Origin of the sequence: Amphibacillus jilinensis Y1, assembly GCF_000306965.1 — a bacterium.
In the GTDB taxonomy this organism is placed as follows: Bacteria; Bacillota; Bacilli; order Bacillales; family Amphibacillaceae; genus Amphibacillus_C; species Amphibacillus_C jilinensis.
Map to the genome: position 1 here is coordinate 332,489 of NZ_JH976434.1, position 53,848 is coordinate 386,336.

A 53,848-nucleotide genomic window follows, 5' to 3' on the forward strand; every position below is an offset into this window, starting at 1 on the left:
TTGTTTTTGCTTTGTATAGAGTTCCACAATCAAGCTCCTAGATTCTTCGGTTACATCCCATACGTCTACATGCTTGTCTTTAATTCCCAATAATTCTATGATAAAATGACGTTGCACTCATATCCCCTCTCTTTTCTATTGTCTCGACAACTTCAGGGTAACAAAGAGAGGGAGAAGGAGTGTATTTTTTTGCACGCTACAGGAATCCCATCACGATAGAGGACACCACCACATTCAGTATAGAGCCTATAAAAATATCAACGTTCGGGTTGCATAAATGAGGAGTGAGCGTGTAGCTCACCCCAACATTTGACTTTTCTATACTCAATCCTTTGAAACTTAGCATCAATAGATGGCCCTCAATCATTGGTAACATGTTAGCAATGACTTTAGAGAACGATGAGGGCATATTGCAGTTCATGCAACACATTAAGTGATTTACCGTTGTTTGGCAATAGAATATATCGTTGAAAGCACTTGGTCTGTTGCATCTTGTCGTTGATAGTTTTCCATGTTAACTTTGAGCTCAGGTGCAGCTTCCTTTAACTGATCTAAAGATTGAATCAAAGTATCTGGAGATAGTTGCTCTTCTTCTAACACTTTAGCATAGCCTTGTTTAGCAAACGCTTCTGCATTTAAGATTTGGTCCCCTCGACTAGCTTGTCGAGATAACGGAATAAGTAGCATCGGTTTCTTCAGTGCTAAAAACTCAAAAATTGAATTAGCGCCGGCTCGGGAGATGACCATATCCGTTGCAGCAAGTATATCTGGAAGTTGTTCATTAATATATTCAAACTGTTTATAACTCGGAATGTTTAATGCCGGATCTATATTATTTTTCCCACAAATATGTACAATTTGATAGGTCTTCGTTAATTGCTTTACTTTTGCACGAACTGCCTCATTTATCCGCTGAGCACCAGCACTTCCTCCCATAATAAGGAGAACCGGCTTACTTGTCACTAAATCAGCAAATAACATCCCTTTTTTCTTATCACCTTCAAATAATTCGGGGCGAACAACTGCACCGATCCATGTCGATTTCTTTTCTGGCAGATGTGCCATTGTCTCTGAAAATGTAGATAAGATTTTTTTGGCAAAAGGCATGGCCAGCTTATTAGCCAAGCCAGGCGTAATATCTGATTCATGAATAACAGCAGGTACGCCTCGTAATCTTGAAGCAATTAAGACAGGCACAGATACGAATCCGCCTTTTGAAAAGATCACATTTGGTTTTGTTTTTCCTAGGATAGACAATGACTGGGCTACCCCTTTCAAGACTTTAAACGGATCTTTCAAGTTCTCCAGTGACATATACCTTCTCAATTTCCCTGTAGAAATGGGATGATAAGTAACGTCATTGATCGGTTCTATTAACTCCCGTTCAATTCCATTTTTTGAACCAATATAGTCAATTTCCCACCCTTGTTTCTTTAGTATTGGTATGATGGCAAGGTTAACCATGACATGACCTGCTGTACCTCCACCCGTTAAGACAATTTGTTTATTTTTCATTTTATTCAAACCTCTTTCATTTCATCCTATCTTTTCTCTATATATGATTTTAGCATATTTCTTAATCAAACAGATAGTAGCTGTGACTGGAAAGATGCAGCAACTTCCATTAATTGATCTTTGTTACATGTTGTGATATCCCGTATTCCCAATCACACTTGGGCGAAATTCAAATTTATAAATTAGCCACTTCTTTTATTAATTATTCAAATAGTAACACTTGTATTCGCATATTCGTAGCGAGTATATTAGCTTCCTTATACTTAATTCTTATAAAACTTTGCACTTGTTTAATTGGTACTAAAAGGGTAGATTTGTGAAGACTAAATTATACAACTTATTTTTGTTAGTGTCATTTATCAGGAAAGGATCGTGTTGGAGCGCTTATCTTGAAGTGGCTAGCGTCAATTCAGACGAGCGGTTTAAAAATAGGTGCGTTCGCTAAAAAATACAAGCGAACGCACGGAATCAGTAGATTATTTTTCACCTAAAAAGTCTAATGCTGCAGAAGCGAGTACTTTTGCTCCATTTAGTAACGCTTTTTCATCAATATCAAATTTCGGATGATGATACGGATAAATCAAACCTTTTTCTTCATTAGCTGATCCAGTAAAGAAGTAAGCTCCAGGAATTTGTTGAGTAAAATAAGAGAAGTCTTCTGCCCCCATATTCGGCTCCATCGGCTGAATATTGTTTTTTGGAAGCACATCAGCAGCGGCACGCACCATTAGCTGATTCATCGCTTTGTCATTTTTAGTAGCTGGATAGCCAAATTGATAATCAATAGTAAAATCGGCACCAAAGGCTTTTGTTGTATGTTCAGTGATTTGTTTGACCCAATCAGCTACTTTATAACGCACCTCCTCATTAAACGTACGAACAGTACCTTCTAATATTGCCGCACCTGGAATAATATTGGCTTTATCACCTGCTTGGAATGAACCAATCGTTAGGACTGCTGGTTTAAGTGGATCAACCTTGCGACTAATAATCTGATGTAAGCTATTAATTAATTGTGCACCAATTTGTACCACATCAGTTGTATCTTGTGGAAAGGCACCATGTCCACCAACACCCGTTATTGTAATTTCAAAGTCATCACTAGCCCCTAATATATAATGGTCACTATGCCAAATATGATCAACAGGTAGATAATTCTCCATATGAGTAGCAAAGATAGCATCCACACCCTCTAACGCACCATCTTCAATCATCGCCTTTGCCCCGCCAGGATCCTGTTCCTCTGCATGTTGGTGGATAAAGACAACACGCCCTTCTAGCTCTTCTTGAACAGCTACCATTGCTTTTGCTATGCCTAAAGCAATTGCTGTATGTGCATCATGCCCACATGCATGCATCACACCTGGGTGCTTTGACTTATAAGACACGTCATTCTCTTCAAAAATAGGTAGCGCATCAAAATCTGCACGAATTGCAACAGTTCTGCCTGGCTTGCCTCCTTGTAGTGTAGCGACAACGCCTTGACCCCCAACCTTTTCACGTACTTCCAAGCCAAGTTGTCGTTGATAATCGGCAATTACTTTTGCGGTTCGCTCTTCTTGAAAAGAAAGCTCTGGATACATGTGGAGATCACGTCGAATTTCAATCATTTCTCGATATCCTTGATCAATCATTGCAAAAACCCGTTTTTTCATTTCATCACTTCCTTGTTTACATTAGTATTAATATTATTCAACTTCCGCACACTGAAAATAGTCACTCTACCTTCTCATACCTTTAAACATTATTTCATTCCGATAAGCAATGGATTCGCTTTTCGCGGGGATGGCTTTAGCTTAGACTGGTGGTTCATACTGAGTAAGCCCCACCACACGAAATAAAGCGAAGAAGATGTGACGCTACTAGCAGTTGAGTAATATAATAAAAGCGAATAATCCATTCTTAAGATAAACGGATCATTCGCAATTGATCTTATGCCTTTTATTATTGTCTCAGACTTTTGATCTTAATTTTTTTGTTTGGTCTAGCATCTTTCCTTTTACTTTAGCTCAATCCTGTTTTTCTTAATTAGCAAATCGTTTTTTTGTTTTCTTTTCAACCAAACCAAGGATTAAGTCAGCTATAATGGCTAATGCTGCAGCTGGTATTGCACCAGCATATAGATAAATATCATTTTGCAAGTTTATCCCACTAACAATTTGACGCCCGAGTCCACCACCACCAATGTACGGTGCAATTGTGGCAACAGCAACTGCGATTACTGCCGCAACTCTTAAGCCAGCCATTAGAAAAGGAATCGATAACGGAAGTTGTATTTTCACTAATAATTGTAGTGGTGTCATACCAATTCCTTTACCTGCCTCTGTGACACTCTCGTCTACTTCTTTCACTCCAACGTAAGTATTTCTGACAATCGGCAGCAAGGAATAAAAGAATAATCCAATCACGACCGTTTGCGTACCGAGTCCAAAATACAGTAGCAAGATTGCAAGCATCGCGATACTCGGAATCAACTGCAAAATGTTAACTAACGATAAAATTAGTGGTGCTAATTTTTCAACTTTTGCAGCTAAAATCCCAAGTGGAATGCCGACAATCAATGCCAATCCTATTGCATAGAGTACCATAAGAATATGTTCAATTGTTAATGATACAAGTTCAGATGAATGATCAGCCATATAGCGACCAAGTTCGATTATAAAATCCATCTTTGGATCCCCACTTTATTTATTAGTCTAAAAATCCTTCTTCTTCTAAAAATTCACGGGCAACTTCTTCTGTAGAGCGTCCCATCATATCAACTTGACGAATCAACTCTGACATTTGTTCAGTAGAAACAGCACCCACTAAGTCTTCAAAAATTTCATTTACTTCAGGGTAGTCATCAAGAACCTCATTACGTGCAACAAGTGATGCATCGTATGGTGGGAAAAATTGCATATCATCTTCTAACAAGCGTAAGTCATACTCGATAATTTGTGGATCTACTGTATAAGCTGTAACGACATCTAATTCATCACCAGCAATACCCTCATACATTAAGGATACTTCCATTCCACGCACATCACCAAAACCAAAACCGTAAGTGTCTTGGAAGCCACGATAGCCATCATTATCTCGTTCCACCCAAGTCGTATCTGTTCCTAAACGTAAATTATCGGCAAAAGGTTCTAAATCTGAGATCGATGTAATATTATTTTCTTCAGCAAATACGCCTTGAATCGCTACCGCATATTCATTAGTAAAACCAATTGTATCAAACCACGTCATATCGTATTCTGGTCCGAATAATTCTTGAGCATTCTCAATTGTTTCTTGCGGATCTGTTGAATATTCAACTTCATCAAAATGATTATTGTAGACTTCGCCAGAATAAAGCATAGCAAAATCAAACTCTTCACGATCAATTGAAGCCAAAATTTGCGGACTTGCTTGAATATCTTCTGTAATATTAACTTGGTGATCTGTATTTTCTTCCACTAAAATCTTGACAATTTGACCAGCAATTTTGGGATCAGTGTATGATTGAGCACCAAATTCAAAGGTCTGGCTACCATCAGCGTCCCCTCCACCACATGCAGCAACAAAAATTAATGTGAATGTTAATAAACTCGCTGTTATTATTTTCTTCATTATGATTAATCCCCTTTTTTCTTATTTTTTATATTAAGCTCTTGAGAGTTTCTTCTCAATGAGACCAAATAACAAATCAATTATTAATGCTAATACAATCGCTAGAAATGTTCCTGTAAAGATCATGAACGTATTATTTGATCCAATACCAGCCATAACTAAATCACCGAGTCCCCCCGCACCGATAACGGTTGCTAAAGTGGTCCAACTAATAATATAGACGGTAGTAATTCGAATACCTGACATGATATATGGAACCGCAATAGGTAACTCTATTTTAATTAATCGTTGAAATTTATTGTAACCCATCCCTTTGGCCGCTTCGACAATGCCTTGATCAATCGACTCAATTCCTGCATAAGTGTTCCTTAATAATGGTAAAAGTGCATAAAGGAATAATGCGATCACGGCTGGTCTAAAACCAATACCAAAGAACGGAATTAAAATCGCAAATAAAGCAATGGTAGGAATCGTTTGAAAAAAATTAGCCAGATTAAATATGCCATTTTTCACCTGTTCATGCTTCATTTTTGTCATCCATATCGCTAATGGCACGGTTAAAATAATTGCAAAGAAAATGGAAACAAATGCAATGGTTAAATGCTCCCATAGATAGCCTAAAATATTTTCATAACGAATTTCCCAAAATTCAATATATTCTGTTAATAGATTCATGACTTCACACCACTTTTGGCATCAAACTTCTCATGCAGGCTCTCTAGCAACACATCCTGATCAAGTACACCGATAAATGTATCATCAGCTTCGACAATCGGCGCGATCGTATCTTTACTTGCAACAAACTTTTCCACCTCTGCAGAACGACGATAAGCGATAATATCTTCATTAAGTAAATCTTGGACAGTTTTATCTGTTGCTCTAACCGCACGATATAATGATATAATCCCTAAATACTTATCTGCTTCATCAACTACTGGTAACTGGTCTTTCTTATGCTCGACCATTAGCGTGATGACATCTTCTACAGATTGATCAATTTTAGCATAAGGGAATGCTTCATCAACAAAAGCCGTCATTGGTGGTAAACCACGTGCTTGCTCCAAGCGATCAGAACCAATAAATTCTTCAACAAATGCATTGGCGGGACTTGTTAATAATTGATGCGGTGTCCCTTTTTGCACAACTTGTCCATCACGCATTAAAATAATTTGATCAGCAATTTTGATCGCCTCATCCATATCATGAGTCACAAATACAATGGTTTTATTAATGTCTTCTTGAAGCTTAACCAATTCATCTTGCAACTGCTCACGGCTAATTGGATCAAGTGCACTAAATGGCTCGTCCATTAATATAATTTTAGGCTCTGCTGCAAGGGCACGAATAACACCGATCCGTTGCTGTTGACCACCACTTAATTCATTAGGGTAACGCTTCTTATACACTTCAGGATCAAGATCAACCATCTTCAACAATTCATCGACCTTTTTATTAACCTTTTGCTTATCCCACTTTAAAAGCTTTGGCACAGCTGCAACATTATCATAAATCGTCATGTGTGGAAATAAACCAATACTTTGAATGACATAACCCATCTGACGACGTAAATCAATCGGGTTAATGTCTGATATTCGCTTACCATCAATAGTTAACTCACCATTTGTATAGTCAATTAAACGATTTAGTAATTTCATCGTTGTTGTTTTACCACAACCACTTGGCCCAATCAGGACATTAATCTTCCCTTCTTCAAAGGTGAGGTCAATATCTTTTAAGGCGTGAAAGCCATCCTCATAAATCTTGTTGATCTTCTTTAATTGAATCAAACCTAGTCCCTTCCTTCATTCGGTCATTTTGTTCTAAACTTATTGTAGCCGACTTTACTCAAGAAACAAAATTCGATATAAACTTTTAATTGTACAAACTTTATACAAAATAAAGTGTACGAATTGTATAAACTTTTAATACTTAAAAATACGGCAAATTACTTTGAAATACTACTAAATCGTTAATTTCTATCTATTTCCACTCTGTGTTACACTAAAACAAAACTGGAAAAAGAGCTGATAATCTATGAATCATGAGGAACAACTTGAGCAGATTAAACATCGTGTAAGTGAGCAAATTGCTGAAAACATGAAATCTTATGGATTTCCAGGGACGATTGGCCGTGTCATCGCTGCTATCTATTATGAGGGAAGAGCACTTGATCTTGACGAACTTGCTGAGCAAACGGGCATGAGTAAGACAAGAATGAGTCAAGTTTTACGAGAAATGGTCCATTATAATATTGCCGAAAAAGCATTTGTTCGTGGATCAAGGAAAGATCATTACACGGTTGAAGAAGACTATTACCAAACCTTCATCTCGCTATTTACCTCAAACTGGCGTGATGTTGTTACGCGGAATAGAAAAATTGAAAGTCGAATTATGCATGATTTAAAAAAGATCACTAATGATCCAACAGCCACAGAAGAGATCAAAGAAAAAGCCCAACTCTATATTGCTGATTCTAAAGCATCGATGGCTTATTATAATTGGATTGAAAAGCTTGTTGAACTGTTTGAATCACAGCAAGTTTTTGATATCGTGCCTAAGCCAAATCCAGATCAAGAAAAAAACGAAGTCCCTCGCTTTAAATAAAGTGAGGGCTTCGTTTTTAATTAGCCACAAAATGAGCTTCATCTATTTTTTTTTACTTCAAGCGTCTTTGTTTCTATGGATCTTCCCCTGATTTTCAACACTCAAGCTTGATCAGCATATTAATGCATATTTGGAAAACCTTGTTGTTTCAATACATCATAAACCAAGATAGCAGCAGTATTGGACAAGTTCAATGATCTGACTTTATCATTAGCGGCCATATGGATGCGTAAACAGCGGTCTTCCTTTCCGATCAGCAAGGACTTTGGAATGCCATTTGTTTCTCGACCGAAAACGAAAAACAAGTCTTGGGTACGGTTACTAAAGTCGTAATCTGTATAGTATTTCGTACCAAAGTTTTCGATATAATAATATTCTCCTTGTGGATATGTTTCATATAGAGCCTCAATTGAATCATGATAGTGAATGTTCACATCATGCCAATAGTCAAGACCGGAGCGTCTTAACATTTTATCCTCAGTTGAAAAGCCAAGTGGCCGGACTAAATGTAGTGTCGCATTTGTCGCTAAACATGTCCGCGCAATATTTCCAGTGTTTGCTGGAATTTCTGGTTGATATAAAACTACATGTATACCCAAAATCTTTCACCTCAATCTATTAATCCCACCGCTTATTATAGCATATCACTACCAATCCGAAAGAATTTATATTGGCAATTCGTTGTCCAAGCCGCCGAATCTTGATAATCCCAATAGCGCTGTCGACTGTTGTTTGTATGAGCATTTACAAGTGGTTGCTGATGCGCATCTTTTGCTACGACGATGGTCGTGTGATTAAAACGTCCATTACCTTCAAAATCGTAGCAAATCACATCACCAGGCTTTAATTTCTCTGGCGCATCCACTTCAAAGCCACGTAACCCCTTGGTAGAACCACTTAAATACCACCTAAAAGCATGAGCAACAGACCAGCTAAAACTCCAATCATTATTCTGATACCACCAACCTGTAGATCGATTCGGTATGCCACGCATCGGTGCACCTCCAGCATGTAAACACTGGGAGATGTAATTCGTGCAGTCATTCTCCTCAAAAAAACGGTAAGCAGGATTAGCATCATTCCACCAGCGTTCTGCGTATTTCACAGCCGCTCTTCGATCATAAGCAAAACGTATCGTCTCTTGAATGGGTGTTAACTCAATGATTGGGTTACTTCGCTTCTTAGATGCCAGTGATGGTTCAACATAAATTTCTTCATGAGCGATCAAACGTTTATTTTTTAAAAAGCAGGCCCGATGTAGCCGTGACTGCTCCTCTTGATAAAATGCTTCACCTTGCCTAATCAAAAAAACCACATTTAAAACATAGTGGCATTGATCGTCTTGATTAGACGTTGTTTGTCTACTATAAATTTGTCCATCACCCGTTATCCGTGCCACAACATTACCACGTCTCTCATGGCATTCGCGGACACGATTCACCCAATTATCTTCACGATTTATTAATTGCTTGTGCCAATATTTATTTAGACCCACTCCACATCTCCCCTTCCCATCATACTTTATGAAGCGAAGGGGTACGATTATGCGTTGATGCCTTCAAAAGCTAGCCCTTTTTCCATTTCTGCTAACACCTCTTCATCCCGTTCACTTTGTTGGGCTTGACGAATAGCTTGATAGCTATCTTCTCGGCCAATCTTCCCAATTGCCCAAGCTGCAGTCCCTCGAATAACAGGGCGTGGATCCTCTTTCATGAGTCGAATCAATTCATCAACAGCTGTAGCTTCTTTATAATGAGCGAGAGCAATAATCGCATTACGCTGAATCGGTTTTTTACCTCGCCAAGATCCTGCCATCTTACCGAACTTTTCTTTGAAATCTCGATTTGACATAGAAAGGAGTGGAAGTAATTCAGGCTTCACCAAATCAGGATCGGGTTCGAGTTCTGGGTGTAAATGCATATCAATTCCTTTATTTCGCGGACATACCAATTGACATGTATCAAAACCATAAAGTTGATTACCGACCTTGTCACGGTATTGATCAGGCATAAAACCTTTGGTTTGCGTCACAAAAGCAATACAGTTCTGGGCATTTAGTCTTCCCGGTGCAACAAGAGCGCCAGTTGGGCAGGCTTCAAGACACAAATTGCAATCTCCACAATCATCATCAACAGGCGTATCAGAAGGCAGGGGAAGATTGGTAATCATCTCACCGAGATAAACATATGAGCCAAATTCCGGTGTGATAATTGAGCAATTTTTCCCACTAAAGCCAATGCCAGCACGTTCAGCTACAGCTCGATCAGATAATTCACCTGTATCGACCATTGATCTTGAATGAAAACCAGGCACTTTTGAAGCAATAAAGGTTGCTAATTGATCTAATTTATCATTTAAAACATGGTGATAGTCATAGCCCCAAGATGCACGACAAAAGTTACCTCGACGTTTACCGCGTACATTTTTTGGTCGTGACTTCATGCGTGATGGATAAGCTACCGCAATTGCAATAATCGATTCTGCATCTTCTAAATGCAACTGAGGTTCCGTTCGTTCATCAATCGTTCCTTTTTCAAAACCCGATTGATAGCCTGAATCTTGTTGCATTTTTAAGCGTGCCTTCATTTCAGCAAAAGGGGTAGCAGCTGCAAAGCCAATTTTATCTATACCAATGGTTTTAGCATAAGCGATAATTTCTTGTTTTAATTGTTCATTAGCCAACTGATCCCCCCCTTTTTCTCTTATCCTTCAATCTTAAAAATTGTAATCAATGATACTTCTGTGTTGAAATCTCATTAGACATAACGTATAAAAAACGCAACATTTCGTTGTCATTTCAACGAAATACTGCGTTAACCAACAAAATGTATTATTAAGTATTATAACAAGCACATTACAAAGAAGCAATAGATCGGACAAATTAACTATTTTTAAATTCAGATTGTTTAAATCGATTGGCCACGGGTATGTTATTACTAAATCTAATTAAGAATTAGAAAAATTTTCAACAAAAGATGTACATTCATCATTTTAGTTCATCTGTTAATCGAAAATTAGTCGAATGCAAAAGGAGGGCGTTAGAAATGATTTGGACCATTATTGGTATCCTCATATTAGCTTGGCTACTTGGCTTAATCTTTGAAATTGCTAGTGGCTTAATTCATATTTTACTTGTCATTGCCTTGATTGTGTTTATATTTAACTTAATAACAGGGCGAAACAAGGGCGTTTAACAAATAGATAAGGAGGAGTATTTGATGCTTTGGACGATTATTGGTATATTACTAATCGCTTGGTTAGTCGGGTTCTTATTCAATATTGGAAATTTAATTCATATTTTACTTGTCATTGCCTTGCTCGTCTTTATTGCTCGGATGATAAGAGGAAGATAAGATACTAACTAATTAAGAAAGGAAAGAATAATATGCTAGCATAGGTCATATTTAATTTTGTTAGATTATTAGCTATTTCATCACGAAGACTTTATGCTTTTGTTAAGAAAAAAGCACAGAGGTGCACGGGCCTTAATTTTAAGACCCGTATCGGACACATCTGTGCTTTTCTATTTTGTTAATGCCTGTAGCCACGTTAACGCCATTAAGCGATTACCTGTACTACTCATATGCACCCCATCTATCGTTAATGGTAAAGGACCTGGCCGATTTAAATATTTTAAAAAAGCTTGATGAGTGGGTACGACAGTTAGTTGATATTCTTCAGCCAGTTGATTAACAATTTCCACATAAGGTTTCAACAATTGATTGCCTTTAGATTGTGGATCTTCATCAATAATAGTAGGTTCCATCAACACGATTTTTTGTGCTCTAGTTTGTTCGATTAATTCCCGATAAAGTTTGGCATAATCATTAGGATAAACGTGCTCCATATCCTGATTATCTAGTTGTCGCCATACATCATTTATGCCAATAGATATCGAAACAAGATCAGGTTGATTGGCAATCACATCAGTGTGCCAACGTTCAACAAGATCCGTTATTCGATTACCACCAATCCCTCGATTAATAAATTCAGGAAAGGGGTGTGGCAAATGAATCGCTAGATCATCACGAATCATCCGAACATAATTCTCTCCTATCCCTTCACTATCTTCAAATCTGCCCCATTCTGTAATACTGTCACCAATAAATAGATACCTTGCACGATCTCTCACTTGTTATCCTCCTCTCGCTAAAACAACCTTTACCTTTCTATTATCCCATATTTACTTGAAATCGTCTTGATATTTTTTCCTTATTATGATTAAACAAATAAGATTATAGTATCTATTCAACAAGGGGGAATAAACGAGCACCAGAGAACAAGCCAATACGGAAATACGATGTCCCGTTCCCTTCAAAATTTTGTCACATATTTCTCTACCTACCTTGTCAAAACATCGCAATCAGGTGAAATACGAATCTAACCTTTGCGTTTATAAAAACATTTAACTTTGTATTTCTACAATCGATTTGTTTTTACCCGTTCGTTTTGCACGATAGAGCACTTGATCTACTTTTGAAATAACAAATGAAGGTGAAATATACCCTTGGCTTAACATGATTGCACCTAGACTAACACCGACATTAAACGTGAGTTCCTTAAGTCGATAAGGTGCTTGAAGCGTCCGTTCAATTCGCTCAATAATGTGATTTAAATCCGATTTACTTTCAATGTCTGGAAGGAGGATAATGAACTCATCCCCTCCTAATCGGGCGACCGTATCGATTTCTCGAACAGCTTGTTTTAATCGTTTACCTAGCTTCTCGATCACATAATCACCCGTGTCATGGCCCATCTGATCATTAATCTCTTTAAAATCATCTAAATCAAGCATGATCACCGCAAAAGCATTGTCGTTTCTTTCATATAACGATATGACTTGCTCAAGTCTAGTATTAAACAACCGTCGATTTGCTAAACCTGTAAGGGGATCATGATAGGCAAGACGTTGAAGTTCATGTTCATATGTTTTACGTGCTTCAATGTCGCGAGCAACAACAATCGAATGCTTAAAAATACCAGTATCAGAAAAAACGGGTTCCAATTGTAATTCAAACCAGCAATAATTTGCATTAATATTCTGAAAGCGCACTTCAAACTTTTGCGCCTTATTATAAATTATTGCTGTCTTTAAATGTTGATTAAAACTGTTGTGGTCATCAGAAGCCATAATATCATGGATATGTTTTCGATTATCACCGATTAATTGTAGACCTAATACGCGTTCGTGTGAAGGGGATAAATAAACAAAATATCCTTTTTGATCAAGTAGTTGGATTAAATCAGATGAATGTTCGGCGATAAGGCGAAATCTTTCTTCACTTGCAAGAAGGGCATCTTTAGCAAAGTGTTCAGCCGTCATATCTTTTAAAATAGCATAAACCCCTTGGACCTGGTGCTCAATAATCATCGGAATAAATTTTATTTGCAAGCGAATTTGATAGTGGTCTTCACTGTTAACGGTAGCATCTACCGTGTGTGCTTGCCCTTTTAACGTATTATCAAAGGTTTCTTTAATGAATTGAAAGTCTTGTTGACTTATTAAATCAAAGATATTCCTTCTGTCTTGTGCTCGATTAATTTGCTTGAGTAATTGTTCACATGCGCGATTCATTCGAACAATTTTACCCGATATACTTAAATAGCTCATTGCATCTGTATGCTCATCAAATAACGATTTATAACGCTGACGACTATATTGAAGGCGTTGACGACTTATCAAATTTTGCGTCTCTACTTGTTTTAAATTGGTTATATCTTTCGTGACAGCCACAATATGACTTACCTTATTTTCACTAACTAGAGGTGTAAGTGTTGTTTCACTTATCTTCTGACCATCATCCGAAATAAAATAATTATCTTCATACGAATGCATTTGCTTGCTTTGCACGACGTGTTGGTATTGTTGTGTCAAGATAGTAGCCATAGTAGATGGAATAATTTCATTTAACTCTTTACCCATCATTTCATCCGTCAGGTTTAAAGCCTTTTTGGCTATATGATTAACTAGCTCATAATAAAATTTTTCTCCATCAGCACTGACACGCATAACAAAAACCATATCCTGCATTCCATCAATCAGAGCTTGCTTCGTTAGGTCCATGCGTATCCCCTTTTCCCGAAAAATGATTCTTTATCATTATAGCACTTTAGTCTCGGTATATATAGCACTGAAATAAAACGAACCACCCAACCAGTGGGCGGAGGGCTACAGGATGTAGGTCATGCAGACGTTGCCCCGTGGCGGTTTTCTTTTCCACCCACTGATTGGTCGTTTCGTGTATCAGGCCATTAGCGACCGTTAGTTCTTGACTAGATTAATCGCTCTACTCTCTATTTAGCCGAGAGCTTTACGGACGGTTATCTGTGATAAAAATTAACAGACAGCTAATAAGCTACCTGTCAATCCATAATACGTAAGCGTTGATAAAATACCTTTACTATCTCCATGAGTATGACAGCGCCGACAGCAAGTCCCGTTGCAATAAGCCATTGGATCCGATTAAAATCAGACGGAATCGAAAAAATTACACGTAAACCAGGTAATACTGTTAACAAATATAAACTGAAACAAAGAGCGACTGCTCCTAATACATACAAATTAGATCGTAAGCCAACAGCAAATAAGGTTTGGCGATTAGATCGTGCAGAGAGCGTTTGTAGTGTCCGAGCTAAGATCAAAGTAGTGAATGCCATCGCTACACCAGTTTCAACACTCGTTTGCAAACCAATTAAATGCGAGACAATCACCATTGCTCCGATAATTGAGCCACGGGTTACAACAGCACGTAACGTCTCACCTGCAAAAATACCTTCATCAATGGAGCGCGGTGCGCGATTCATCACGTCTGGCTCCGATTGCTCCATCCCTAGAGCAATAGCTGGTAATGAATCATTAACTAAATTAATAAATAACAACTGTAATGCGGTAAATGGGTTAGGCAGTCCTAACCCGACTGCAAATAGAATGGCAATGATGGCACCTAAATTACCTGAAAATAAGTAAGCAATCGCTTTTTTAATATTGTCAAAAACAGTTCGTCCGACTTCAACAGCATTAACAATCGAGACAAAGTTATCATCAGTTAAAATCATAGCAGCCGCATCCTTACTTACATCTGTACCACTTCCCATCGCAATGCCAATATCAGCTTGTTTTAAAGCGGGGGCATCATTGACACCATCTCCTGTCATGGCAGAGATTTGGTTTTTATTTTGCCACGCCTTGACAATCCTAATTTTATTTTCTGGGGATACACGAGCATAAACCGTAATATGTTTCAACTTGTCATTTAATTCTTGATCACTCATACGATCGAGTTCCTGTCCAGTAACAGCAAAATCACCTTCTTCTACTAAACCGATATCACGACCAATTGCCTCAGCTGTCGTTTTATGGTCACCAGTAATCATCACTGTTTTAATACCCGCTGCTTTTGTTTCTTTAATCGCACTATAGACCGCTTCTCGAGGCGGATCGATCATGGCAAGTAAACCGACTAAAACAAGATCATCCTCATCATCAAAACTCAACTGTTTTTTACTTTTATCATATTTTCTATAAGCGAAAGCTAAGACACGCAGCGCTTGGGCTGAAAATGCTTCATTTTGCTCAGTTAGCTTTCGCTGCCATTTATCATCTAAAGGTAATTCTTCACCGTTAACAAGAATATATTTAGCTAAGCTAAATATCACATCAGGACCACCTTTTGTCAGTAACATATGTTGTCCTTGCATATCATGCAAGGTAGACATGCGTTTGCGATCTGAATCAAATGGCAGTTCATCAAGACGGGGATACTGTTGTTTGATGTCTTGATCACTTTGCTGGTTTTGATTGGCATAATGAAGCAATGCCACCTCAGTCGGATCACCGACTTCATCCCCTTTAGCATTGATATAACTATCGTTACATAAAACAGCGATGTCAATAAGAAACCGTTCAGAAGATAATCGATCTGTCTCTTTTTGATTTAACCCCTTTTCCTCTATTACTGGTAGATAACTGTCTGTCACTGTCATTTTATTTTGTGTTAATGTGCCTGTCTTATCTGTACAGATTACACTTGCCGATCCTAGCGTCTCAACGGCTGGTAATTTTCGAATAATAGCATGCTGTTTAGCCATCTTATTCGTACCCACAGACAACACAATCGTGACGATTGATTGAAGGGCCTCAGGTATCGCAGCCACAGCCACAGCTACAGCAAACATTAAAGCTTGCAATAATTCTGTTGTTAAATCTATAGGTTGATCACCAAACCAAATGCGCACTGCTTGAACGATGAAAATGCCAATAGAAAGTAAGAAAATCCAGACACCCAACTTTTTACTAAAGGCATCAAGCTTGCGCTGAAGTGGTGTTTGCTTTTGTTCAGCCGTATTTAACAAATTAGCGATCTTGCCGATTTCTGTTTTTGCTCCGATATCTGTCACCACAAATGAAGCACGACCATTCGTTACCAGTGCACTGCTAAACACCATATTGGTTCGATCACCAAGAGCAACCTCCTCTGTGATGGCTTCCTCAGTCTTATTGACCACCTGCGACTCTCCTGTTAACATGCCTTCATTAACTTGAAGAGATCCGCTCTCTAGAATACGACCATCAGCAGGTATATAATCACCAGCTTCAAGGTAGACAATATCTCCTCGAACCAATTCACGTGCTGGAATCGTCTGCTTATCTCCTTGACGAACCACTTTCGCTTCAGGAGCTGACATTTCACGCAAAGCTTCAAGGGAACTTTCTGCTTTCTTCGTTTGAATCACACTAATAGCAGCATTCATGATTAACACAATTAGAATAACAATCGTTTCAATATATTCACCAAGTAAGAGCTGTACCGTTGCCGCCACTAAAAGAACGATCACCATAGCATCTTTAAATGATTCAATAAATAACTGCCAAGTTGACGTCTGTTTGCCTTCTTCTAATTCATTGAACCCCTGTTGTGACTGGCGTTGTTCAACTTCTGCTTGTGTTAAACCGGATTGATCAGCTTGAAGTTCCTCCAAAACCTGTCCTTTATCTTTTTGATAAGCATTCATTTCACTATCATCTCCTGACTTCATCTATAGTTATAACCATTCCTGAATCATTCCACTCAGCTTTTATTTATCACGGATAATCGTCCATAAAACGACCGCCTCGAAACAGAAAGGAGAGCTTATCTATTCAGACAAGAGCTAACTGACGCTAATACGCAACTAACAATCAGTGGGATTAAAACAAAAATGCCCACCGTTTTTTCCATATTTTTCTGTTCACCACACAAAAAAGACCCTTACCAATAAACTCCCGAGTATTCGGAAATCCATAGGTAAAGGTCTTGCTAACAACAAATCGTTGCCAATAATGCCGGAGATATTATTCTCGTAATGACGACACTATTGCTGGAGCTACTCCCCTTTATACTATCACATAGTTTACGCTTCTATTTTAGTAAAGTCAAGCACTAGCCTATCCAGATCAACGATTAGCGTAGTAATTGTAAAACAGACTGTGGTTGTTGCATAGCTTGGGCTAACATCATCTGTGAAGCTTGATTAAGAATATGATGTCGCATAAAGTACATCATTTCTTTTGCGATATCAACATCACGAATTCTTGACTCCGCTGCCGTTAAATGCTCAGCAGAAGTGCTTAAACTTTGAATCGTATGATGTAGCCGATTTTCTTTAGCTCCTAACATTGACCGCTCACGAGAAATTTGCTGAATAGCTGCATCAAAACGACCGATCGCTACACTTGCATCTGCCTCTGTCATTAATGTCAATGGTTGGCCATTATCAATGATATTAAGCGATTCGGCCCCCATATCAGCGATTGATAGCGTAAAAGACTGTCCAGCGTTTGCACCAATTTGAAATCGCCGATCTTGATAGCTACCATCTAGTAAGTTGATTTTATTAAATTGTGTTCGGGTAGAAATATCGGTTAATTCTTCTGTAAGCTGATTGATCTCATCCTGCATCGCTTGTCTATCCTTTTCATCATATACACCATTAGCAGCTTGAACAGAAAGTTCCCTCATCCGTTGCAAAATCGCATGTGATTCGTTTAGAGCGCCTTCAGCTGTTTGAATTAACGATATACCGTCTTGAACATTAACGATCGCCCTATTCAATCCCCGAATTTGACCACGCATTTTCTCAGATATCGCCAAACCAGCTGCATCGTCAGCAGCACGGTTAATTCTTAAACCAGAAGCTAAACGTTCAATCGACAGATGTAACGCTGAATAATTTCTTGATAAAGACCGATAAGCGAGCATTGCACTTCCATTATAAAGTATACGCAACATTCCCACCTCCAATGATAGTAAAAACTTTACATTCACATGAGTATAAAAGGATTATAGCACCATATCAAGGCGTTTGTCACGATTTATTTTATTGTAATTCACAAAATATTGCATGGTGAATGGTGAGCAAACAAAGCAAGTATTGAATGATAGAAATTGACCTCAAATAACCCCAGACCTGTAATAGATCCGGGGTTAATTAAACAAAGGTCATTTTCGATCACATTGATATCCTTTAAGCCTGCATATCAATAGATTGTCCTAAGTATGGATGTGTTGATTTTTCCATCATTTCAATCAGCCCGTCACCTTGCATTTCGGCTTGATCCATTGTCTTACTCATTACACTTAGCGAAACTTGTTGTTGAACATTCGCTTGGCTCATTGCTGTTGATAACCTTGCAATATCCATCTCTTGTTCACCTCACTTGTTGGTTTGACGTGTTGTAAAAAGTGTAACATACTCAGTTCATTCTGACGATTGGGTAAAAGGAACTTAATCGCTCATAATAAGATAAATTTTTCACTCTAACCTTTATTAAATCAACATCGACTAGAGAAATAAATTCTGTTATTCAACCATTCCCCAGGTCAGTGGCGAGCCACGTTTTACAGATTTACTCGCTTTAGCACCTATAACATTCTTTAAATATTTTGGAGGTAGGCCGTATCCGGGCCTTATCGACCTGACATTTTTTTCAGTGAAAATTTCCCCAGCTCTTACATCTTCCACAATAAATAAAGACCTTCCTAAAATTCTATTGTTTTTTTTATTTTGATCAAGGGTGTAATTTACTTGACCAATTGCTTTTTCTGCATCTCTGACAGCCTTTACCATTGCCTCGAATTCTGAAGGATCCAGTGAAAAACTCGCATCTGGCCCCCCTATACTTTTATTGAGGATAAAATGTTTTTCAATAACTTTAACACCAAATGCTACAGAAATAACAGGAACCGTTATTCCTAGCGTATGGTCAGATAACCCTACCTCCACTCCAAAAGTTTCTTTCATATTAGGAATAGTTTTAAGATTTGCATCACTTATTTCAGCAGGGTAAGCAGATGTACACTTTAGTAAAATAATTTGATCATTTCCCATTCTTCTACATGCTAATATCGCTTCTTCAATGTCAGATAATGCTGCAACCCCTGTTGAAATAATAATTGGCTTACCTTTTGAAGCAATATATTCTATCAAGGGAACATCCATTATTTCAAAAGAAGCTACTTTATATAAAGGTACATTTAATTCTTCTAAAAAATCTACAGCAGTTCTATCAAAAGGGCTAGAAAACAAAGTAATATCTAATTCTTCAGCATAGTTCATTAACTCTTTATGCCATTCCCACGGTGTATAAGCTTCACTGTATAAGTCATAGAGAGTTCTACCATCCCATATAGTACCACTATCTAATTGAAAGTATTTATTGTCACAGTTTATGGTAATCGTATCTGGGGTATAGGTTTGTATTTTTATAGCATCCGCACCAGATCCTTTAGCAGCCTTAATTGTTTCTTTAGCAATGTTTATATCATGACCATGATTAGCTGATAATTCAGCAATAATAAAAGCTTCGGTTCTATTTGAAAACAAATTAGAACAACTTTCAGTCATACATATCACCTTTTCTTAATTTATAATTCTATATTGAACGATCTTCAATAGTTGATCTTTACATTTAACATATAAATTATCTTGTTTAAACTTAATAACGCCCACTTCTACATCTAGTGTATGTTTATTTGCAATCATTACTTTATTAATAATTATTTTTCTACCATCAACTAAATAATAATACGCTCCCGGATACGGTTCTGCTAACGCTCTTACAAAATTAATAACTTCTAATGCGTACTTATTAAAATCTACATACCCCATATCAGGAGTTCTTTTACCATAATAACTGGCTACATTATGATCTTGTTTGCTCAATTTAATATTCTTACGTAAGATATCAATGGATTCAATTAATAGTTTTGGGTAGTATTTTTCAAATTTGCATAATAGGCTATAACCGGTGTCTTCCTTTTCTATATTAATTCTTTTTTGTTTGATTATATTTCCTGTATCAACAAACTTATCTATTAGATGTGATGTAATTCCCGTAACATCCTCACCATTTATGATACTCCAAACATGTGGCGTTCTGCCACGATATTTTGGTAACAATGAACCATGTATATTAAATGCATATTCAGGTATTTCAAATATCTCATGAGGAATTATATAGCGATAATTAACACTAATTAGGTACTTAGGTTCTATATTTTGAATGATATCCCTTATCTCATGCAAATTTTCTCGTGCATCTTTATATGTAAATCTTATATTGTTTTTTTTTGCAAAGTAGTCTACACCGCCAGCTTCATCGCTCTTATGAGTTAAAATGTACTCAACTTTGAAATTTTTTTCTTTCAGCACATTAAGACAATTTTCTCCTATCCTTCCAAAACCACAAAATATTATCTTTTCCATTGCACTCACTTCCTAATATTTATAAGATCATTAATGATCCTTTTTCTTCCGATTTTATCCACCGTGTTGAAAATCAACTCTCTCACTTCTTTCCTATTGTAAAACGACAAAAGAGTTGTAAACTTTTCACTTAACATCTCTAAGAAATCATCAGAAGCATAATCAAGAGTAAATTTCAGTAGATTATATTTTGCTAAACCATCAATATTGTTACTCTGGTTATCACTTACTTTTATAGCGATAAAAGGTGTATTGATAGCCAATAATTCGTAAACGGTCTGACCAGCTGCAGTAATAGCAAAGTCAGCTTCAAGCATTAAATCGCGCATCAATTCTCCATTAATATCTTTGTATAATTTTACATTATCTAAAGACTCAGATGCTTCATGAATCATTTTTAAATTTTTATATGAGGTAGTAGTTATTATACTAAAGATAATATTTGGATAGCTTATACATATATGCTTCAATATTTTCGGTGTTAAGTTCCTTATATCAGATCCTCCCATTGTCACTAAGACATGACTGACCGTTTTTTTTATTTGTTTAGTATGATCCTTAATAAAAGGCGCTCGAAGTATGATATATTTCTGACCTAGAAGATATGTGTTTTTTGTATTATTTAAATAATTTATATTATCGGTATTTAGAGAAGGATTAACCACTATCCCCCTTGGATAATTCAATCTGCCTATATCATCAATAAACAACGTTTGTTTAGCATTGTATGAAATAACTTCACATATTTCCTGATCGGCTAAATAGGAATCCACAATACAATAATCTTCATTATTTATCGTTTCATTGATAAAAGATTTAGACAACCAATTTATGTTTGTATAATCTATATTATCCATGAGTTTTGCGTTATCGAGGTGTCCATTAATAATAAAATCTACTTCAAATCCTCTATCCCTGATTTCTTCATATAAAGACAGACACCTCGAAATATGACCATATCCTATCGTACTACCACCTTCAGTGAAAATTTTAACTTTCATATCAGCAACCCTACCTCATTTTTTTCTGTTCAACATGTTGATTAATTTTATATAATGAATGATCGTTATTAAAAAGCTCAATTATATCGCTCATGTAAAAATCATGCTGACCTTGATAAAGTCTTTGATAAATTTTATTAATTAAAGAAAAATCTTCTTTAGTGTCTAAAGTCCATCTATGATGCGAAAAATCAACATCATTCTTATAATAAAATACTTTGTCGCTATTTTCATAAATATATGGCGTTACATGTTCACGTTGATAGGCTTCTTTTGCTTCCATGTGTGATTTTTTTAATGCTTCATACGAAAAAATTTCAACATCTAAACCTCTAGGATATGTTCTTTGAGAAGTATCTGATCCTGCATTTGAAACAATTTCGTAGTCCTTATTCAAATAAAACTCTATCATTTTATCTAATATTTTAGGATCAATTAATGGGCAATCCGATGTAACCCTAACAACTACGTCAATATGATTTTCCTCAGCTGCATAATAATAACGGCTAAGCACATCGAACTCATTGCCACGAAATACGCTAACACCACACTTAAGTGATAGTTTTTCTATGCAATTATCCTTTTCATCTGAAGTAGTTGCAATGATAATTTTATCAACATACTTAGATTGTTTCACGCGTGTAATTACATGATCCAGAATAGGTTTATCTTCCACTTCTTTCATTACTTTTCCGGGTAACCGTGCTGAACCCATTCTAGCTTGTATTATGACACCTATTTTCATCTTATTACCCTACTTTCGATACCTATTTAAAGCTCGATACAAAGCTTGAATAACATCATTAACATCTGATTCGGTCATTTTAGGAAAAAGAGGAAGTGTGATTATATTTTCATATAATTCTTCTGCCTTTGGACACAGACCACGTTTATAACCTAATTCCTGATAATAACTTAAGTAATAGACTGGTATATAATGAACATTAACACCGATATTCTCTTTGATTAGCCTTTCAAATAATTCTTTTCTATTAACAGCTAATTTGCTTTTATTTAACTTAATAATATACAAATGCCAACTTGAGGATGTTTCATTTAATTGATGAGGAGTAATGACTTCATCAAGATTTTTGAACGCATTATTATAAAGCGAAACAAATTTTTTCCTTAAGTTAACAAACTTATCAACTTTCTTTAGTTGACTTTTTCCTAGTGCTGCCTGTATATCCGTCATTCTATAATTATATCCAAGAAATTGCATATCATAATACCATGGCCCATCATCATCGATTAATTTATTTCTATTTCTTGTAATACCATGAGATCTAAACTGAATTAAAGCCTCATAATATCTCCTATTATTGGTGGTTATTATACCTCCTTCACCAGTTGTTATATGTTTGACCGGGTGAAAACTAAACATCGTCATATCGCTTATTGAACCGACTTTTCTGTTCTTATAAGTTGCACCTATAGCGTGAGCAGCATCCTCTATCACAACTAAATTGTATTTTTTAGCTATATCTAAAATTTCATCTAAATTAGCTGGTTGGCCTGTAAAGTCTACAGGTATGATTGCTTTTGTTTTAGAGGTAATCTTTTTTTTGATCTCATTGGGATCAATATTATATGTTTGATTATTAATATCAGCAAAAATGGGTTTCCCACCTTGATATAATATACAATTTGCACTTGCTGCAAACGTCATTGGTGTGGTTATTACCTCATCCCCTTTTTCAATTCCTGCTGCGAAACATGCCCCGTGTAAAGCGGCAGTACCGTTTGAAAAAGCAACCGCATATTTTGCATCTACATTTGAAGCAAAAGCTTGCTCGAATTCTGTAACTACTGGTCCTGTGGTTAGGTAATCACTTTGTAATACTTTAATGACTTCATTAACATCAGCTTCATCTACCCATTGCCGACCATATGGTAAATATTCTGCCCTTATTCTTTGATTTTTGGCCATTAAATTACTCCAATCAAATAGTCTATTCTTTTATGAATTGTTTCAATTGCTCAACAGATAACCAATCATCATTTAGATCACTACTGTATTTAAAATTATCATTTAAAAAAATGTTTTTTTCACTAGCTCTGTCACTCCACCACGGAAATTCTGGTTGAATGACATAGTAAGTTCCAAAATCAACTGTATGTCTAGCATCATCTTCAGTAATCATAACTTCATGTAACTTTTCCCCTGGTCTTATCCCTATAAAATCAAGTTGACAGTCTGGGGCAACAGCTCTAGCCAAATCCGTTACTTTCATACTTGGTATTTTAGGCACAAATATTTCACCACCGATCATTCTGTCAAAGCTATTAATAACGAATTGAACGCCTTGGTCTAATGTAATCCAAAACCTTGTCATTCTCTCGTCGGTAATTGGTATTCGGCCAGTATGTTGAATTTTTTTAAAAAATGGAACGACACTGCCTCTACTACCAACTACATTTCCATACCTTACAACAGCAAATCGTGTGCCTTTATCACCAGCATAAGAATTTCCTGCTACAAATAGTTTATCTGATGCTAATTTCGTTGCCCCATATAAATTTATCGGTGCTGCCGCTTTATCAGTACTTAATGCGATTACTTTATTAACCCCTTTGTCAATAGCTGCTTCAATAATATTCTGCGCACCATTAATATTCGTTTTTACTGCTTCAAACGGATTATACTCACAGGCATCCACATGTTTCATTGCAGCAGCATGGACAACATAATCAATGCCTTCAAATGCTCTATATAGTCTATCTTTATCTCTAACGTCACCAATAAAATACCGTAACCTATTATCACTAAATTCTTGCTTCATCTCATACTGCTTCAATTCATCTCTACTAAAGACGACAACCTTTTTCACCTGACTGGTTAGAATATTTTTAATAAATTTCTTCCCAAAAGAACCTGTGCCACCTGTTACTAATATATTTTTGTTGTTCAAAAAGTTCATCTTTATCTCCCTATTCTAGATCTAGTTCAGCGATCCAATTTTTTAGCTCTTCATATGCAGGTAATAAAACATTTAATGTTAGTTCTATCTCCTGTAAGAATCTATTCATAGCATCAACTATAGTCTCTGTCTTCTTGAGAATATCTTTCTCAAATTTCACTTCTTTAATCTTAGTAATTGTTATCTTTAAAACAACATGAATAGCTGGCACAATAAAAACCTGGTAAAATTGATTTTTAATTACATGATTAATTTTTTTGTCATATTTAACAAGCAAGTTATTAATTTCTTTTTCGTATGCGATATTATTTTTTTCACTTAATACCTTAATAATTTTTTTTAATTCATAAAATGTATTGATGAATTCATGAAAACTTAATTCCATACTGTTTTGCTGAGTAATTATCGCAGCATAGTTCTTGTCAATAGTTGAATAATTTTTATACCATCCCGATTCTACAACTGGTTGATTTAGCTTATCCTCTACTACAGTTTTCAACGGTTGGTAGGTCGTTCCTTTAATAGCCGCTCCGCCATTTGTAGTATTAATAATTGTTTCATTGTTACTTGACGAAATCACTTTTTCCATTGTCCTTTTCATCCTAAGAAAACTTTCGTTAGTTAACACCTTTTCTCCATGTACATCTGTTGTTTCAACTGCAAAATTAAGCTCTTTTTCTGAAAGACTTGTTGTCCTCTTTTCATATTGAATACCTTCTGCATAAAATTTATTATGCTTAAATGCAAAATTTTGACCAACTAAGATAATTGGACCTGTTTGAAGTTTTAAAAGCAACTGCAACGTTATTACAGCAATTGAAGGTGCATCGAATATTATGTCTTCTTGTCTCATATGTTCAATAAGATAATACGGGCTAATATGGTCTTGACTTGTAAGCATGTGCAATTTCGGTCCTTGGTAATGCTTAAGTGTTTCATAACCAACACTTGTCCCAAATATCATGGGAATCGTCTTGATATCATTTTCGATCAAGTCACTAAATACTTGATCATTGTGTCCTTGTGGATCATAGGTACATACCGCATCAGGGTAAATATTGTTTTTAAGTAGTGTTTTATTAGCAGATCCTACTGAAAAGATATAAGCAAGCTTGTTTTCTTTAATATAGTGAAGATTCTTAATTTCTTCATTCAGTGAAGGACCGGCTGATACTATTACTACCGGCTTATCTTTAAAATGCGCTCTCATCTGGTTAGATAATATATTTGGTGTTTTAATCGTTTGAGCGAGGTTCATAATACTATTTAAAGTCCATCGTTTCCCAAAAGCCGTGTTTGTGCGCAAACTTACTCGTGTTTTTTTAGTACTATTTTTAAAAGTAGTTAAGAATTGACTGTGCTTCTCCTCGAAAATCCGCTGATAACTAGGTAAAGCTACTAGAAGGACTCTTTTGTTTATCACTCCTATAAAAGCACTAATAAAACTATCTCTATCAGCTTCAGATTGCTCGATATGTATATGTTTAATTTTATGAATCGGTAGCTCTTCTATTTTCTTTATGTCAAAGAAACAGTTAGCAATGCTATGATCTGGTTCATAAATAGAAACTGTTAGTTTAGGAAACTTTTGCATAAACGCACTAATATGATAACCTAATCCCATTCCATAAAATAAAACATGATCATATTTTTCGATATCAGCCTCATACTGCTTAATAAATTGCTCAGCTTCTTTCACAGGATCATATTTACTATGTAAATAGACATCACTTGTTTTGTTAGTTAACTGAAGAGTAGGTAAACCTGATTTGGTTTCAACTTTTTTTATAGAAAATGGTGAAGTTTCATTTTCTTTTTCTAACAAATAACTTCTAAGATCCGGATAATGTTTTTTTAAATATAAAATATTATCAATTAACATCTTTTCTTTCACCTTCTTGATCTATACATGCAGTAAACGATGATTTAAGCTCTTCCATCATAGGCATGACCTCATAATTTATAATATCTGCAATTAATGTTTGATCTCTCATTTTAATAGCATCTTCTAAGTGAACTAATTCCATCCTAAGTTTTGTATAAATAACAATAAAGTTATCCCAATTTGATGGTTGTTTCCTTGCCTGGTCTATCGCTTCATATAGGTGATCAAGCCAAGTTATCCCCTCGATCAGCTGTTCTAGCACTCCCCAAGCCTCTTGATCAGGCGTTTGATAAAATTTCTCGGTTAACTTTTCTATTTCTGGTAAAGCTCGAATTAAATAGGCTTCCCCAGACAAATACAGCTCATTCAAAAGTTCTGATTCTGTCTTTAACACGACTTCTATCTCTTCAATTTCAGTAATTTTATCAGAAATAACGAGATCAAATTGTTGATATACTTCTTCATTATCAACCACTAAATGGCTAAAATGTTGATCCGAATGATTAACCACTTCTTCTATCCAACTGATTATTTGATTTACCGATTCTATATGATTTTCAAATGTTTTATGTTTTGAACCAATCGTCACGATCATTATATTAACCCCATTCATTATATTTTTATTCTTTATCTATTATATCGACAAAACCATACGAAGTTCAATTCAATCCGACAGATTGACAACTTTTATTCAAAAAAAAAGCTATCTCAAATGAGATAGCTTTTCCAAAAAAATTATTGTAATAATTGTAATACACCTTGAGGTGTTTGGTTAGCTTGTGCCAACATAGATTGAGAAGCTTGAGTAAGGATGTTATTCTTAGTGAATTCCATCATTTCTTTCGCCATATCTACGTCACGGATACGTGATTCAGCAGCTGTTAAGTTCTCTTGAGATGCACCTAAGTTGTTGATTGTGTGCTCAAGACGGTTTTGTACCGCACCAAGTGCTGAACGTTGGCTTGATACTGCAGTAATTGCAGAATCAATGATTGCAACTGCATCGTCAAAATCTCCACCAGAAACAAAAGTAGATAGATCTAGAGTATCTAAACCACTTGCTAAATCTTCAGCTCTCATTGATTCAATATTTATTGAAAGTTGTTGTTCTGCATTTGCACCAATTTGGAAAATTAATTCATCACCACTCGCACCGAAGTCACCAGTTAATAAGTCTTTTCCGTTGAATTGAGTACGATCAGCAATGCCGTCAATTTCCTCAAGTAAAGCAGAGATTTCGTCTTGGATAGAATCTAAATCTTCTTGTTCTTGTGTACCAAGGTTACCCGCTTGAACAGTAAGTTCACGCATACGTTGAAGGATTGCATGTGTTTCAGTTAACGCACCTTCAGCTGTTTGGATTAAAGAAATACCATCTTGCGAATTTTTTTGTGCCATTTCAAGACCACGGATTTGACCACGCATTTTTTCAGAGATTGCAAGACCTGCTGCGTCATCTCCTGCACGGTTAATACGAAGACCTGAAGATAATTTTTCTAATGAACTTTGGACACCACTTTGGTTACCTGATAGTTGGCGGTGTGTGTTTAACGCCGCGATATTGTGATTAATTCTCACGATAAATTCCTCCTTGAGTTATATAATTTGCCACATCCTTGTGGCGCACATACAGAACGAAAGCGGCCGTCTTTCATTCTGTTGTTTGCTTACAATAGTAATATCGGATCAGGAAATGAAAAGTTAAGTATTTTTTTTATCTTTTTTAAAAAAATTTAGTAGATCGATCTCATTATTTGTCGCTTCACTGTTTTCTTGTTGGATATCTAGATAGATTTCCTTACGATGTATATCAATCTGTTTAGGGGCAGAGATCCCTAATTTAATTTGATCACCATCAATGCCAACTATTTTAACTTCAATATCATCACCGATTTGAATGGATTCGTTTAGCTTTCGTGTCAGGACAAGCATCTTCTTATACCCCCTGCTTTTCAACAGGCACAATTGGGGCGCGTGTTGCGTAATTTGGATCGTTCGTAATATATTGCTTAGCCAAACGTTGTTTATGATTTAAAACAATGGGTGCCTGTAGGTTGATGGTACTCTGCTGAAACTGATCCTTTAACGTTAAAATACCATAGACACGAACGTCTTCTGGTGTTGTAATTGATAATTGTTCAAGAATGCTATCATCTAAATCAATTTGATAATCTTGATAAAATTGGTAAGGACTTGCTAAAACAAAAGCAACCGTTTCTTGATCAATCGATTGTAAAATTTCAAAAGTGGGATTATCAGGTAAATCCATCAGAATAAATTTTTTCTGATTTTGAAATCCTGGTAAACCGTTTGGGAAGGTGATGACGTGTTGTTCATTAATTTCTACTTCTCCGAAATATTTGGTTTGTATCTTCATAATTCAGCCCTTCTTCATTAGATTGACATTTCAAATTGAAAATTGCGGAAAACAAGCGGTTCAAAATCAACTTGCAGATCATTTTCTTGTCTGATACCCGTCCTCGCATAGCCTGGTGAATAGGACATGATCGGATTATTCGGTGTATTGCGAATCAGCGGTGCATTGACGTTGACCCGAATATCGACCTCTGCTGGCTGATAATCCGTCTTTACAGCAAATGTCGATGGAATCCAACCAATGTTAAATTGCTTGTCTGGCTTGTACGCATGTCTAACTGCCTGACTGATAAGAGGTGTGCCCCCATTTTCGATCTTCATTTGCTCATTACCATCATTAACTCGTCGTGCAATGCCTTGTAGTACCTTTTGATAGCCACGCTTCGCCTCATCTTGATGTGCTTGTTTAACACTTTTCAACCCCATATCATACCATGCTTGAGACTGATCAATCGTTAGGCGAGATGGCGTGGTGTTTATCGTCACCTCTGCTTCTGGCTGTTGAATCTCTTGTGTTGCTTTCGGTTGTTGGATCTGTACTTGAGCATGCTCAGTCTCAATCGAGATTAATGCTTGCTGCGATTGCAATCGGACTTGTGGTAAACGCATATCATCACTTCCTGTGTCATTGAGTCATTGATAAAAAACTAATGGACAATCGTGCAAAAAAGCTCGTCACATCAGTGACGAAGCTTTTTTATCGCATAAAGTCGAGTAGTGATGGCTGAAGAACACGGGCACCAGCACTTAGTGACGCACGATGAACAGCCTCTTGCATGACTAAGTTCATAATCACTTCTTCAAGGTCAATATCTTCATTATCTGACATCATACTTTTCGCACTAATATTCTGATTCGCTAGTCGATTTTCGATTAAGTCAATACGATTCATCCGACCACCAATCGTCGCCCGCTCATCCAATGTTGTTTGGGTATGCCCTTCAATCATATTAAGGAAAGGAGCAATGTCTTCATCTGGTGTGTTTTCATCATCTAATGCACTAAACAGTTCTTGCAAATCGACAAAGAAATCCTCAGTAAATACATTAGTAGGGTTTGAATTGGCTTGGAACTTCACACCCGATGAGACTTCAATTAAAACCTGACCATCATTATCGGAAACCTCGAACGTCCCATCATCGTTACGAATAAATGGTTGAACCCGATTGCCATCACCGTCAACTTCACCGGTTGTATCTGTCCCATTAAAAATGAATTTACCGTTCACACGCGTATTTGCAACATCAATCAATTGATCAATCAGTTGATCAACTTCTTTCGCAATATTAGCGCGATCATCACCGTCATAGGTACCGTTACTTGCTTGCACCGTTAATTCATTAATACGATGTAAGATTTGGGTGGTTTCATCCATCGCATCGTCTGTGTTATTAAGCCAATTATGCACTTCACTTAAGTTCCGCTCATATTGCTCGATATTAGAAAGCTGTGAACGATAACCCATCCCTTTCATCGCGACAACAGGGTCATCTGATGGACGAGTAATCTTCTTTCCTGTCGATAATTGATTCATATACTTACTTAAACTACCATAACTACTGCCGATATTTTTCAACATATTATTTGAAATCATACTTTGTGATACACGCATGTTACTCACCTACCTCCCTACTAAGCCCATTTGATTGATAATGCGATCAAGCATCTCATCAACTGCAGTCATGCCTCGAGCTGCTGCATTGTAGGCGTGTTGGAATTTGATTAAATCTGTCATTTCTTCATCAAGTGAAACAGAACTTACGGACATCCGGTTTTCTTCAACTTGTTGGCGAAGCACCTCACTGTTGTCTCTCATTCGATTCGCTTCTTTTGTCTTGACACCTAACTCACCAATCAATGATTGATAAAAACTCTTCACTGATGTTCTTGTGCCTAAACCGACATCAAGTTTGTTGTAAACTTCAGCTAACTCAATCGCATTGGTACCATCACCACTATCCCCATTTAAGCTCGCTGCAATTAAATCAGGGTCATCGATAATCGCTTGGTTAACTGTAATCGTAGCTAAAGGATCATCGGGATCGAAAACAAAGAAATCAATACCCGCATCACCATTTAAATCTAAACCATTTTGATGGGTTGCATTAAATTCATTAGCATAAGTGACTAACATCGATTCAAGGTCTGCTAGGACATCATTGTAATAACCAGCTACTTCACCACCAGCATCAATATAACCATTCATTTCCATCAGTGCTTTGATGGAACCATTTGTATTAAAATCATCAGCTTCTATATCATTAATGTCTCCTGTTTCAGCATTAGTAAACGTAAATGACTCGATATTGTTATCATCATCATAACTGATATCAATTTGACTTATCGAGCGTGTTGCTCCATCGACAAGGGTAACCTCTTCGCCTACATTTTTAAGTTTTACTGTTGCAATACCTTCAGCAATAGGGCTTGGTTGACCACTACTTTTATCATAGCTGACATCAATATCAACCATGGTTGATAGACTGTCTAACAAGCGGTCACGCTCATCGTAAAGATCATTTGGAACTAAACCATGTGGTTCTATTTTAGCAATTTCATTGTTAATGTCGTTAATTTGTCTAAGAACTGAATTCAAATCATCAGCTGTGACATCCATTTGATTTTTCAAATCATTTTGGACATCGCGAATTGAGGAGGCTAAATATTGAAATGTCTCTGTTAAAGCTTGGGCATTTTGGACGACAACAGAACGTGTTCCTGTGTGATCTGCATCCCCGTTCAAATCTTGCAGACTGTTATAAAAATCTTCCATAATAAAAGCTAATCCTTCTTCACTCGGCTCATTAAGTAAATCTTCAATCTGTTTTAGCACCTGTGCCTGCGTTTGATAAAAACCATGCTTACTATTTTCTGTTCGGTACTGGACATCTAAGAAACGATCACGAATACGTTCAATTGAACCGGCTTGAACCCCGCTACCAATACCGCTTGTCACACCACCTGGTTCACGGCTAGCTGTTAAGGTATTAATTTGTTCAAAATTAACACGTTGACGCGTATAGCCAGCTGTGTTCGCATTAGAAATGTTATGTGATGTGGTATATAAAGCAGATTGTTGCGTGTTAAGCGCACGCTTCGCCATTTCTAAACCATGAAACGTTGAAGTCATTAAAACTCCTCCTATGCTTTTGAATCAAAAACAGATCGTTTACTTTGAGGATCGTTTTGATTTTTAATATTTCCGTAATTCATTTGTTTAATAGATGGGGCTATCATATCTAGATTCATCTGAACAAATTGTAAGGATTGATTGGTTAATTGCTGATTCAGCCCTTCTTGCGCTTTCAACTGCACAAGCGTTTCAGCTAATTTTGTTGTCAATGATTCAAGCTGGTTACGCTCCTCACCGTCAGGCAACGCTTCTAATATTGTCGTAACGGTTACATCATCACTGACCATTTGATTTGTTTCCGACCAAACCTTTGTACTGTCAAGCCTTTTTTTCTCCATGGTGTCTACAGCTTGGATATGCTTCTGCTCAGTCTTTAATAGCTTTTGCAAGGTCGTAATATCACCTTTTTTTAATAACTCCGTCTTTTGAAAAGATAGCTCTAGTAAGCTTTGATGGAGTTGTAACAGTCGCTCAAGTGACGACAGGATCGACCGAATTGACATAAAGCAAAATCCTCCTTCGTTCATTTCTTAAACAGTGCTTTGGTCAGGTTCATTCTTTTATATAGAGTAACTCAAAAACAAGCCTTCCATCCGTGGGCGTTGTTTTCCTACTTATTTGCGCCAGAATGTTAGCATTTTCTTGGCAACTTGTTCTGCTTCTACTTTATATTGACCAGCATCTACTTCTTGTTTAATTGCATTAACATGCTGTTCTCTAGCAGGATGAACACCATTAAACTCTTGCATTTTCTTTGCTTGGTCCGAAATTTGCAGTTGGTCTGCCTTTTTCTGATGTTCAGAGCGTATCGGCGTCTGTCGATGTAACTGCTTTTGATACGGGTTCACGTTCGGTTGATTTGTGCCGTTAATTTTCAAGACCGTTCACCTTCTTTCTTAGCGGCTTACTTTTACTAATATTTATATCGGCGAATGCCTAAAATTGTTTAATCTTTTTTATTGAATTTATCCACAGCAAAATAAGTTCTTTGTCTTTCACGTTCTTCAGCCTTTTGTCGTTCTTTTAATGTCTCAATTTCTTCTTGCTTTTTCAAATCTTTTGATAAATCTGTTGAGCAGTCAGAACATAATTTCCCTTCTTTTATCTGTTGTCCACAACGATCACAAGGATATGTTAAATTAGGAAATTGACTTGCTCGCAGACGGTTTTCTCTAACAAACTTAATAATGAGTTCTTCTTCCACACCCGTTCCTTCGACAATTTCCAGCACCGTTGCTTGACGATTTTCCCTCTTTTTCATAAATTCATAAACAATTTGAAATTTTTCCTCTTCTTCTTTATAACAATCTTGGCAAACAGGGCGTGATAGCCGAACAAACAATTTGCCACAATTTACGCAGTTTTCTAATTCACCCATGATGAACCCCACCTTTTTTATCTTAATCTTGTCCTCATTATAGCATAAAACGAGCCTTCAATCAGTGGCGGTTTTGGTTCTTCTCACACTGATTTTTAGTTGAGTCAATCAGGACATTAGCGACCGTTAACTTCCGCCTGAGTAGATGAGTTCTATTTCTCTATTTGCCTCTGGCGTTTTTACGGACGTTTATTTGTGATAAATATCGACGATTTTCGTTGGTTTTGAAGGGTTATCTTACTAAAGTAAAGCTAGAAATGTTTCGATAGCCGTTTTTTTGTAGTATAAGTGCAGCATGATGAATGGTAGCACCTGTTGTGTAGATATCGTCGATTAACATAATCAACTCTGTATCTACTTGGTTGAAAAGTTCAAAGGGATTATTCATTCTTAACCGTTGTTTACGATTTTTCTTTGCTTGTTTCTCTCCTTCCGTTCGTTTTAATAGCTGGACAGAAGGATAAGGGAGACATTTGGCGACCGCTTCTGCCTGATTAAAACCTCGACTTCGAAGACGCTCACTACTTAATGGGATCGGGACAAGCACTGTCTTTTTTGGTAATTTGGGGTAACTCATTTTAAATGTCTTCTGGATCATTAAAGACAGGGGTTCAATTAATATATAATCCCCACGATATTTAAAGCGCGCGATCAAGTCTTTTAAAAAAGGATTATAACGATAAACTGCACGATTTTTATTAATAAGCTTGTGTGAACGCCACCGATTACAATCGTTACAAATACCGGGATCATTACGGCCACAATATTGACAAGTCGGCTTTTCAATAACATACAATTGAGCCTGACAATCCGAGCATAATGACTTGTCGTGGTTAAAGTCGAAGAGATGACACCAAGTTGGCTGATTTTCTAACTTTTGATCACAATTTACACAGTAAATAAAGCATCATTCCTTTTCTAAAAACCCGCTTTTTTGTTCATGCGCTCAATCGCTTTTACAGCGTGAGCAATCGCTTTGGTTTTTCCATTACAAATAAAAATGACATCTCCATTGGGATCATTCGGGTCTCGCCCTGCTCTCCCGGCAATTTGCACGAGTGCTGCTTGATCAAAAACATGGTGATCGGCCTGAAGTACAACCACATCGACAGCTGGAAAAGTAACACCACGTTCTAGTATTGTCGTTGTTATTAAAATGTCCAGCTGTTTATCCCGGAATTGACGCACTTTATCTATCCGTTCGGTATCATTAGCGTGGACAGCCATGACTTTCTGAGTAGGGTGTTGCCGTTTTATAACAGGGAACAATAGGTTGGCTCGTTTAATTGTAGCAGTAAAAATAAGTAATTGTCGACTTGGATCAGTACGTCCTTTATGCCACTTCCAAAGGGAGGTTAAACCGTGGGATTGATCAAATAGCGGAACGATTTTCAATTGGGGGACAGGCAACGGATAGCCGTGATAGCGAACAGGGACAAAAATTGTAGGTAGACGTTTAAGTCGTTTCTCTCTAGGTGTTGCTGTTAAGTATATCGTTGTTGCATGATGTTTTTGTGCACGCTTTGTTGCATAAGGAAGACTTGCATCAGCATGAAATGGAAAAGCATCGACTTCATCAATAATCATGACATCAAAGGCTTGCTGATAGCGTAACAGTTGATGCGTCGTTGCAATGGTCAGTTGACCTGTCTGTTGATGTCCACCACTTCCACCATATAATCCAACAATCTTAACGCCAGAAAAGGCTTGTTCAAAACGTGGGAGGAGTTCTCTAACAACATCGGCTCTTGGCGTTGCTAGGCAAATCCGTTTTTGAGATTTTAAAGCAAGTGCTATACCTTCAAACAACATTTCCGTCTTACCCGCGCCACAGACAGCATGGATGAGTAAGCGGGTTTGACCTGTTTCTATGGCATGATAAATCCAGTTAGATGCTTTCTGTTGATCTCGTGTAAGGTGACCCGACCAGACCATTGGTTGAGGTACTTGGGGCCAAACCGGCGTTGGACCTGTCCACAAATAAAGCGTTGTACATGCCATCACGCGTCCCATACTAATACATTTCCGACAATAAGCGTGTGTCTTGTTACATGTTGAACAGGGAATTTTACCAAATAGGTGTCGTCGTTTATTGCCACAACGCCGACATTGAAGAGATAGGAAGTTTTTTAAAAAAGGCGAACAAGCAGTGAGTTTATTTGTTGCAAGATAATGGGCCACCTCAGCCTCTGAAAGTTGAAGCTCTTCTCTGAGAAGTAAACGTCCAGCCAATCTTTGCGCTTGATCATTCACATCATTACACATCCTTTCAATATTAATATCTATATTTTACCATGGATTCTATTTTAGACAATACCCTAATCTCACAAAACGTCAGGAGGTTTTCTTGATAATTAGAAACCCACACGCTTTTATCACAGATAACCGTTCATAACACCCAGCCCAAAATAAGAACAGGGACATCTATTTAGCTGGAACTAACGGACCGCTCATATCCTGGTTGAAGATTTATTTTACAATTAAAGTATTTTGTATTCCACTTCAGTTACAGACGATCGCTTTCCGCGGGCACGGCCTCAGCTAACTTCTCCTAGCCAAAAACGCTAGGAGAAGTGGATCTTCGGACGCGTGCTGTTCCCGCAGGAGTCGTCGTCTTTCACTTCCGTTCTATTGGTATTTTAATCTTATTAAACAGATTGAAATAATCAGTTTTAATCACTTTTTTTGGTATAATAGAAAGATAAAGTAATAAGAAAAGAGCGGTGAAAATATTATGTTAAAACAACAAACATCTCTTTCATTAAGTCCTTATATGCAACTCTATGATGCGCTTATTCCAAAAGACAACTTTCTTCGTCAAATGCACGATCTTGTTGATTTTACCTTTGTAAGCCTTGTCCCCAATAACCGTATCAAAATCCATCCCAATTTCTTTACTCTTCTTTCAGGAAAACGAAATTTGATATTCTCAAAAGAAAATAATCTACGTTTAGTTGCGCAACTGCATCCAGTGATATCAAGCGAAACACGAAAAGAAGAAACAACATTTCAGTTTAATAAAGATGTAGGGATGTATGTATGCAGCTGGGCATCTAGCAACCAGAAAGGGCATAAAACATCAGAATTCAACCACTCAAAACCCACAACTAAAATATTTTTTCGATGTGAAGAAATGTAAAGTTTGTCCGTTGCGTGAAGGTTGTTATCGAGAAGGGGCCAAAACAAAATCCTATTCGATAACAATAAAATCAACAGAACATGTGGAACAAGAAGTATTCCAGGAGACAAAGGAATTCAAACAGTTAGCCGCATCAAGGTATAAAATAGAAGCAAAAAATGCAGAGCTGAAAAATAGACACGGGTATGAAAAAGCAAGGAGCTGCCACCATTTTCGTCGTTAATATGAAACGAATGATCAAGTTAATAAATGAAAAAGAGGTGAAATAGAGTCTGTATACTCAGAAAAACAAGCATAATTTCTCACTTTTATGACGAGAATTACGCTCGTTTTTTTTATTTTATTATTACGGGAGAAAAATACTACTTTTTCAGCAGTCTCGAATAGCACGGTCCCAAGAAAGCGAGTCTATTTCACATTGCAATGACTTTTTGATAGAACCGTTCGTGTTTTAGACAATCATTTTTGTTTCGTCCCGACCTCGAGCATATGATAATTTAGTTGACTACTAGGACTTACCAACATCATTTGACGTCGAACCTATTAATAAAGACTGTTGGGATTTGTCATCTCAACAGCCTCTATGTATTTCTATTTTAAGTACCAGCCTAAGCCAAGCGATCCTTCTCCTAAGTGCGTGGCAATTACCGCACCAAAGTAACTTATTGATAACTCTACATTGGGATACCGTTTTTGTAAATCTTCAGCAATCTCCTTTGCCAATGAGGGGCAATTCGCATGAATGACGGTTGCACGTATTGGCACACCAGTTTTAGCATCTTGATCAAATAAGTCCATTAACCGTTTAAGTGCTTTCTTTTGTGTGCGAATTTTTTCAAATGGAACAATTTTAGTATCGACAAAATGAAGAATAGGCTTCACCTGCAACATGCTACCTACTAAAGCTTGTGCACCATTTAGCCTACCACCACGATGGAGGTGTGTTAAATCGTCTACTAAAAAATAGGCACGCATTGATTGTTTCATTTCATTTAATTTTGCTAGAATCGTTTCTGGTGCCTCTCCCTCTTGAGCCATTTTAGCGGCTTCTAAAGCATAAAATCCCTGTGGCATACAGCTAATTTCCGAATCAAAGACATAGACATCAATATTGTCTACCATATCACCTGCCGTTTGCATCGATTGGTAAGTCCCACTAATACCACTCGATAAATGAATAGCTACTACTGCATCATAATGTTTAGCAAGCTGATTTAACCTTTCTGTCATATAACCTATCGAAGGTTGGGAGGTCTTCGGGAATACTTTTGAATCATTAACTAATGGATAAAATGCCTCTGCTTTTAATTCAACTTCTTCTTTGTAGGACACATCTCCAAACGTCACACTTAAAGGAACCATCTCAATCTGAAATGTCCGCCTAAGATCTTCGGGTAGATATGCTGTACTATCTGTTAGAACCGCAACTTTCATTTTTATTACCGAACCTTTCTCTCACGACTATATTTGATTATGATAAAACGAACTTTCAATCCGTGGGGGATGTGTGCCTCTCCCTCTAATTGTTAGTTGAATGAATCAGCACATTGGCGCCCGTTAGCTCCCGCCTCTATAGGTGAGCTCTATTCTCTTTCTTGTGCGGGCGATTTATGGACGGTTATCTGAGATAAAATATTATTGCAATACCTTTATTTTAACGAATTCGTTGTTAAAATCATAGTAGTAACTTCAACATTTTTTGTGGAGTTGTGTGCGATGCAAAATTTGAATGGATTAACTCGACTTAATTAAATAAAAAACAATCTAGCAGTACATTACACTAGATTGCTTTCTAAGTGATTATATAACCTCTACCCAACCATTACGGATCGCTAAAACGACCGCTTGTGTTCGATCGTTAACACTCATTTTTTGTAAGATGTTGCTAACGTGATTTTTAACTGTCTTCTCACTAATATATAATGTTTCTGAAATCCCGCGATTACTTTTTCCATCCGCTAACAATTGTAATACTTCACACTCTCGACGTGTCAATAAATGGAGCGGCTTACGATATTCGATGTCTTCCAATCCACCATTTTCAACCTTGGTTAACCTTTGAAATTCTTTTACTAAATTATGTGTGACCTTTGGGTGCAAATAAGCACCGCCATCACTAACTATTTTTATTGCATCAATTAAAGCTTCTGAATCCATTTCTTTTAATAGGTAGCCTTGTGCTCCTGATTTAAGTGCATGCGTCACATAGTTCTCATCGTCATGAATCGATAGAATAATAATTTTCACAGACGGATGCTTAGCAAATAAGCGTTTCGTAGCTTGTACACCATTAATGTGTGGCATATTAATATCCATTAACACAACATCTGGCTTATGCTCTTCAACGATAGCAAGCGCTTCGTCACCATCGTCTCCTTCTGCAACCACTTCAAAGGTTTCTTCGAAGTCCAAAATCCGTTTAACACCTTCCCTAAATAATACATGATCATCAATTAAGGCTATTTTCTTTGTCATTTCTTTCCCTCCAATTCAACTCAACTTCTCATTCCAATATAGAAACCATTTTTTACATCTATTAGTCTATCTGTATCATCGGCTATTTGTCTATTTTGTGAAGTATTTGACATCAATAAAATAATGTTGAGTTATACCATTTAAAAGACTTAACCTCTGTAGCTTTTCAACAGGTATCACCTTGTCATTTCCACTCATTAATTGATTGAATTTGCCAAACTTCATACTGTACGTATGCATTCGAAAAACGCGCCTTCTTCTCTTTCAGCGAATGACTTGATTTTCTTACAGTCAATCCTTTAAAATTTTAAATGGTGTCGTTTCAAGCTTTTTAACTGAAATTTACATTTACCTAATGTGTAAAAAATGGCGAACTGTCCCTTCTCATCTGACAATCCGAAATCCTAGCTTCATTATACATAAATATTAGTAAAATACATTAAGAATTGGAATTGTTAATGTAAATTTAATCAATTTGTCCTAATTTTTTAATGGGATCTTAATATAGATCGATGTACCCTTCCCTATTGTTGAATTGAGTTCCAAGTCACCATCTAACATTTCAACCCGTTCTCGCATCCCGATTAGTCCAAAAGATTTATCTTTTTTTTGATTGACGTCAAAGCCCACTCCATCATCACGGACAGAAACACTTACATCTGTTTTATCAACATAGATATTCACTTGAATAAGTGTAGGGCTCGCATGTTTTACTGCGTTTTGCACAGACTCCTGAATCATCCGGAATAATGCCACTTCATACTTAGATGCTAAGCCTTCAAACCGGCCTTGTTCTGATAATACAATTGTAATTTGATTGTAATCTTCCATATTAGCTAAGTACTTTCGAATGGTTGGAATTAAGCCGAGATCATCCAAAGCCATCGGACGAAGGTCATAGATAATACGACGCACTTCATATAACGATGATCGTACCATTGTGCGCATACTTTTAATTTCTGTCATCGCCTCTTCACGACTACGTTCTCTAAAAGTACGATCGACCAGATCAGCCCTTAATAAGATGTTAGCTAGCATTTGAGCAGGGCCATCGTGGATTTCTCTAGAGATACGCCGGCGTTCTTCCTCTTGCGCTTCGATAATCTTCAAACCAAATGATTGCTTTTGATTGGCATCTTCAATGAGATCACCAATTTGCTTAAAATCATCTGTTAAGTATGTAGATATAATTGAAACCTTACTAACTAAGCTTGTCCCACGCTCAATCATTTGTTCCAAAGATTTTAATCGACGTTCAATATAATCACGTCGATGACGTAAGGATAACTCACGCTCGCGTTTCATTTTTAACTCGGTTTGTAAAGCATGCGTCTTTTCATAAACTTCTCTTATCTCTTCTTCTGAATAAATATTAAAATTCTCACTCACTTGGGCGAGGCGATTACGTGCTAAGCGTTCTTTTTTCTCTAACTGTTCAGAATCTGTGATCAATTGTTTTACTTTTAAACGGATTTCCTCTAATTGTTCAGAAAGTGTCTTGTACTCTCTACGTGATTCTTCCGTTATCTCATATATTTCATCTTTACTGTGCTCAACAACTTCTACCATTTCATCAATCACTTGGTCAAGATTTTTATGGTCACTTGGCTTCATTTCAATTCCCCTATTTTCCCTTTTAACTATTCCTATCATATCATAACTGTTAAGTTTTTGTTTACCATTCGTTTTAAAAACAACCAAAAAAAGAAGAAGAACTCCTAACCGTCTTGCCTTGGCGCTCGATATGTAAGCGTTATAATGTAAAGAGGAGCTTTTATAAGAGGAGGGTTAGTTATGAGTCGATTATTATTTCAATTAGCAGAATGGATCACTAGGTTAGCATATCTAAATTTACTTTGGTTAACCTTCACCTTTTTAGGTTTTGTCATATTTGGATTTTTCCCTGCCACTATTTCAACCTTTGCTATTATAAGAAAGTGGATCAAAGGACAGACCGATTTACCTATTTTCAAGACATTTTGGTCAATATTTCGTCAAGAGTTTATTAAAGCAAACGGATATGGTTTAATCATTTCGATTGTTGGCGGGCTGAGTTATACCCATTTAGTTTTCTTATCTTTACATCGCGATTCAAATTTATTGTTCGTTCAATTCCCTTTATATTTATTTTTGTTTTTTGCTTTGTTAACGCTGCTTTACCTGTTTCCCGTTTATGTGCATTATAATCTTGGTTTCTTTACTGTCATTAAACAAGCATTTTTATTAATGTTGATCCATCCACTTCATAATATAGCAATGCTAATAGGTATTAGCCTAACCATATTCGTATTTAATTATATACCAGGCCTTACTTTTTTCTTTGCTGGCTCGTTTATCGCTTTTCTATTAATGGGAACTTGTTATCAAATCTTTCAATCAATTGAAGAAAAACAACAAAACCGAACAGCTTCTTAAAAAATGATGCTGTTCGGGCATTTTATATGTTGGAATGAACGCATAATGATTTGCACTATTAATGATATGATGCTTATCCTTTAATTGATCCTGCTGCAATCCCCTCAACAATTCGATTACTTAAAAAGAAGAAAGCAACTAGAATAGGAACAATACTAATCATAAGTGTCGCACCTATGGCACCCCAGTCTGTCAAGTATTGACCAACGAAATTTTGAATACCTACGGTTAATGTCTTGTATCGGTCAGAACTAATAAACGTATTAACAAAAACAAATTCATTCCAATTGTAAATCATATTAATAATCATTGTCGTTGACAGTACTGGTGTAGTCATTGGTAAGGTAATTTGGAAGAAAATACGATGTACTGAACAACCGTCCATCACTGCTGCTTCTTCAATTTCCCTAGGTAGCGTTCGATAAAAGCCCATCAAAATCATGATTGTTAACGGCATATTGTATGCCGTATAGGCCAGTACAATAGAGACAGGGTTATCTAATAAATTTAGATTTAAAAAGAATTGAAATAATGGGACAAGTGTTGAATGAATCGGAATCATGTAACCTACCATAAACAAAAGTAAAACAAATTTGTTTAATTTCCAATTCATACGTGTAATTGCAAAAGTAACAAGGCTAGCTAATATCACGGTTAAGATAACGGCTGATACGGTAATGAATACACTATTGAAAAAGTATGTATTCATATTTCCGCTCGTCCAAACTCTTGCATAGTTTTCCCAAAGCCAGTCTTCAGGCAATGCGAAAGGAGATCGACCAAAAATCTCAGCATTCCCTTTTAACGAAAAGAAGAACAACCAAACCAATGGGTAAATTTGAAAAACGGCAATCAACCCTAATACAAAGTACAATATGGCATATCCAATCCGTTTCAAGCTATTTTTTTCTCCAACTGCGGACAAAACTGTCATGATAGATCTCCCCCCTTAATATTGAATGTCATCTTTAGTTGCCATGACTTTTTGAATGACCCACGTCGTTAACAAAGCAAGAATAAGTAACGCGAAACCAAGCGCACTACCATAACCGAAATTGTACCGTCCAAATGCTTCTTTATACATATAAGAGGCAATGACTTCACTTGCTCCATTTGGACCACCACCTGTCATCACAAAGATAAGATCAAAATACTTTAAAGAACCAACAATCGCTAATATAACCGTTGTCTTAATCACGCCAGAGATAAGAGGCACCTTGATTTTCCATGCAATTTGCAAAGGCGTTGCCCCATCTATTTCAGCCGCCTCTATAAGTGATGCAGGAATACCTTTTAAAGCAGCACTGTAAATAATGATATAAAAACCAGCATATTGCCAAATAATCGCTATAAAAATCGCTATTAAGACAGTGCTTCGATCAGATAACCAAGCAGGGGGATTTTCTACGCCGATTGTTCTTAATAAACTATTCAACATGCCATTATTCGGATCGTAGATTTTAATCCATAACTGGGCAATCGCTACTGATGAAAGTAACATCGGAATAAGATAAATTTTTCTTAATAAATCAGATCCTTTTATTTTCCCTGATAAAACTAAGGATACAACTAAATACATGATTAAACTTAATGTTGAGAATAGAGCAAGCAAGAAAGAATTGCGCGCACTAAACCAAAATGTCGAATCTTGTAATAAATGCACATAATTATCTAAGCCGATAAAATTCATTTCACCAATACCATCCCACTGCATCATTCCGTAATAACCGGTCATAACGATAGGAATATAGACAAGGGCTCCTAATAGGATAAGGGAAGGTAAAACATATAATGCAATGATCCATTTATTTGACATCACTTTATTCATGATGATCGCTCCCTTCATAAATCATTTTTTCTCTTGTTTGCAAACATAGCATGCTTTATCTCAATTGATTAACGGGTAAAACAATGGGCATATTTCTGAAAATATGCCCGTTGTTGACTCGCTTCATTAATCTTCATCTGAAAGGGCTTGTTCTTGTCGTTCAGCAAATTCTTCAGGTGTCACTTCCCCTCCAAAAATAGCCTGAATCATATTCAAGTGTACATCAGCAGTGCTCGCGCTCATTTGTACATCAGCATATAATGTCAAATTGGTTGCTTCATTTAAATCGTCCAAAATGTCAATATACATTTGCGGCAAATCTAAGCCCTCTGTGTCAACCGTCGTTGCTGGAATAACACCAGCATCTGTAACTGACATCTCGCCCCAACGTTCAACAAAGTAGGAAACAAATTCAAGTGCTTCTTCTTTTACGTCAGACTGCTCACTGACAAATAGCCCAACACCTGGTCCACCTACATAACTATTAATCTCTCCTGCTCCACCTTCTACTGTTGGAAATTTGAAATAACCTACAGAATCTCTAAATTCCTGTGGATTATCATCATTTGTTGTCCATTCTGGTAAATCCCAAGTTGCCATTAAATACATAGCTGCTTGTTCATTAATAAAGTAACCTTTCGCTTCATCATTACCTAAACCATTATAACCATTAATAAATGCATCCATTTCAACAAGCTCTCTAATCTGAGCCGCTGCCTCAATAAGAGCAGGATCTTCAAAACTTCCTTCTCGACTAATTGCATCATTTAGTGCAGCTGGTCCACCAATACGATCTGCCAAGTACATATACCACATGGATCCTGTCCAAGCATCACGATTACCTACTGTAATTGGTGTCACATCATTATCAACAAGCGTTTGAACCACCTCTTTAAATTCGTCCCAAGTCTCTGGAACACTCAAACCGTGTTCATCAAAGATCGCTTGATTATAATAGACAGGTGTAATATTCAGTTCAAGTGGTAAGCCATAAATACCACCATCCACCTCATAAGCTTCAGCAGTACCCGGAACAAAGTCATCTGTTACTAAGTCGCTTAAATCTGTAAACATATCGCCTCTTGCATACGGTTCAATGAATCCGCCTGCCCAAGTCATCCCGACATCCGGCAACTCATTTGCAGCACCAATAACACTCAAGTTTTCACGGTATTGTTCGTTACCTAGTATTTCCATATCGATTGTAACACCTGGATGGTCTGCTTCGAATTCATCAACAATTTCTTGGACAATCTCATTATGCTGACGAGAACTACCTGCTGGCCATAAATGCATAAAATCAATAACAACATCATCATTTGAACCGTTTTCATTTCCTTGGTTGTTAGCGCCTGCGTCATTGTTACCACAAGCAACCAATCCAATGAATAAAACCGTTAAGATAAGTAAAAAAGTATGTTTTCTAAACATGACCTTACCCCCTAAAAATTGTAGTATAACTAACTTGCACTGATAGTTTATCACGTAAACAAAGGTACGATAAGGTCACAGTATTCAGCTAAAATTCCATTATTTTTAGAAAGCGTTTTCAATATCTTTCCTAAAGGCACTTGGTGTCTTTTTCTCTAACTCTTTAAATACTTTGTTAAAGTATTTTGGTGTGTGATAGCCAACTTTTTCAGCAATCTCAGTCACATTTAAATCTGTCGTTAATAATAATTGCTTAGCATGTTGAATCCTTATTCTCGTTAAGTAATCCGTGAAAGAAACATTTAATTCTTCTTTAAATAATGTGCTTAAATAACTTGGATTCAAGTGGACATGTGCAGCGACTTTTTTTAAAGTAATCTCTTCAGAAAAGGAGCTCTCAATGTACGCTACCGCTTGTTTAACAGAACGCGAATACGTGTCATCGGTATGGAGATGAACAACCTTATCGTCAACAATTTTAGCTATGACCTCTGATTTTTCCTGTTGCTCCTGTTTTCTCAACGCCTCACTAACAGCTTCTATCAATTTATCTTTTCCAATTGGTTTAACTAAATAATTAATTACACCTAATCTCAGTGCTTCTTGGGCATATTCGAATTCAGAATATGCCGAAATAATAATTACAGTTGGTTTAATAGCCTGTTTTTCCAAAGTAGTTAGTAATTTGAGCCCAGTCATTTCAGGCATACGGATATCGGTGATGAGTAAATGAATGGCGTGTTTTTTCAAATAGTCAAGTGCAGCATAGGCATCATTTAGACAAGTAATATTAAATTGACCTTCAGACCATCGCTCCAGCGTACGTTTCAGTCCTGCTCTCGTTCTTGGTTCATCATCAACAATTAAGATTTTTTTTCTATTCATTACATCTCATCCTTTATCATTGGGATAATAAAGCTAATTTCAGTTCCTTCATTTAATTCACTATAAATCTGAATACCTCGGGTTTGATCAGGGTTAAAATAAAGTTGCAAACGTCTTTCTACATTAACCAATGCCATCCCATTTCCTGATGAGTGTACGCCATTACGCGTTCTAATAGATTGATAGATAGATTGAACTCTTTCTTCTGACATGCCACTCCCATCATCTTTTACAGAAATAAGAACCGTTGAGTGATCTTGAACTTTTTTAATTGAAAGGCTAATTCGCCCTTTACCTCGTCGATTACCAATACCATGTAATACCGCATTTTCAACCAATGGTTGTATTAACAACTTAGGAAGCCGTATCGTTAGCAGTTCTTCTTCAACTTCAATTTGACAAGTTAACCGATTACCATAGCGCATCTTCATAATGTGCATATAGTCCCTGATATGCGCTATTTCTTCTTTTAAATAAACCCATTCTTCATCATTTGATCGCGAAATCGTGTAACGAAACAAATCAGACATCGATAAAACCATTTCTGCTAAATCTAGCTCATCGTGCTCCTCTAGCGACCAATACAGTGAATCTAGTGTATTGAATAGAAAATGGGGATTAATTTGTGCTTGTAATGCTTTTAGTTCTGTCCGACTTTTTATCAATTCTCTTTCGTAAACCATCTGAATTAAGTAGTTGGTTTGTTCAGCTAACTGATTGTAGGTGTCGTTCAATTCGTTAATCTCATTTGATGCTGTACTTTGAGGTGTCAGTGTCAGTACGCCTTCTCCAGCTCGACGCATTGTATCTGTCAATTTATGTATGGGATTAGTAATGTACGTTGATAAAAAATAGGAAAGAATAAAAAAGATAATAAATCCCACCAACCCTGAAATGACAATAACTGTTCTTAAGACAGGTAAACCTTCTGTCAAACGTCGCATCGGCGTTAACATGGTTACATTCCAATTTGTTTCATTAGATGTTTCACTAATACGAAGAAAACTTTCTTGATCGGTTATTTCATTAATATTATCAGCATCCCAATCTACTTGTCCTGTAAATTGCGGATAGTTGGAAGAAATTAAACGCCCCCCTTGATCTGTCACTATCATTAATGGATCTTGTTCATTCGTTTGTTGTGTTTGAAAATAATTTTTATTGACACGAATTAATAAATAACCCCCATTGGTAAAATACTGATCAATTAAACGAACGCTGCGAATTAATAAAAAATAATTCGGATTGAGTTGATCTTCTCCAATCCAAATTAGCCGACCACGTGCTTGATCCGCAAGCTCAACCCACTTCAGATCGATTTGTGAAGCTAACCCTGGCCCATCAAGAGGAATAATTTTTTGGTGACCTTCATTAAACAATTCAGTGACATAAATCCCTTCAGCATTAGCTTGCAATCGACTCATAATCGTAATCAGTTCTTGCTTATCGTTAAAGCTGGCTGGTAACCCATGCCATTCGTTATACATAACTGATTGCAGCGTATCATTTGTTACCATTTGTTTTGTCACAAGGTTAAGTTGTTCAAACAGCGAATCATAACGACCTATAGCCTCATTAGCCGTTTGTTGGATCTGTTCTTCTGCATTATCTTTTAACATCGTTGCTACTTGATTGAAGATAAGATAACTAACCGTAAATAGAACAAGTAGCAAAACAAATAAATAGACGGCAAGAATTTGATTTCTTAATGTATTCCATTTTCGCGCCAAACGCATAGCACGCACCCCTTTTCAAAAAACTTGCATTCACTCGCCCTTGATCGGTTAGCTTTTCGTAGAGTTGTTCGTTATACGCCGTCACTTCCCGCTCTATGCTAAGTGAATCAAGACATTAGCTTCCGCCTCTTCGCATGACCTTTGCTCTCTATTTTTATATCACAAAAAATACTCGTTTGTATACGTTTCCATGATATCAAGTTTGTGAATCTTTGTCCATTCGATAGACTAAGATGCCCGTTGACTTTACCCACCTCATTAATCGATTTATACTATAGCTAGAGGAGGTAGCTATATGCTTAAATCTTATTTGACAGTTAACCTAGAAGGAAATACTGAAATCGACATTCAAAAATCACGTTTTATCGGTTATGTTAAACGTGTGGAAACAGAAGAGGAGGCTCATGCCTTTATTCAAAAAATTAAGAAGCAACATCCGCAAGCGACTCACAATTGTTCGGCTTACTTAATTGGTGAATATGACCATATTCAAAAAGCAAATGATGATGGTGAACCAACAGGAACTGCTGGTGTCCCGATTCTGGATGTGTTAAAGAAAAAACAGCTGAAGGATACTTGTGTCGTCGTTACTCGCTATTTCGGTGGAATTAAGCTAGGGGCTGGTGGATTAATTCGCGCCTATTCAAGTACCACATCTGAAGCGCTCAATCAAACCGGTATTGTCACGCGTACATTAATGAAACAAGTGACCATTACGTTAGCCTACCCTTTATTAGGAAAAGTAGAAAATGCGCTTCATCAAAAGCAATATCAAATTGAATCGATTGACTATCTGGAAAAGGTTCACTTTCATGTCCTCGTGGAAATTGACAATCTTGATTTATTTTATGATTGGATCATTGACTTAACAAGTGATCAAGTAACGCTTATTAATAAAAGCGACGTCTACATAGAGTCACCAGTTTCTTAAAAACGTTAGTTACTAGTTGCTATCTTTCAAGCCACTGCTTACATTTGAAAACACAAGCTTTTCTACTGCTTTTAGCATTAATATGATATGATTTTGATATAGACATAATGATTCATGACATATATATGAAATATGTAAAGCTATGGAGGTTGAAAAATTGAGGAAACTTGCTGTTCTATTTATTTTAATTGGCCTTGTTCTCTTATCGATTGGTGGTTATCGATATTTTCAAATCCAAGCCGCTGAAAAGCAAGCATTGAGAGATGCGGAAGATTTGCTTGCAACGCATGCGAATGGAGGGAAAATCGATATCAGTTCATTTGACCCTAATCATGGTGACACGGTCGGTTTATTAGAGATTGAAAAAATTGAAGCAACGCTACCAATTATTGAAGGTACCGACCCAGATGATTTGGACAAAGGTGTCGGTCATCACGCGGCAACCGCTTATCCTGGGCAAAATGATCAAATTTTGTTGTCAGGACATCGTGATACGGTCTTTACTCAATTAGGTGAAGTTGAAATTGGTGATCAATTAAAAGTCACCTTGCCCTATGGTGAATTCTATTATGAAATGGTCGATTCAAAGATTGTCGATGCTGATGATCGAACCATCATTGGCTCCACAGCACCAGATGAACAATTAGTGATCTCTACTTGTTATCCATTTGGTTATATCGGAAATGCCCCTGATCGTTACCTCATTTATGCTGTTCCGGTCGAACAATAGATTTTTAGCTGAGGAGGTTAAATATGAAAAAAATCAGTTTTATATTTAGTGCCCTTTTTATCATCGGTTTAGCGGGTTGTTCAAATGATGAACAAGTATTACCTGAACAACGGTTTGAGGCCTATATTTCTTTGTGGGAAGAACAAGCCTTTAACGAGATGTATAGCATGTTAACCGAAGAGGCTCAAGACAATTATGGAGCTGAAGGCTTTATTGAACGTTACCAAAAAATATATCAAGACTTGGCGATTGAAGATTTAACCATTACTTATAACCTTGTTGAAGAAAACGAAGAGGAAGCGTTGCAAACAACATTTCCGATTACGGTAAGTCAAGATTCCATTGCTGGAGAAATAACGTTTGATGCAGAGATTGAAATGGTTGAGTACGTTAATGAAGAGGAAGAACGTGATTGGCTTGTCAATTGGCACCCTAGATTAATTTTCCCAGAACTCGAGGAAGACGGTAGAATTGCGATTGAAGCGACTGAAACAAGTCGTGGCGAGATATTCGATAGAAATGGAGATGGTTTGGCGATCAACGACACTGTCTATGAAATTGGTATCGACCCTGGACAATTTGGTGATGATCGTGACCAAGAAATCGGAGCGATTGCTGATCAACTCAACTTAAGTGTTGAGACGATTGAGGCAACACTTGAGCAAGATTGGGTAACAGATGGGGTGTTTGTTCCATTAAAAACTTTATCACCAAGTGAGCAAGACCTACTAGAAAATTTAACAAGTATAACTGCTGTTCTTCAACGTGAAACAACAGGAAGGGTATATCCCTATTCAGAAGCATTTGCGCATTTGGTTGGATACATTGGTAATATTACCGCTGAGGAAATCGAGCAAGCAGAACCTGGTGTTTATCAAGCAAATGATCAAATCGGAAAGCGTGGTTTAGAACAATTATTCGAAGAGCGCTTACGGGGAACACGGGGGATTCGAATTGTTGCTGATAACGATGGAGAGCAAATTAGCATTGCCGAAACAACAGTTGAACCAGGGGATGACATTCACTTAACTATAGATGCTGAGCTTCAAATTAATCTATTCGATCATTTTGAGCAAGACCCCGGAACAGCAGCTGCTATCAACCCTGAAACAGGCGAAACACTTGCACTTGTTTCAAGCCCTGCGTTTGACCCACATCATTTTACGTATGGCATTAGCCAAGCTGAATATGATGAACTAAGTGAAGATCCAAAGGAGCCCATGTTAAATCGGTTTGCTGCTACATATTCACCTGGTTCTGCTTTTAAACCGATTACAGCAGCTATTGGATTAAACGAAGGTGTGATCACTCAAGATGATCGTTTAGAAATAGATGGATTAACATGGAGTAAACAAGGGTGGGGTGACTATAGAGTGAGACGGGTATCAGAATCAACCGGTCCAGTCGATCTCAATGATGCTCTTATTCGGTCAGACAACATCTATTTTGCCCAAAAAGCGTTAGCCATCGAAAGTGATCGATTTATCGAAGGCTTAAATAGATTTGGTTTTGGTGAAGATGGCCTTGATTACAACTATCCGATCCAGTCTAGTCGCGTGTCTAATAGTGGAACGATTGATAGAGAGACATTGCTTGCTGATTCAGGATATGGACAAGGAGAAATTCTAATGAGCGCGCTTCATCTAGTCACTGCTTATACGCCCATTTTAAATGACGGGACAATGATCCAACCCACCTTAGACCAAGAAGAAGAACATGGAAAAGCTTATGCAGAAAACTTAATCACAGCTGAACATGCCAGCTATATTCGTGAATCCTTACGTCAGGTGATTTCCCATTCAAACGGAACGGCAAGACAGGCGAATATTGATGCAGTTGAGTTATCTGGTAAAACAGGTACAGCTGAATTAAAGCATTCTTTAGAAGAAGAAAATGCCAAGGAAAACGGTTGGTTTGTTGCCTATCCTAGTAACCATGAGCTAATTATTGCAATGATGGTTGAAGGGGTCGAAGACAATGGAGGAAGTGGCTATACCGTAGAAAAGCTCACCGCTGTATTCGATAGTATATATCAATAACAGCTTCGGTTATAAAAGCGAATAATCTATCACAACGTTACCGAATCATTGATATTGCCAAACATATCTACCAGTTATTCATATTTGTTACACGACACAGAAGGAGATCACGATGAGACACCTTTTACAATCTTTTATTGGTAGCCGTATCATCAAAACTGGGCTGGCTGTCTTTATTACATCAACCATTTGTTTATCATTCAACTTGCCAGCTGTATTTGCAGTCATTACGTCAATTGTTACAATCGAACCAACGGTGAGTCACTCAATTAAAAAGGGGTTAACAAGGTTTCCTGCTTCTGCAATTGGTTCCTTTTATGCGGTTACTTTCATTTCTTTATTTGGGCAATCGCCGATCACCTACAGTGGTGCGGCTATTTTAACTATCGTCACGTGTTCAAAGTTAAAATTATACGATGGATTACTTGTTGCAACTTTAACATCAGTTGCAATGGTGCAAGTTATTGAAGCTGACTTTTTTATAGCTTTTCTTAGTCGTTTAGGTACAACATCGATTGGTATTACTGTCTCTACATTAGTTAATTTCTTTGTTTTGCCACCAAATTATTTAAAACAGATTGACTCTGCTATTAACATGAGTCTCAACACAGCAGCACAAGAGTTAAAATTATTTTCACACGCACTCTTTAAAAAAAATGATCGTTCCCAAGTATTATCCCAGTCTGAAGAAATATTTGAACAATTTCACTATAAAATAAGCGATATTGAACGATTACTCTCTTTTCAGCGCGCCGAATCCCAATACCACCGTCAGTCAGAACGGAAAAAAACTAAGATTGAGAGCGAGACCAAACAATTACGTTTAATAAAACTGATTCATTATCATATTGGCAATCTAAATGCGACACTTTTAACAGAAGTGTCATGGAATGAAGAAAGTATTGAGCTGGTCAATCAAGCAGTTGACACACTTGCTTCTTATATTAAGGATCCGCGTACATTTGATCGTAACAATCAATATGCTTTATTGGAAAAGTTACACAAACGCTTTTCAACGCTATCTTTAAGAAGGTCAACTAAACAGCATTATTTTCATGCAGAAACAATTATATTATATGAGTTAATCGCCTTATTTCAATTGACTGAAAAATTGGCTGATTATCATATAAAAGCTTTAGCTGTTACCTCAAAAAAGTAAGCTACACCTTCAGTTTTCAAAAGAAAACTAAAAATGTAGCTTGCTTGTTTACTCCACTCTAAGTTGGGTGAGGTTAATTATTCATTAGCAGATGATTTATTAGCCATTAATGCGAGAGAAAACAAACCTTCAATCAGCGGGCGTTTTACCGAAGGTTGTCTGTGATAAATGTTCCTCTATTTCTGCTTCTTCTCGAAGCAACGCTAAGCGTTCGTCCAACGCCAATTGAATCTCATTTTCAAGCATTTGTTGTTCAATCTCACTACGAGTATCTTCTAACGCAGGCGCTTGATCCATTTGCTCTCGAAGCAGCTCATAGAATAGCTCAACATCTTCATCGGTTACTTCAATATCTGAAAACTCTTGATTAATATAATACTGTTGAATTAATGACTGCTGCAACACTTCTTTGAAGCTTTCCACTGTATAAGATAGTTGAGCTAAAACATCCTTGAATGCTTCTTCTGTGTCAAACTGAGCCTTCGTTTCTTCGTATACGGTTTCAACCTCTTCTTGAGACACTGTTATCCCTTTTTTGCTGGCATCTTGTGTTAAAACGGTTTGGTTAACTAGCGATTCGATCGTTTGCTCATGTACAATTTCTAATTGATCAACATCATAACCATTGTTCACCATATAGCTTTTTGTTTCATGATAAATAATATTATACTTCTCGCCATAAACTGTTTCACCATTGACTGTCACCACTTTAGCACCTTCATCTACTAACTCGTCTTCACTGACTAAGTCATCTTGCTCAGATAAATCGACGGGCTCGTTTGGTCGTTTGACGACTTCCTTATCATTATCCTGATCTTGACTGCATGCCGTTAACAAAAGACTGAATAAAACTATCCATGCTAATGCCCCCATTTTTCTCAACACATTAAAACCCCATTCTAAAATTTTTCAGTTAGTTAAGTGGATGGCCATGTTCCTATCCGCTATCATGTTGCATATGGTTATTATTGTTTTAAAGAAGGTGATGTTCACCTTGTTAATTCATTTGATATTTCAGGGGAACGGCTATCTTACTAAATAATAAACTGACTAAGACAATTTTGGCAATACACGAACTTCCTCAATCATTTTTGCTTGACATAATGGACATTCAGGCTTTGCATCAAAAGCATAATCAACACGCATCCAGCCTGGACATGAATCATTTGTGCAAGACCAAACTTTAGTTTCTACTTCTTCTACTGGTTCTTGCTTATTATTATAAGCCATTAAACCCCTCCTTTATTCATTATTATACGCTTCTTTTTACTTTAAAACAAAGGTGTCATTATAATTGTATTATAGTGTAAAAAAAATGGGTCTTTTGTATGATTTAAAAGTGCAAAAAAATATTCTATAATGTAAACGGTTACAATTTTGAAATGTGTATCTCCTACTGACTTGAATAACTATATTCATGCTTTCAGCAGAGATTGCGTATTTTTCAAATTAGATTGTCCCCCTTATTGGCACCCAATTTCTAATTGGGTGTATTTTTTTGCGTTAGAAAAATTAAACCCTTTAAATTCTAACAATTAAAACGAAGCATCAATACGTAGGATTTTTCGGTTCTATAATGAATGTCGTGGTGTCCTCTATCGGTTTAAAAGCGAGACTCTTTTGGCATCAAAAATTTTCAACGTTTGAAGAATAAAATATTATGGCAACAAGAGGTTAAAAAGGCTCTCGTTTGAAATAGCACATAGCAGAGGAAATATGCGAGACTCTAGCGGGAACAGCACGGAAACTGCTGAAAAACTAACCCTGGAGGTATTTTGAATTTAATGGAGTCTGTACTCACTCCAGTTACAGACGATCGCTTTCCGCGGGCACGGCCTCAGCTAACTTTAAAAGCTAAGAGCGCTTCTAAAGTGGATCTTCGGACGCGTGCTGATCCCGCAGGAGTCGTCGTCTTTCACTTCCGTTTTA

General features: G+C 36.9%; 53 protein-coding genes. 10 read left to right on the forward strand and 43 right to left on the reverse strand.

The annotated features are described in order from the left end of the window. Positions 1 to 438: 438 nt before the first annotated feature. The 6 genes from B494_RS0102230 to B494_RS0102255 all read right to left on the reverse strand — a co-directional run bounded on the left by B494_RS0102230 (position 439) and on the right by B494_RS0102255 (position 6,896). Positions 439 to 1,515, reverse strand: coding sequence for an undecaprenyldiphospho-muramoylpentapeptide beta-N-acetylglucosaminyltransferase (locus B494_RS0102230; protein ID WP_017470729.1), 1,077 nt, complete (start codon positions 1,513 to 1,515; stop codon positions 439 to 441). 476 nt (positions 1,516 to 1,991) lie between these two features. Then, positions 1,992 to 3,170 (reverse strand): M20 metallopeptidase family protein, encoded by a 1,179-nt coding sequence (locus tag B494_RS0102235; protein ID WP_017470730.1) that lies wholly within the window; start codon positions 3,168 to 3,170, stop codon positions 1,992 to 1,994. Between the two features lie 369 nt (positions 3,171 to 3,539). After that, positions 3,540 to 4,184, reverse strand: coding sequence for an ABC transporter permease (locus B494_RS0102240; RefSeq protein ID WP_017470731.1), 645 nt, complete (start codon positions 4,182 to 4,184; stop codon positions 3,540 to 3,542). A gap of 22 nt (positions 4,185 to 4,206) precedes the next feature. After that, positions 4,207 to 5,109: a glycine betaine ABC transporter substrate-binding protein gene (locus tag B494_RS0102245; protein ID WP_017470732.1), complete on the reverse strand. Its 903-nt coding sequence runs from the start codon at positions 5,107 to 5,109 to the stop codon at positions 4,207 to 4,209. 33 nt (positions 5,110 to 5,142) lie between these two features. Beyond that, positions 5,143 to 5,784 (reverse strand): ABC transporter permease, encoded by a 642-nt coding sequence (locus tag B494_RS0102250; protein WP_017470733.1) that lies wholly within the window; start codon positions 5,782 to 5,784, stop codon positions 5,143 to 5,145. Beyond that, positions 5,781 to 6,896, reverse strand: a complete 1,116-nt coding sequence (locus B494_RS0102255) for a betaine/proline/choline family ABC transporter ATP-binding protein (protein ID WP_017470734.1) — start codon at positions 6,894 to 6,896, stop codon at positions 5,781 to 5,783. Before B494_RS0102255 ends, B494_RS0102250 begins: the two co-directional genes overlap by 4 nt. 247 nt (positions 6,897 to 7,143) lie before the next feature. On the opposite strand from B494_RS0102255, the gene B494_RS18825 reads away from it, so the two are divergent. Next, the gene (locus B494_RS18825; protein WP_017470735.1) at positions 7,144 to 7,713 is read left to right on the forward strand and encodes a GbsR/MarR family transcriptional regulator; all 570 of its coding nucleotides are present in this window, start codon (positions 7,144 to 7,146) and stop codon (positions 7,711 to 7,713) included. Between the two features lie 119 nt (positions 7,714 to 7,832). On the opposite strand, the gene B494_RS0102265 is transcribed toward B494_RS18825, so the two are convergent. From B494_RS0102265 to queG, 3 genes are read right to left on the reverse strand one after another with little or no spacing between them, the layout of a single operon-like run. Further along, positions 7,833 to 8,312 (reverse strand): tRNA (cytidine(34)-2'-O)-methyltransferase, encoded by a 480-nt coding sequence (locus tag B494_RS0102265; protein ID WP_017470736.1) that lies wholly within the window; start codon positions 8,310 to 8,312, stop codon positions 7,833 to 7,835. A 35-nt stretch (positions 8,313 to 8,347) separates the two neighbouring features. Further along, positions 8,348 to 9,208, reverse strand: a complete 861-nt coding sequence (locus B494_RS0102270) for an amidase domain-containing protein (RefSeq protein ID WP_017470737.1) — start codon at positions 9,206 to 9,208, stop codon at positions 8,348 to 8,350. Positions 9,209 to 9,255: 47 nt separating this feature from the next. Continuing rightward, entirely contained in the window at positions 9,256 to 10,395 is a 1,140-nt protein-coding gene (gene queG, locus B494_RS0102275) for a tRNA epoxyqueuosine(34) reductase QueG (RefSeq protein ID WP_017470738.1), read from the reverse strand. 362 nt (positions 10,396 to 10,757) lie between these two features. Between queG and B494_RS20765 the strand changes: the two genes are divergently transcribed. Continuing rightward, complete coding sequence (locus B494_RS20765; protein WP_017470739.1) at positions 10,758 to 10,907, forward strand: lmo0937 family membrane protein; 150 nt, start codon at positions 10,758 to 10,760, stop codon at positions 10,905 to 10,907. Positions 10,908 to 10,931: 24 nt separating this feature from the next. Then, positions 10,932 to 11,066 (forward strand): lmo0937 family membrane protein, encoded by a 135-nt coding sequence (locus B494_RS20770; protein ID WP_017470740.1) that lies wholly within the window; start codon positions 10,932 to 10,934, stop codon positions 11,064 to 11,066. A 170-nt stretch (positions 11,067 to 11,236) separates the two neighbouring features. Here B494_RS20770 and B494_RS0102290 read toward each other — a convergent pair whose 3' ends face one another. The 24 genes from B494_RS0102290 to B494_RS0102405 all read right to left on the reverse strand — a co-directional run bounded on the left by B494_RS0102290 (position 11,237) and on the right by B494_RS0102405 (position 35,152). Continuing rightward, positions 11,237 to 11,845 (reverse strand): SGNH/GDSL hydrolase family protein, encoded by a 609-nt coding sequence (locus B494_RS0102290; RefSeq protein WP_017470741.1) that lies wholly within the window; start codon positions 11,843 to 11,845, stop codon positions 11,237 to 11,239. Positions 11,846 to 12,118: 273 nt separating this feature from the next. After that, positions 12,119 to 13,777: a sensor domain-containing protein gene (locus B494_RS0102295; protein ID WP_017470742.1), complete on the reverse strand. Its 1,659-nt coding sequence runs from the start codon at positions 13,775 to 13,777 to the stop codon at positions 12,119 to 12,121. Positions 13,778 to 14,076: 299 nt separating this feature from the next. Beyond that, positions 14,077 to 16,725, reverse strand: a complete 2,649-nt coding sequence (locus tag B494_RS0102300) for a cation-translocating P-type ATPase (RefSeq protein ID WP_017470743.1) — start codon at positions 16,723 to 16,725, stop codon at positions 14,077 to 14,079. 428 nt (positions 16,726 to 17,153) lie between these two features. Continuing rightward, complete coding sequence (locus tag B494_RS0102305; protein ID WP_017470744.1) at positions 17,154 to 17,981, reverse strand: flagellin N-terminal helical domain-containing protein; 828 nt, start codon at positions 17,979 to 17,981, stop codon at positions 17,154 to 17,156. A 235-nt stretch (positions 17,982 to 18,216) separates the two neighbouring features. Next, positions 18,217 to 18,393, reverse strand: coding sequence for a YjfB family protein (locus tag B494_RS20380; protein WP_017470745.1), 177 nt, complete (start codon positions 18,391 to 18,393; stop codon positions 18,217 to 18,219). Between the two features lie 159 nt (positions 18,394 to 18,552). Further along, positions 18,553 to 19,596: a pseudaminic acid synthase gene (gene pseI / locus B494_RS0102315; RefSeq protein WP_017470746.1), complete on the reverse strand. Its 1,044-nt coding sequence runs from the start codon at positions 19,594 to 19,596 to the stop codon at positions 18,553 to 18,555. 15 nt (positions 19,597 to 19,611) lie between these two features. Continuing rightward, positions 19,612 to 20,457: a methionyl-tRNA formyltransferase gene (locus B494_RS18830; protein ID WP_017470747.1), complete on the reverse strand. Its 846-nt coding sequence runs from the start codon at positions 20,455 to 20,457 to the stop codon at positions 19,612 to 19,614. 5 nt (positions 20,458 to 20,462) lie between these two features. Then, positions 20,463 to 21,458 carry a UDP-2,4-diacetamido-2,4,6-trideoxy-beta-L-altropyranose hydrolase gene (pseG, locus tag B494_RS0102325; RefSeq protein ID WP_017470748.1) on the reverse strand — a complete coding sequence of 332 codons (996 nt, stop codon included), beginning with the start codon at positions 21,456 to 21,458 and terminating at the stop codon, positions 20,463 to 20,465. 10 nt (positions 21,459 to 21,468) lie between these two features. Continuing rightward, positions 21,469 to 22,203, reverse strand: coding sequence for a cytidylyltransferase domain-containing protein (locus B494_RS0102330; protein ID WP_017470749.1), 735 nt, complete (start codon positions 22,201 to 22,203; stop codon positions 21,469 to 21,471). A gap of 9 nt (positions 22,204 to 22,212) precedes the next feature. After that, on the reverse strand, positions 22,213 to 23,388 hold the full coding sequence (gene pseC, locus B494_RS0102335; RefSeq protein ID WP_017470750.1) for a UDP-4-amino-4,6-dideoxy-N-acetyl-beta-L-altrosamine transaminase: 1,176 nt from the start codon (positions 23,386 to 23,388) through the stop codon (positions 22,213 to 22,215). A gap of 22 nt (positions 23,389 to 23,410) precedes the next feature. Next, positions 23,411 to 24,379 carry a UDP-N-acetylglucosamine 4,6-dehydratase (inverting) gene (pseB, locus tag B494_RS0102340; RefSeq protein WP_017470751.1) on the reverse strand — a complete coding sequence of 323 codons (969 nt, stop codon included), beginning with the start codon at positions 24,377 to 24,379 and terminating at the stop codon, positions 23,411 to 23,413. A gap of 10 nt (positions 24,380 to 24,389) precedes the next feature. Further along, positions 24,390 to 26,261: a motility associated factor glycosyltransferase family protein gene (locus tag B494_RS0102345; RefSeq protein ID WP_017470752.1), complete on the reverse strand. Its 1,872-nt coding sequence runs from the start codon at positions 26,259 to 26,261 to the stop codon at positions 24,390 to 24,392. Continuing rightward, positions 26,251 to 26,859: a hypothetical protein gene (locus B494_RS0102350; protein ID WP_017470753.1), complete on the reverse strand. Its 609-nt coding sequence runs from the start codon at positions 26,857 to 26,859 to the stop codon at positions 26,251 to 26,253. The genes B494_RS0102345 and B494_RS0102350 overlap by 11 nt, the downstream gene beginning before the upstream one ends. 140 nt (positions 26,860 to 26,999) lie before the next feature. Beyond that, entirely contained in the window at positions 27,000 to 27,842 is an 843-nt protein-coding gene (gene hag / locus B494_RS0102355; RefSeq protein WP_017470754.1) for a flagellin Hag, read from the reverse strand. Between the two features lie 123 nt (positions 27,843 to 27,965). Further along, a complete protein-coding gene (csrA, locus tag B494_RS0102360; RefSeq protein ID WP_017470755.1) occupies positions 27,966 to 28,196 on the reverse strand; it encodes a carbon storage regulator CsrA in 231 nt (76 codons plus the stop codon). A gap of 4 nt (positions 28,197 to 28,200) precedes the next feature. Then, complete coding sequence (fliW, locus tag B494_RS0102365) at positions 28,201 to 28,641, reverse strand: flagellar assembly protein FliW (protein ID WP_017470756.1); 441 nt, start codon at positions 28,639 to 28,641, stop codon at positions 28,201 to 28,203. A gap of 17 nt (positions 28,642 to 28,658) precedes the next feature. Continuing rightward, on the reverse strand, positions 28,659 to 29,249 hold the full coding sequence (locus tag B494_RS0102370) for a DUF6470 family protein (RefSeq protein ID WP_017470757.1): 591 nt from the start codon (positions 29,247 to 29,249) through the stop codon (positions 28,659 to 28,661). Between the two features lie 88 nt (positions 29,250 to 29,337). Then, complete coding sequence (gene flgL / locus B494_RS0102375) at positions 29,338 to 30,252, reverse strand: flagellar hook-associated protein FlgL (protein WP_017470758.1); 915 nt, start codon at positions 30,250 to 30,252, stop codon at positions 29,338 to 29,340. Positions 30,253 to 30,261: 9 nt separating this feature from the next. Next, the gene (flgK, locus tag B494_RS0102380; protein WP_017470759.1) at positions 30,262 to 31,770 is read right to left on the reverse strand and encodes a flagellar hook-associated protein FlgK; all 1,509 of its coding nucleotides are present in this window, start codon (positions 31,768 to 31,770) and stop codon (positions 30,262 to 30,264) included. Positions 31,771 to 31,781: 11 nt separating this feature from the next. Further along, a complete protein-coding gene (locus tag B494_RS0102385; protein WP_017470760.1) occupies positions 31,782 to 32,276 on the reverse strand; it encodes a flagellar protein FlgN in 495 nt (164 codons plus the stop codon). Positions 32,277 to 32,387: 111 nt separating this feature from the next. Then, positions 32,388 to 32,651 carry a flagellar biosynthesis anti-sigma factor FlgM gene (gene flgM / locus B494_RS0102390; protein WP_017470761.1) on the reverse strand — a complete coding sequence of 88 codons (264 nt, stop codon included), beginning with the start codon at positions 32,649 to 32,651 and terminating at the stop codon, positions 32,388 to 32,390. A 68-nt stretch (positions 32,652 to 32,719) separates the two neighbouring features. Beyond that, on the reverse strand, positions 32,720 to 33,151 hold the full coding sequence (locus B494_RS0102395; protein ID WP_017470762.1) for a TIGR03826 family flagellar region protein: 432 nt from the start codon (positions 33,149 to 33,151) through the stop codon (positions 32,720 to 32,722). Between the two features lie 232 nt (positions 33,152 to 33,383). Continuing rightward, a complete protein-coding gene (locus B494_RS21385; protein ID WP_241211388.1) occupies positions 33,384 to 33,728 on the reverse strand; it encodes a ComF family protein in 345 nt (114 codons plus the stop codon). Between the two features lie 341 nt (positions 33,729 to 34,069). Then, positions 34,070 to 35,152, reverse strand: a complete 1,083-nt coding sequence (locus B494_RS0102405; protein WP_241211389.1) for a DEAD/DEAH box helicase family protein — start codon at positions 35,150 to 35,152, stop codon at positions 34,070 to 34,072. 733 nt (positions 35,153 to 35,885) lie between these two features. Between B494_RS0102405 and B494_RS21115 the strand changes: the two genes are divergently transcribed. Together B494_RS21115 and B494_RS19840 are read left to right on the forward strand one after the other, a co-directional pair. Continuing rightward, positions 35,886 to 36,290 (forward strand): hypothetical protein, encoded by a 405-nt coding sequence (locus B494_RS21115; protein ID WP_083855710.1) that lies wholly within the window; start codon positions 35,886 to 35,888, stop codon positions 36,288 to 36,290. Beyond that, entirely contained in the window at positions 36,187 to 36,513 is a 327-nt protein-coding gene (locus B494_RS19840; RefSeq protein WP_017470765.1) for a transposase, read from the forward strand. Before B494_RS21115 ends, B494_RS19840 begins: the two co-directional genes overlap by 104 nt. A gap of 368 nt (positions 36,514 to 36,881) precedes the next feature. Here B494_RS19840 and B494_RS0102415 read toward each other — a convergent pair whose 3' ends face one another. The 3 genes from B494_RS0102415 to B494_RS0102430 all read right to left on the reverse strand — a co-directional run bounded on the left by B494_RS0102415 (position 36,882) and on the right by B494_RS0102430 (position 40,379). Then, a complete protein-coding gene (locus B494_RS0102415; RefSeq protein WP_017470766.1) occupies positions 36,882 to 37,724 on the reverse strand; it encodes a DegV family protein in 843 nt (280 codons plus the stop codon). Between the two features lie 366 nt (positions 37,725 to 38,090). Then, a complete protein-coding gene (locus tag B494_RS0102420) occupies positions 38,091 to 38,765 on the reverse strand; it encodes a response regulator (protein WP_017470767.1) in 675 nt (224 codons plus the stop codon). Between the two features lie 480 nt (positions 38,766 to 39,245). Beyond that, positions 39,246 to 40,379: a sensor histidine kinase gene (locus tag B494_RS0102430; protein ID WP_187682930.1), complete on the reverse strand. Its 1,134-nt coding sequence runs from the start codon at positions 40,377 to 40,379 to the stop codon at positions 39,246 to 39,248. A 180-nt stretch (positions 40,380 to 40,559) separates the two neighbouring features. Between B494_RS0102430 and B494_RS0102435 the strand changes: the two genes are divergently transcribed. Beyond that, positions 40,560 to 41,180, forward strand: coding sequence for a YesL family protein (locus B494_RS0102435; protein ID WP_017470770.1), 621 nt, complete (start codon positions 40,560 to 40,562; stop codon positions 41,178 to 41,180). 73 nt (positions 41,181 to 41,253) lie between these two features. Here B494_RS0102435 and B494_RS0102440 read toward each other — a convergent pair whose 3' ends face one another. The 5 genes from B494_RS0102440 to B494_RS0102460 all read right to left on the reverse strand — a co-directional run bounded on the left by B494_RS0102440 (position 41,254) and on the right by B494_RS0102460 (position 47,060). Next, positions 41,254 to 42,114 (reverse strand): carbohydrate ABC transporter permease, encoded by an 861-nt coding sequence (locus tag B494_RS0102440; protein ID WP_017470771.1) that lies wholly within the window; start codon positions 42,112 to 42,114, stop codon positions 41,254 to 41,256. A gap of 15 nt (positions 42,115 to 42,129) precedes the next feature. After that, positions 42,130 to 43,008 carry a carbohydrate ABC transporter permease gene (locus tag B494_RS0102445; protein ID WP_017470772.1) on the reverse strand — a complete coding sequence of 293 codons (879 nt, stop codon included), beginning with the start codon at positions 43,006 to 43,008 and terminating at the stop codon, positions 42,130 to 42,132. A gap of 126 nt (positions 43,009 to 43,134) precedes the next feature. Next, positions 43,135 to 44,439 (reverse strand): extracellular solute-binding protein, encoded by a 1,305-nt coding sequence (locus B494_RS0102450; protein ID WP_017470773.1) that lies wholly within the window; start codon positions 44,437 to 44,439, stop codon positions 43,135 to 43,137. 105 nt (positions 44,440 to 44,544) lie between these two features. Continuing rightward, a complete protein-coding gene (locus tag B494_RS0102455; RefSeq protein WP_017470774.1) occupies positions 44,545 to 45,324 on the reverse strand; it encodes a response regulator transcription factor in 780 nt (259 codons plus the stop codon). Next, positions 45,324 to 47,060 carry a sensor histidine kinase gene (locus B494_RS0102460; protein ID WP_017470775.1) on the reverse strand — a complete coding sequence of 579 codons (1,737 nt, stop codon included), beginning with the start codon at positions 47,058 to 47,060 and terminating at the stop codon, positions 45,324 to 45,326. The genes B494_RS0102455 and B494_RS0102460 overlap by 1 nt, the downstream gene beginning before the upstream one ends. Before the next feature lie 295 nt (positions 47,061 to 47,355). On the opposite strand from B494_RS0102460, the gene B494_RS0102465 reads away from it, so the two are divergent. The 4 genes from B494_RS0102465 (at position 47,356) to B494_RS0102480 (ending at position 51,919) form a co-directional block, all read left to right on the forward strand. Beyond that, positions 47,356 to 47,991, forward strand: a complete 636-nt coding sequence (locus B494_RS0102465; protein WP_017470776.1) for a YigZ family protein — start codon at positions 47,356 to 47,358, stop codon at positions 47,989 to 47,991. Between the two features lie 157 nt (positions 47,992 to 48,148). Then, positions 48,149 to 48,721, forward strand: coding sequence for a class D sortase (locus B494_RS0102470; protein WP_017470777.1), 573 nt, complete (start codon positions 48,149 to 48,151; stop codon positions 48,719 to 48,721). 23 nt (positions 48,722 to 48,744) lie between these two features. Continuing rightward, entirely contained in the window at positions 48,745 to 50,760 is a 2,016-nt protein-coding gene (locus B494_RS0102475) for a penicillin-binding transpeptidase domain-containing protein (protein WP_017470778.1), read from the forward strand. Positions 50,761 to 50,872: 112 nt separating this feature from the next. Then, a complete protein-coding gene (locus B494_RS0102480) occupies positions 50,873 to 51,919 on the forward strand; it encodes an FUSC family protein (protein WP_017470779.1) in 1,047 nt (348 codons plus the stop codon). Positions 51,920 to 52,048: 129 nt separating this feature from the next. Here B494_RS0102480 and B494_RS0102485 read toward each other — a convergent pair whose 3' ends face one another. Both B494_RS0102485 and B494_RS0102490 read right to left on the reverse strand, forming a co-directional pair. Next, positions 52,049 to 52,804, reverse strand: a complete 756-nt coding sequence (locus B494_RS0102485) for a SurA N-terminal domain-containing protein (protein ID WP_017470780.1) — start codon at positions 52,802 to 52,804, stop codon at positions 52,049 to 52,051. A gap of 165 nt (positions 52,805 to 52,969) precedes the next feature. Beyond that, on the reverse strand, positions 52,970 to 53,149 hold the full coding sequence (locus B494_RS0102490; RefSeq protein WP_017470781.1) for a cold-shock protein: 180 nt from the start codon (positions 53,147 to 53,149) through the stop codon (positions 52,970 to 52,972). Positions 53,150 to 53,848: the final 699 nt, after the last annotated feature.

Coding starts and splice junctions, on each gene's coding strand:
- B494_RS0102230 (WP_017470729.1), bottom strand. CDS start 1,515: ATGAAAAATAAACAAATTGTCTTAACGGGTGGAGGTACAGCAGGTCAT.
- B494_RS0102235 (WP_017470730.1), bottom strand. CDS start 3,170: ATGAAAAAACGGGTTTTTGCAATGATTGATCAAGGATATCGAGAAATG.
- B494_RS0102240 (WP_017470731.1), bottom strand. CDS start 4,184: ATGGATTTTATAATCGAACTTGGTCGCTATATGGCTGATCATTCATCT.
- B494_RS0102245 (WP_017470732.1), bottom strand. CDS start 5,109: ATGAAGAAAATAATAACAGCGAGTTTATTAACATTCACATTAATTTTT.
- B494_RS0102250 (WP_017470733.1), bottom strand. CDS start 5,784: ATGAATCTATTAACAGAATATATTGAATTTTGGGAAATTCGTTATGAA.
- B494_RS18825 (WP_017470735.1), top strand. CDS start 7,144: ATGAATCATGAGGAACAACTTGAGCAGATTAAACATCGTGTAAGTGAG.
- B494_RS20765 (WP_017470739.1), top strand. CDS start 10,758: ATGATTTGGACCATTATTGGTATCCTCATATTAGCTTGGCTACTTGGC.
- B494_RS20770 (WP_017470740.1), top strand. CDS start 10,932: ATGCTTTGGACGATTATTGGTATATTACTAATCGCTTGGTTAGTCGGG.
- B494_RS0102295 (WP_017470742.1), bottom strand. CDS start 13,777: ATGGACCTAACGAAGCAAGCTCTGATTGATGGAATGCAGGATATGGTT.
- B494_RS0102300 (WP_017470743.1), bottom strand. CDS start 16,725: ATGAATGCTTATCAAAAAGATAAAGGACAGGTTTTGGAGGAACTTCAA.
- B494_RS0102305 (WP_017470744.1), bottom strand. CDS start 17,981: ATGTTGCGTATACTTTATAATGGAAGTGCAATGCTCGCTTATCGGTCT.
- B494_RS20380 (WP_017470745.1), bottom strand. CDS start 18,393: ATGGATATTGCAAGGTTATCAACAGCAATGAGCCAAGCGAATGTTCAA.
- pseI (WP_017470746.1), bottom strand. CDS start 19,596: ATGACTGAAAGTTGTTCTAATTTGTTTTCAAATAGAACCGAAGCTTTT.
- B494_RS18830 (WP_017470747.1), bottom strand. CDS start 20,457: ATGGAAAAGATAATATTTTGTGGTTTTGGAAGGATAGGAGAAAATTGT.
- pseG (WP_017470748.1), bottom strand. CDS start 21,458: ATGAAAGTTAAAATTTTCACTGAAGGTGGTAGTACGATAGGATATGGT.
- B494_RS0102330 (WP_017470749.1), bottom strand. CDS start 22,203: ATGAAAATAGGTGTCATAATACAAGCTAGAATGGGTTCAGCACGGTTA.
- pseC (WP_017470750.1), bottom strand. CDS start 23,388: ATGGCCAAAAATCAAAGAATAAGGGCAGAATATTTACCATATGGTCGG.
- pseB (WP_017470751.1), bottom strand. CDS start 24,379: ATGAACTTTTTGAACAACAAAAATATATTAGTAACAGGTGGCACAGGT.
- B494_RS0102345 (WP_017470752.1), bottom strand. CDS start 26,261: ATGTTAATTGATAATATTTTATATTTAAAAAAACATTATCCGGATCTT.
- B494_RS0102350 (WP_017470753.1), bottom strand. CDS start 26,859: ATGATCGTGACGATTGGTTCAAAACATAAAACATTTGAAAATCATATA.
- csrA (WP_017470755.1), bottom strand. CDS start 28,196: ATGCTTGTCCTGACACGAAAGCTAAACGAATCCATTCAAATCGGTGAT.
- fliW (WP_017470756.1), bottom strand. CDS start 28,641: ATGAAGATACAAACCAAATATTTCGGAGAAGTAGAAATTAATGAACAA.
- B494_RS0102370 (WP_017470757.1), bottom strand. CDS start 29,249: ATGCGTTTACCACAAGTCCGATTGCAATCGCAGCAAGCATTAATCTCG.
- flgL (WP_017470758.1), bottom strand. CDS start 30,252: ATGCGTGTATCACAAAGTATGATTTCAAATAATATGTTGAAAAATATC.
- flgK (WP_017470759.1), bottom strand. CDS start 31,770: ATGACTTCAACGTTTCATGGTTTAGAAATGGCGAAGCGTGCGCTTAAC.
- B494_RS0102385 (WP_017470760.1), bottom strand. CDS start 32,276: ATGTCAATTCGGTCGATCCTGTCGTCACTTGAGCGACTGTTACAACTC.
- B494_RS0102395 (WP_017470762.1), bottom strand. CDS start 33,151: ATGGGTGAATTAGAAAACTGCGTAAATTGTGGCAAATTGTTTGTTCGG.
- B494_RS21385 (WP_241211388.1), bottom strand. CDS start 33,728: ATGAGTTACCCCAAATTACCAAAAAAGACAGTGCTTGTCCCGATCCCA.
- B494_RS0102405 (WP_241211389.1), bottom strand. CDS start 35,152: ATGGCATGTACAACGCTTTATTTGTGGACAGGTCCAACGCCGGTTTGG.
- B494_RS21115 (WP_083855710.1), top strand. CDS start 35,886: ATGTTAAAACAACAAACATCTCTTTCATTAAGTCCTTATATGCAACTC.
- B494_RS19840 (WP_017470765.1), top strand. CDS start 36,187: ATGTATGCAGCTGGGCATCTAGCAACCAGAAAGGGCATAAAACATCAG.
- B494_RS0102415 (WP_017470766.1), bottom strand. CDS start 37,724: ATGAAAGTTGCGGTTCTAACAGATAGTACAGCATATCTACCCGAAGAT.
- B494_RS0102420 (WP_017470767.1), bottom strand. CDS start 38,765: ATGACAAAGAAAATAGCCTTAATTGATGATCATGTATTATTTAGGGAA.
- B494_RS0102430 (WP_187682930.1), bottom strand. CDS start 40,379: ATGAAGCCAAGTGACCATAAAAATCTTGACCAAGTGATTGATGAAATG.
- B494_RS0102435 (WP_017470770.1), top strand. CDS start 40,560: ATGAGTCGATTATTATTTCAATTAGCAGAATGGATCACTAGGTTAGCA.
- B494_RS0102440 (WP_017470771.1), bottom strand. CDS start 42,114: ATGACAGTTTTGTCCGCAGTTGGAGAAAAAAATAGCTTGAAACGGATT.
- B494_RS0102445 (WP_017470772.1), bottom strand. CDS start 43,008: ATGAATAAAGTGATGTCAAATAAATGGATCATTGCATTATATGTTTTA.
- B494_RS0102450 (WP_017470773.1), bottom strand. CDS start 44,439: ATGTTTAGAAAACATACTTTTTTACTTATCTTAACGGTTTTATTCATT.
- B494_RS0102455 (WP_017470774.1), bottom strand. CDS start 45,324: ATGAATAGAAAAAAAATCTTAATTGTTGATGATGAACCAAGAACGAGA.
- B494_RS0102460 (WP_017470775.1), bottom strand. CDS start 47,060: ATGCGTTTGGCGCGAAAATGGAATACATTAAGAAATCAAATTCTTGCC.
- B494_RS0102465 (WP_017470776.1), top strand. CDS start 47,356: ATGCTTAAATCTTATTTGACAGTTAACCTAGAAGGAAATACTGAAATC.
- B494_RS0102475 (WP_017470778.1), top strand. CDS start 48,745: ATGAAAAAAATCAGTTTTATATTTAGTGCCCTTTTTATCATCGGTTTA.
- B494_RS0102480 (WP_017470779.1), top strand. CDS start 50,873: ATGAGACACCTTTTACAATCTTTTATTGGTAGCCGTATCATCAAAACT.
- B494_RS0102490 (WP_017470781.1), bottom strand. CDS start 53,149: ATGGCTTATAATAATAAGCAAGAACCAGTAGAAGAAGTAGAAACTAAA.